36 protein-coding genes (2 of these 36 cut by a window edge) are annotated in these 57671 nt (G+C 72.2%); 4 read left to right on the forward strand and 32 right to left on the reverse strand.

The annotated features are described in order from the left end of the window. The 24 genes from ACWDAG_RS24320 to ACWDAG_RS24435 all read right to left on the reverse strand — a co-directional run. A protein-coding gene (locus tag ACWDAG_RS24320; RefSeq protein ID WP_450697659.1) for a TauD/TfdA family dioxygenase crosses the window boundary here: on the reverse strand, positions 1-528 show its 5' portion. It extends 456 nt beyond the left edge of the window; the window shows 528 of its 984 coding nt (coding positions 1-528); its start codon is at positions 526-528; the stop codon falls past the left edge of the window. Positions 529-533: 5 nt separating this feature from the next. Further along, entirely contained in the window at positions 534-1637 is a 1104-nt protein-coding gene (locus ACWDAG_RS24325) for an amino acid kinase family protein (protein ID WP_450697660.1), read from the reverse strand. Then, positions 1634-2677, reverse strand: a complete 1044-nt coding sequence (locus tag ACWDAG_RS24330; protein WP_450697661.1) for an aspartate-semialdehyde dehydrogenase — start codon at positions 2675-2677, stop codon at positions 1634-1636. The genes ACWDAG_RS24325 and ACWDAG_RS24330 overlap by 4 nt, the downstream gene beginning before the upstream one ends. After that, the gene (locus tag ACWDAG_RS24335) at positions 2674-3573 is read right to left on the reverse strand and encodes a DMT family transporter (protein WP_450697785.1); all 900 of its coding nucleotides are present in this window, start codon (positions 3571-3573) and stop codon (positions 2674-2676) included. The genes ACWDAG_RS24330 and ACWDAG_RS24335 overlap by 4 nt, the downstream gene beginning before the upstream one ends. Before the next feature lie 99 nt (positions 3574-3672). Next, on the reverse strand, positions 3673-4617 hold the full coding sequence (locus ACWDAG_RS24340; RefSeq protein WP_450697662.1) for a transporter substrate-binding domain-containing protein: 945 nt from the start codon (positions 4615-4617) through the stop codon (positions 3673-3675). Next, positions 4614-4943 carry a hypothetical protein gene (locus tag ACWDAG_RS24345; RefSeq protein ID WP_450697663.1) on the reverse strand — a complete coding sequence of 110 codons (330 nt, stop codon included), beginning with the start codon at positions 4941-4943 and terminating at the stop codon, positions 4614-4616. Before ACWDAG_RS24345 ends, ACWDAG_RS24340 begins: the two co-directional genes overlap by 4 nt. Beyond that, complete coding sequence (locus ACWDAG_RS24350; RefSeq protein WP_450697664.1) at positions 4940-6217, reverse strand: methylaspartate mutase; 1278 nt, start codon at positions 6215-6217, stop codon at positions 4940-4942. Before ACWDAG_RS24350 ends, ACWDAG_RS24345 begins: the two co-directional genes overlap by 4 nt. After that, positions 6217-6681, reverse strand: coding sequence for a cobalamin B12-binding domain-containing protein (locus tag ACWDAG_RS24355; RefSeq protein WP_450697665.1), 465 nt, complete (start codon positions 6679-6681; stop codon positions 6217-6219). The genes ACWDAG_RS24350 and ACWDAG_RS24355 overlap by 1 nt, the downstream gene beginning before the upstream one ends. Positions 6682-6766: 85 nt before the next feature. Continuing rightward, complete coding sequence (locus tag ACWDAG_RS24360; protein WP_450697666.1) at positions 6767-6997, reverse strand: helix-turn-helix transcriptional regulator; 231 nt, start codon at positions 6995-6997, stop codon at positions 6767-6769. Positions 6998-7013: 16 nt separating this feature from the next. Continuing rightward, the gene (gene accC, locus ACWDAG_RS24365) at positions 7014-8375 is read right to left on the reverse strand and encodes an acetyl-CoA carboxylase biotin carboxylase subunit (RefSeq protein WP_450697667.1); all 1362 of its coding nucleotides are present in this window, start codon (positions 8373-8375) and stop codon (positions 7014-7016) included. Between the two features lie 18 nt (positions 8376-8393). Beyond that, the gene (gene accB / locus ACWDAG_RS24370) at positions 8394-8891 is read right to left on the reverse strand and encodes an acetyl-CoA carboxylase biotin carboxyl carrier protein (protein WP_450697668.1); all 498 of its coding nucleotides are present in this window, start codon (positions 8889-8891) and stop codon (positions 8394-8396) included. Next, a complete protein-coding gene (locus ACWDAG_RS24375) occupies positions 8881-10587 on the reverse strand; it encodes an acetyl-CoA carboxylase carboxyltransferase subunit alpha (protein WP_450697669.1) in 1707 nt (568 codons plus the stop codon). The genes accB and ACWDAG_RS24375 overlap by 11 nt, the downstream gene beginning before the upstream one ends. After that, a complete protein-coding gene (locus ACWDAG_RS24380; RefSeq protein WP_450697670.1) occupies positions 10584-11078 on the reverse strand; it encodes a DUF4188 domain-containing protein in 495 nt (164 codons plus the stop codon). Before ACWDAG_RS24380 ends, ACWDAG_RS24375 begins: the two co-directional genes overlap by 4 nt. Positions 11079-11097: 19 nt before the next feature. Then, entirely contained in the window at positions 11098-12525 is a 1428-nt protein-coding gene (locus ACWDAG_RS24385; protein WP_450697671.1) for an aldehyde dehydrogenase family protein, read from the reverse strand. Further along, the gene (locus ACWDAG_RS24390) at positions 12522-13151 is read right to left on the reverse strand and encodes an RNA polymerase sigma factor (protein WP_450697672.1); all 630 of its coding nucleotides are present in this window, start codon (positions 13149-13151) and stop codon (positions 12522-12524) included. Before ACWDAG_RS24390 ends, ACWDAG_RS24385 begins: the two co-directional genes overlap by 4 nt. Positions 13152-13291: 140 nt before the next feature. Beyond that, entirely contained in the window at positions 13292-14101 is an 810-nt protein-coding gene (locus tag ACWDAG_RS24395) for a 4'-phosphopantetheinyl transferase family protein (RefSeq protein WP_450697673.1), read from the reverse strand. Positions 14102-14108: 7 nt separating this feature from the next. Next, positions 14109-15866: an acyl-CoA dehydrogenase family protein gene (locus tag ACWDAG_RS24400; protein WP_450697674.1), complete on the reverse strand. Its 1758-nt coding sequence runs from the start codon at positions 15864-15866 to the stop codon at positions 14109-14111. Then, positions 15863-17848 (reverse strand): acyl-CoA dehydrogenase family protein, encoded by a 1986-nt coding sequence (locus ACWDAG_RS24405; RefSeq protein WP_450697675.1) that lies wholly within the window; start codon positions 17846-17848, stop codon positions 15863-15865. The genes ACWDAG_RS24400 and ACWDAG_RS24405 overlap by 4 nt, the downstream gene beginning before the upstream one ends. Continuing rightward, positions 17845-19449 carry a PfaD family polyunsaturated fatty acid/polyketide biosynthesis protein gene (locus tag ACWDAG_RS24410; RefSeq protein ID WP_450697676.1) on the reverse strand — a complete coding sequence of 535 codons (1605 nt, stop codon included), beginning with the start codon at positions 19447-19449 and terminating at the stop codon, positions 17845-17847. Before ACWDAG_RS24410 ends, ACWDAG_RS24405 begins: the two co-directional genes overlap by 4 nt. Before the next feature lie 132 nt (positions 19450-19581). Further along, entirely contained in the window at positions 19582-27498 is a 7917-nt protein-coding gene (locus tag ACWDAG_RS24415; RefSeq protein ID WP_450697677.1) for a beta-ketoacyl synthase N-terminal-like domain-containing protein, read from the reverse strand. Between the two features lie 23 nt (positions 27499-27521). Beyond that, positions 27522-34457 carry an SDR family NAD(P)-dependent oxidoreductase gene (locus tag ACWDAG_RS24420; RefSeq protein WP_450697678.1) on the reverse strand — a complete coding sequence of 2312 codons (6936 nt, stop codon included), beginning with the start codon at positions 34455-34457 and terminating at the stop codon, positions 27522-27524. Between the two features lie 70 nt (positions 34458-34527). Continuing rightward, positions 34528-35439, reverse strand: coding sequence for a thioesterase domain-containing protein (locus ACWDAG_RS24425; RefSeq protein ID WP_450697679.1), 912 nt, complete (start codon positions 35437-35439; stop codon positions 34528-34530). Next, entirely contained in the window at positions 35423-35689 is a 267-nt protein-coding gene (locus ACWDAG_RS24430; RefSeq protein ID WP_123964082.1) for an acyl carrier protein, read from the reverse strand. The genes ACWDAG_RS24425 and ACWDAG_RS24430 overlap by 17 nt, the downstream gene beginning before the upstream one ends. A gap of 49 nt (positions 35690-35738) precedes the next feature. Then, positions 35739-37031, reverse strand: coding sequence for an NAD(P)/FAD-dependent oxidoreductase (locus ACWDAG_RS24435; protein ID WP_450697680.1), 1293 nt, complete (start codon positions 37029-37031; stop codon positions 35739-35741). A 387-nt stretch (positions 37032-37418) separates the two neighbouring features. On the opposite strand from ACWDAG_RS24435, the gene ACWDAG_RS24440 reads away from it, so the two are divergent. The 4 genes from ACWDAG_RS24440 (at position 37419) to ACWDAG_RS24455 (ending at position 44975) form a co-directional block, all read left to right on the forward strand. Continuing rightward, positions 37419-37820, forward strand: a complete 402-nt coding sequence (locus ACWDAG_RS24440; protein WP_450697681.1) for a DUF3291 domain-containing protein — start codon at positions 37419-37421, stop codon at positions 37818-37820. After that, positions 37817-39373, forward strand: coding sequence for an MFS transporter (locus ACWDAG_RS24445; RefSeq protein WP_450697682.1), 1557 nt, complete (start codon positions 37817-37819; stop codon positions 39371-39373). The genes ACWDAG_RS24440 and ACWDAG_RS24445 overlap by 4 nt, the downstream gene beginning before the upstream one ends. A gap of 287 nt (positions 39374-39660) precedes the next feature. Continuing rightward, positions 39661-43527, forward strand: coding sequence for a Pls/PosA family non-ribosomal peptide synthetase (locus ACWDAG_RS24450; RefSeq protein ID WP_450697683.1), 3867 nt, complete (start codon positions 39661-39663; stop codon positions 43525-43527). Positions 43528-43604: 77 nt separating this feature from the next. Further along, the gene (locus tag ACWDAG_RS24455) at positions 43605-44975 is read left to right on the forward strand and encodes a M1 family metallopeptidase (RefSeq protein WP_450697684.1); all 1371 of its coding nucleotides are present in this window, start codon (positions 43605-43607) and stop codon (positions 44973-44975) included. Between the two features lie 28 nt (positions 44976-45003). Here the strand turns inward: ACWDAG_RS24455 and ACWDAG_RS24460 are convergent, their stop codons facing one another. The 8 genes in view from ACWDAG_RS24460 to ACWDAG_RS24495 are tightly spaced (at most 54 nt apart) and all read right to left on the reverse strand, a layout consistent with a single transcriptional unit that may run on beyond the window. Beyond that, entirely contained in the window at positions 45004-45891 is an 888-nt protein-coding gene (locus tag ACWDAG_RS24460; protein WP_450697685.1) for a peptidoglycan-binding protein, read from the reverse strand. Next, entirely contained in the window at positions 45891-47444 is a 1554-nt protein-coding gene (locus ACWDAG_RS24465; protein WP_450697686.1) for a DUF6519 domain-containing protein, read from the reverse strand. The genes ACWDAG_RS24460 and ACWDAG_RS24465 overlap by 1 nt, the downstream gene beginning before the upstream one ends. Positions 47445-47498: 54 nt before the next feature. Next, positions 47499-49637 carry a hypothetical protein gene (locus ACWDAG_RS24470; RefSeq protein ID WP_450697687.1) on the reverse strand — a complete coding sequence of 713 codons (2139 nt, stop codon included), beginning with the start codon at positions 49635-49637 and terminating at the stop codon, positions 47499-47501. Next, on the reverse strand, positions 49637-53389 hold the full coding sequence (locus ACWDAG_RS24475; protein ID WP_450697688.1) for a putative baseplate assembly protein: 3753 nt from the start codon (positions 53387-53389) through the stop codon (positions 49637-49639). The genes ACWDAG_RS24470 and ACWDAG_RS24475 overlap by 1 nt, the downstream gene beginning before the upstream one ends. Continuing rightward, positions 53386-56502, reverse strand: a complete 3117-nt coding sequence (locus tag ACWDAG_RS24480; RefSeq protein WP_450697689.1) for a putative baseplate assembly protein — start codon at positions 56500-56502, stop codon at positions 53386-53388. The genes ACWDAG_RS24475 and ACWDAG_RS24480 overlap by 4 nt, the downstream gene beginning before the upstream one ends. Then, on the reverse strand, positions 56499-56888 hold the full coding sequence (locus ACWDAG_RS24485) for a GPW/gp25 family protein (RefSeq protein ID WP_450697690.1): 390 nt from the start codon (positions 56886-56888) through the stop codon (positions 56499-56501). Before ACWDAG_RS24485 ends, ACWDAG_RS24480 begins: the two co-directional genes overlap by 4 nt. Beyond that, on the reverse strand, positions 56885-57220 hold the full coding sequence (locus ACWDAG_RS24490; RefSeq protein WP_450697691.1) for a hypothetical protein: 336 nt from the start codon (positions 57218-57220) through the stop codon (positions 56885-56887). The genes ACWDAG_RS24485 and ACWDAG_RS24490 overlap by 4 nt, the downstream gene beginning before the upstream one ends. Positions 57221-57241: 21 nt before the next feature. Further along, a protein-coding gene (locus ACWDAG_RS24495) for a phage baseplate assembly protein V (RefSeq protein ID WP_450697692.1) crosses the window boundary here: on the reverse strand, positions 57242-57671 show its 3' portion. 107 nt of this gene lie beyond the right edge of the window; the window shows 430 of its 537 coding nt (coding positions 108-537); the start codon falls outside the window, past its right edge — the gene reads right to left on this strand; it ends in the stop codon at positions 57242-57244.

The following is a 57671-nucleotide window of genomic DNA, read 5'->3' on the forward strand; positions in this document are numbered from 1 at the left end:
GTCGTTGTCGGCGGCGGCGCGCAGGCAGTTGAGGACGAGGAAGTCCGGGTTGGCGACGTCGTAGCGGCCGGTGGTGTCGTAGGTGATGTCGCTGTGGAAGTTGAGGAAGACCGCGGAGCCCTGGTTGGTCTGGGCGCGGGCGCCCTCCGGGACCGGGACGACATCGTGGACGAGTCGGCCGGCCTTCTCGGTGAGCACGCCGATCGGCTCGCCCAGCAGTCCGGTCAGGCCGAGCAGCACGCCTTCGGCGACGAAGCTGTTCTTGGCGGTGGAAGGTTCGCCGTCGACGGGGGTGAGCGGCAGGTCCGTGTCCAGCGGCAGATTGCGTACGAGCATGACGCCCGGGGAGTCGTTGTGCCGGCCGAAGTCCATGATCTGCTGGAGGAGTTCGGTGGGCAGCGCGGCGAAGATGCGGTGGTAGCGGGTCAGGGCCCGGTCGACGTCCGCGGTCGGGTCGGGCAGCAGACACAGCTCCGCACCGATGGTGTCACGCACCCGGTCGGGCAGTTCGAGGTCGGCGAAGGTCAAGGCGGTCACACTCCGGCGAGGTGGGGCTGTGGTGCGGGTTCCATGTCGGGCAGGTCGATCCGGTCGTGCAGGCGCTGGGCGACGTGCAGGGCGTCCTCGCCGCTCTCCGCGATGTGCGTGGTGACCTTGGAGCCGCGGATCTCGGCGACCGGGACGCCGACGTAGGTGCCGGGTTTGAGGTTCTGGCGGCGCTGCACGGCCTCCAGGTCGACGAAGCCGCCGACGACGGCGACCCACGGTTTCTCGGTCAGCCGTACGGTGTCGATGCCGGCCGCGTGGAAGACGCCGTGCGCGAGGTCGGCGCAGTCGTCGGAGTCGTAACCGAGCACCACGGAGCGCTGGTTGAAGACGATCGCCGTCATCTGGTCGCCCTCGCGGCTGATGGTCGTGCCGCGGGAGAAGGGCGCCCGGTTGTAGCGGCAGACGATCTCGATGCCGTGCCGCAGGGCGAGCTGCACGGCCCGGCGGTGCAGCACCTTGGCGCCGTACAGGGACATCAGGGCGGCCATGTTGAAGGAGACCTTCGGCAGCAGTCGTGCGCCGCGCACCAGGTGCGGGTCGGAGGTGTAGATGCCGTCGACGTCGGAGTGGATCTCGCAGGCGGTGCCGCCGAGGGCGCGGGCGACCGCGATCGCCGACAGGTCGGAGCTGTTCTTGCCGAGCCAGGTGGGCCGCCCCTGTGCGTCGATGGCCTGTCCGCCGGGGACGACGACGACCTCGTACTCGGCCAGGGTCCTGTCGAGCGGTCCCGGGTCGGTCTCGATCACCCGTGCCCACAGGAAGGACGAGTTGGTGGTGAGGCCGATCTGGTGGCCGGCGAGGACGGTCGCGGTGCGGCCCCTGCGGTGCAGGGCGGTGGCGAGCAGATGGGCGCTGATGAGGTCGGCGGTGGCGAGCATGCCGGCCGGGGTGGCGTCCTCGGGGTGGGCGTTGACCTCGTGCAGCCGGCCCCGCAGTTGCTCGGTCTCCCCCTGCATGGCGCTGACCACGACGGCCAGCCTGCGCCCCTCACGCTCCAGCCTGGCTTCGAGGCCGGCGGCGAGCTTGTCGTAGGCGGCATGGGTACGGAAGGTGGAGCCGCCGAACTTCAGAATGGCAGCGTCGGTCACAGCAACCCCCGGTCGAGAACGGTCTCGGCGATCTGTACGGCGTTCAGGGCGGCCCCGATGCGCAGGTTGTCGGCGACCAGCCAGAGCCAGAAGCCGCGCGGGTTGTGCGGGGCGACCCGGACCCGGCCGACGTGGACGTGGTCCGGGTGGCCCGCGGTCAGCGGGGTCGGGAAGCGGCCCGGGGTGTCCTGGTCGTGGACGGTGACCTCGGGCAGGGCGGCGAGGCGGGCGATCAGCTCGGCGCGGTCGACGGGGGCCGCGGCCTCCACCCACACCGCCTCGGAGTGCGAGTTGACGACCGGCACACGGACGCAGGTGGTGGTGACGTCGAGGTGCGGCAGACCGAGGATCTTGCGGGACTCCTGGAGCATCTTCTGCTCCTCCATGGTGAACCCGGTGTCCAGGAGCCGGTCGATGAACGGCACGACGTTGAAGGCGAGCGGGGCGGTGAAGCGTTCCGCGGGCAGTTCGGCGTCGGGGTCGTGCAGGGCGAGCTCGGTGCCCTCCTGGAGTTCCTCGATGCCGTGCTGGCCCTGCCCGGAGGCCGCCTGGTAGGTGCTGACGACCACCTGCCGTATCCCCCACCGCTGCTCGACCGTCTGCAGGAGCCGCACCAGCGGGATGGTGGAGCAGTTGGGGTTGGCGATGATGCCGCTCGCCGGGCGGCCGGTGAGCACGTCCGCGTTGACCTGCGGGACGACGAGTGGGGTGTCCGGGTCCATGCGGAAGGCGTTGGTGTTGTCGATGACCAGTGCGCCCTGTGCGGCGGCCGGCCGGGCCCACTTCTGGCTGACGGACGTACCGGCGGAGAAGAACGCGATGTCGACGTCCGAGAAGTCGAAGCCGTCCAGGTCCTCCACGGTGCAGGAGAGACCGTCGACCTCCATCCGCCGCCCCGCCGAACGTGCGGACGCGGCGAGCCGTATGCCGTTGTGGCGCAGGCCTCGGGTCTCGATCAGCTCGATGAGGGTGTGGCCGACCGCTCCGGTCGCGCCGACGAGGGCGATGCTCGGCGCCTTGGTGTCGCTGACGAAGGTCATCGGGGTTCTCCGATCCGGGTGAGCGCGGGTGCCGCCGCCTTGTCCCCGTGCGTACGGCGGCCTCCGGCCGGCAGCAGCCGCCAGCCGAGGTTCACGCCGAGGCCCGCCAGGACGATCAGTGGGACGCCCAGGGCCTGCAGGAGCGTGATGTGGTGCCCGTACACGGTGAAGTCGGCGAGGATGGCCACCGCCGGGTAGACGAAGGACAGGACCGCGATCTTCGCGGTGGGCAGCTTCTGGTACGAGGCGTACAGCAGGATGTACATCAGGCAGGTGTGGATGACGCCGAGTCCGACCAGCCAGGCCCAGTCGGCGCCGAGACCCGCGGTCTTGCCGAGTGCCGTGAACGGCAGGAGCAGCGGGATGCCGACCAGTACCTGGGTGAGGGCGGTGAGTTCGGGGCGTACGGACTTCAGGTGCTTGGCGATGACGGTGGCGAAGGCGTACAGCAGCGCGGCGAGCAGTGCCTGGCCGACGCCGAGGAAGTAGGCGTCGCCCTTCTTGCCGTCGGCCGAGGTGAGGTCGGCGACCAGGAGCACGCCGAGGAAGGCGAGGACGATCCAGCCGGCCTGGTGGCGGTTGAGCTTCTCCTTGAAGAGGACGAGCCCGAGGATCACGACGTAGAACGGCTGGGTGTGGTAGACGACCGTGGCCACCGAGATGGACGTCTTGGTGTAACTGCTGAACAGCAGCACCCAGTTGAAGACGATGCACACGCCGCCGAGGACGGCGAGGGCGAAGGTGCGGCGGGTGAAGTTGTGGTTCTTGAACAGGCCGCGGGCCAGGCAGTACGCGGTAAGGGCGACGGCGCCGAAGACGCAGCGGAAGAAGACCACGTTGAAGCTGGGCTGGCCGGACTCGACGACGAAGACGCCGAGGGTGCCCGACAGGACCATGGCCGCGGTGAGTTCGACGGCTCCTCTGGTCTGCTGCTGACGGCTGGGGGTGCTCACAGTCGGTACCTCTTCTCCGGTTTCTCCGGGTGGATCCGCGGCTCAGTGCAGGGGCACGGCGTAGTGCAGACCGCCTCTGGTCCACAGCTCGTTGGGGCCGCGCGGCACATCGAGGCCCGAGGCGCGGCCCAGGTTGCGTTCGTACAGGTCGGCGTAGCTGCCCACGGCGTCGAGGACACGGGCCGCCCACCGCTCGTCGAGACCGGCGGCGGGTCCGTGCCGTCCGGCCTGGCGGACGACGGCGGCGCGGCCGGCGCCGCCGGTGCGGTGGCTCTCGTACTCGGCGGCGAACAGGAGTTGCAGCACCCAGCGGCAGATGCGGAACCACCCTGGGTCGTCGTCCCGCACCACGGCGGCCATGGGCTCGCGGGAGATCTCGGCGGGCAGGATCCGGTGCGCCTCGGGGTCGGGCAGCGTACGCCTGGCGCCCGCGAGGGCCACCTTGTCGAGGACGTAAGCGGCGCACTCGCCGGAGGCGTAGGCGTGCAGCGCGTCGGCGGGACGGTCGAAGGGGACGGGCTCGACGGCGAGGCCCCGCGGCCGGTACCAGGCGGTCAGGTTGGCCGGCGAGGTGGAACCGGCGTGCACGGCGAGGCGCCTGCCCGCCAGCTGGGCGGGGTCGTCGAAGCCGGAGTCCGCGAGTACGAGGAACCCCTCGCCGTCGTAGCAGGTGACCCCGGCGAACAGCAGCCCGTGCGCGGCCTCGCGCCCCATGGTCCAGCTGACGTTGCAGACCGTCAGGTCGGCTCGCCCGGCGGCCAGTTGGCTGAGCCGGGCGGCGGATCCGGCCGGGCACCACTCGACGGCCTCGGGGTCGCCCAGCACGGCGGCGGCGACCGCACGGGCGATGTCCGCGTCCAGCCCGGTCCAGCGACCGTCGGCGCCGCACAGCGAGAGCCCGGGCTGCCCCTGGGAGACGAGAACACGCACGGCGCCGCGCGCACGGACGACGGCCAGGGTGCCGGCGAGTGCCGTACGGGCGCTCATGCCGCACTCCGCAGCGAACCGAAGAGGCCCTCACGGTCGTAACGGCGCTCCACACGGGCCGCAGACAGACCACACCAGCGGCCACAGCCACGGGCACCGACGGCCAGGATCGCAGCGACGACCGCGCGGGACCTCGTCCCGAGCTCCGAAGCAGCGAACTGCAGGATCTCGCCGTCGGGGCTGCGCCCCATGCACGCCGACCCCACCGACGACCGGTCGGCCGTCAGCACAACCGCGAACACCGCACCCGCAGAGAGACCGCACCAGTCCCCACAGACACGGACGCCTAGAGCCGGGGACGCGGCGACGACCGCGCGGGGACTCATGCCGCGCTCCGAAGCAGTGAGCCGACCAAGTCCTCGCGGTCGTATCGGCGTTCGTTGTGGGCGAGCATGGTGGTCAGGCGGTCGGCCGTGAGGGGAGAGGTGCACAGGGCGTCGGTCTCGCGGACTGTGACCGGCATGCCGCCCGCCCTCGACCAGCTGAGCATGCCCTGCTCGTCGATGACTGCGCGCGCTGCGCCCGCGTTGTCGCGGTGCAGGCAGTACGGCACGTCGAGTACACCCCGGGCGAAGGCGGTGACCAGGGCGGAGCCGACGGTGCGGCCGAGTTCGAGGGTGGCGTGGATCAGGGTGCGGGCCTCGGTGAGGAGGCCTGTGTCCGTGGGCGGGGGGCACTTGGTGACCGCGCAGTCGCCTGCGGCCAGGCGGGCGACGGCGTCCGCGAACTCCAGGGCCTCTGCGTTCTCCTCGATCGCGGGGATACGGCGGGCCTCGGCGGGCGTCTTGACGATGAGCCGCTCGGTGCCGCTGTGCACGGCGAGGCGGACGCTGTCCTCGACGAGGCGGTAGGAGCCGATGGGGGTGCGCGGGAAGACGCCCATGTAGGTGTAGAGGGTGACGTGCCAGTCGACGCCGGGGAGATGCTCCCCGGCCAGGCGGCGCAGGGCAGCCAGGGCCTCCAGGTCCTGGCCCAGGTGCACCTGTTGGGCGTAGCTGAGGGAGATCGAGCGCAGCCCGTGCTCGCGGAAGAACATCGCCTCCAGGACGCTGAGCGCGACCAGCAGGGAGGGCGGGCAGAGCTGGCCGAGCATGCAGCCGCCGAACGTCTCCAGGTGCATGGGGTCGTCGGCGCCGGCGGCGAGTTCGCTGCAGCGGGCCCAGTTGTCGGTCGCCTCGGGTAGCGGGACCCGGCCGTAGGGCAGGCAGTACGACACCGGGCCGCCCTCGGTGGCGTCGACCCCCGCGGCGACCATCGTGCGGAACAGGTCGAGGGGCAGGGGTGAACCGTGCCGCACCTGGACGGGGAAGTCCGCGCCCGAGACCTCGCGCAGGAGGTCGCGCACGGTCCCCGCGCCGTGGGCCAGCAGCGGGAAGCCGTTGAGCTCGGCTCCCTCGCGCAGGGCGCGGCGGGCGGAGGCGTGGTCGCCGACCCGGGTGTAGCTGTCGAGCGTGATGGTGCCGACCGTGGTGGCCCGGCAGTTCCGCACCGCGCTCAACCCGGCCCGCATCCGGGCGAGTTCACCGAAACCCATGCGCGGCTGCACGACCAGCCGCCCGGCAGCGGCCGCCGTCCGGACGAAGTCGGCGAACCGGGGCATCAGCGCGGCGCCCCGGCGACGAGAGTCTCGCGTACGGCTGTCGTTCCGGCCAGCCCTGCGAGGAAGTCGCCGAATGCGGCGAGGGTACGGCCGGCCGACTGGTCCGACTCGTTGAACACGGCGTCGAAGCCCGCGTCGAGCAGCCGCCGGTCCTCCGCGTGGTCCGCGCCCCGGACGCCGAGCTTGCCTCCGATGACCACCGGCAGGGCAGCCAGTTCGGGGTCCCGGCGCAGGGCGCGGATCAGACGCAGGCCGTCGAGGTGGCCGTGGCCGTTGACGGTGCTCAGCACCAGGAGGTCGGGGCGGTCGGCGCCGCGGCAGGCGTCCATGACGGTCCCGTCCGGTGGGCACACGCCGAGATTGGTCACCTCGTGCCCGGCCTCCTCCAGCAGCAGCTGCAGATAGACCAGATTCCACATGTGCGCGTCGGAAGAAACGCTGGAAACGACAATACGGAGAGACATACCCATCACTCTTGGATTCGCCCGGGCGAAAGTACAGAAGCCGCCCAACGGAGTTCCCGGACCGGAGATCAGGAATTTCCATACGTCAGGTGTCCGGGGTGTCCACGGCGCCGAGCAGGCCGAGCCGGGCGGCGGCCGCGCCCAGCTGGAAGCGGGTCTCCACCCCGAGTTTCGCGTACATTCCGGCCAGATAGCGGCGCAGCGTACGGGTGGAGACACCGATGCTGCGGGAAATGAACTCGTCGGACCTGCCGCATTCCAGTTGACGCAGGATCGCCACTTCGATGTCGCAGATTTCGCAGATATCGCCGAACATGTCGGCCTCCGGGCGTCTACAGAGCGAAGTGCCGCTCCAGGAAATCCGTGGCGACTCCCCCGCGGCGGAACTCCGGGTGGCCGAGTATCTCCTGGTGCATGGGGATCGTGGTGTGGACTCCCGGGCCCGACACCTCGAACTCCGACAGGGCGCGCAGGGCCCGGTCCAGGCAGGTGGCGCGGTCGGGGCCCCAGACGATGAGCTTGCCGATCATCGAGTCGTAGTAGGGGCTGACCCGGGAGCCCGGCACGTAGTCGGTGTCGACGCGGACCCAGGGGCCGCCCGGCGTGCGGTAGTTCTCCAGCAGGCCGGGTGTGGGCGCGAAGCCGCGGTCGGGGTCCTCGGCGTTGATACGGCACTCGATGGCGTGGCCGCGGACCTCGATGTCCTCCTGCTTGACGGTGAGCGGGGAGCCGGAGGCGACGCGCAGCTGTTCGCTGACCAGGTCGACGCCGGTGACGAGTTCGGTGACCGGGTGCTCGACCTGGATACGGGCGTTCATCTCCATGAACCAGAAGGCGTTCTGCGCCGCCGGGTCCGCCTCCAGCAGGAACTCGACCGTTCCCGCGCCCCGGTAGCCGACCGCGCGTGCCCCGGCGACGGCCGCCGCGCCGAGCCTGGCCCGCAGTTCGGGCGGGATGCCGGGGCCGGGCGACTCCTCGACCAGTTTCTGGTGGCGGCGCTGTACGGAGCAGTCGCGTTCGCCGAGGTGGACGGCGCCGTCGAAGTCGTCGCACAGGACCTGGATCTCGATGTGCCGGGTGCGGGTGAGGTAGCGCTCGATGTAGACGGCGCTGTTCTTGAACACCGCCTGGGCGTTCGCCCGGGTGGTGGTGTAGGCGTCGCGCAGGTCCTGCGGCCGGCGTACGACCGTGATGCCGCGTCCGCCGCCGCCCGCCGCGGCTTTGATGATCACCGGGTAGCCGATGTCCCGCGCGATCTCCTCGGCGGCCTCCACCGAGTCGACGGGCTCGGTGGTGCCGGGCAGCAGCGGTAGGCCCGCGGCCGTCATGAGCTTGCGGGCCGTGGCCTTGTCGCCGACGTTCTCCATCACGTCCGGCGGCGGGCCGATGAAGGTGATGCCGTCGTCCGCGCAGATCTCGGCGAAGTACGGGTCCTCGGAGAGGAATCCGTAGCCGGGGTGGATGGCCTCGGCACCGGTCTTCACGGCGGCGCCGATGATGTTGGGGATGTTGAGGTAGCTGCGGGTGGGCGCGCCGGGGCCGATGTGCACGGCCTCGTCGGCGGCCTTCACGAACTGCGCGTCGGCGTCCGGGGTCGAGTACACGGCGACCGTGCGGACCCCGAGGTCGCGGCAGGTCCGGATGATCCTGAGCGCGATCTCGCCGCGGTTGGCGATGAGCACCTTGTCGAACATGTCGTCGTCCGCCTCGTCTCAGCCGGCCGGGACGAGGTCGATGAGCGGCTGTGCGTACTCGACGACGTCCCCGTCCTGTACGTGGATGGCGTGCACGGTGCCCTTGACCTCGGCGGTGATGGAGTTGAGCAGCTTCATCGCCTCGATGATGGCGAGCTGCTGCCCGGCCTCCACGGTGTCGCCGACCTTGACGAAGGGCTCCGCGCCCGGGGAGGAGGCCTGGTAGAACGTGCCGACGAGGGGCGCGGTGACCCGTACCAGGTCGGCGGGGGCGGTCTCCGGCTCCGGAGCAGCGGCCGCCGCCACGGGGGCCGTCTGCACGGGCGGGGCGGCCGCAGCCGCCTGCACCGGCGCGTTCTCCCACTCCACGTCCACGCTGAGGGCGCCTGCCCGCAGCGTGATCCGCCGCAGTGTGCCGGGGAGTTCACCGGCGAGGCGCAGGGTGTGGGCCCGTAGTTCCTCCACCGTCATGTCGGTGCCGTCCTGGGCTTTGGTGGTGGTCACCTCAGTGCTCATCGTGCGTCTCCCAGTCCACTACGGGCTGCAGTCGGGGGTCCCCGAAGCGGTCGTACCGCCTCCGTCGGGCGTCGACGAGCTGCTCGCCGGAGAGGTCGAGCAGCGGGGCGAGGGTCCGCGCGAGGGCGCTCTTGACCGTCAGCGCGGTGGTGTGCGGTGCGGTGTGGGCTCCGTCGGGCGGCTCGGGCACGATGCCGTCGACGACGCCGAGGCGGAGCAGCTCGGAGGCGGTCAGGCGCAGGGCGTCGGCCGCGCGGTCCGCGTGCTCGGCCGTGCCGAAGAGGATCGTGGAGCACCCTTCGGGGCTGATGACCGAGTAGTAGGCGTTCTCCAGGATGAGCACGGAGTTGGCGACGCCGAGGGCGAGCGCGCCGCCGCTGCCGCCCTCGCCGGTGACGACGGAGACGACCGGGACGCGCAGCCGGGACAGTTCGAGGATGCACTCGGCGATGGCCGCGCTCTGGCCGCGTTCCTCGGCACCGATGCCCGGGAAGGCGCCCGGGGTGTCGATGAACGCGATCACCGGCAGCCCGAACCGGTCCGCGAACCGCATCAGCCTCAGTGCCTTGCGGTAGCCCTCGGGGTTCGGCATGCCGAAGTTGCTGCGCACCAGCTCGGCCGTGTCGTGGCCCTTCTGGTGCCCGAGGACGACGACGCTCTGCCCGCCGAACCGGGCGATCCCGCCGACCAGCGCCTCGTCGTCGCCGAAGGCACGGTCGCCGTGCAGGCCCACGAAGTCGTCGAAGACGTACCCGATGTACTCCAGAGTCGTGGGCCGCTGGATGTCCCGGGCGAGAGCGACGGTCTCGCGGGTGGTGCGGGTGGTGGGCACCGGGTGCGCGAGCACCGAGTCGGCGGATCCTTCGGGGAGTTCGGGGACCGACGGGCCCAGCAGGGCCAGCAGTCGCGCCAGCTGCTCGCGCTGGCTCTCCCGCGGTACGACGGCGTCGATCATGCCGTGTTCGAGGAGGAACTCGGCGCTCTGGAAGCCGGCCGGCAGCTCCTGGCGGATGGTGTTGCGGATGACCTGGGGCCCGGCGAAGCCGAGGAGGCTGCCGGGCTCGGCGAGGACGACGTCGCCGAGCATCGCGAAGGAGGCGCTGACCCCGCCGAAGGTCGGGTCGGTGTTGAGGTTGATCACCGGGACCCGGGCCTCGCGCAGGGCGGCGATCCACTGGGAGGTCTTGGCCATCTGCATCAGCGACAGCGCGCCCTCCTGCATCCGCGCACCGCCGGAGGCGGCGACCAGGAGCAGCGGCAGCCGTTCGGCGAGGGCGGTGCGAGCCGCGGCGGCGACGGTCTCACCGACGACGGTGCCCATGCTGCCGCCCATGAAGGTGAAGTCGAGTACGGCGACGACCAGTTGGCGGCCGCGCACGCTCATCCGCCCGGCGAGCACCGCGTCCTGCCGCCCGGTACGGGCCTGGGCGTCCCGCAGCCGGTCGGGGTACGGCTTGCTGTCGCGGAAGCCGAGCAGGTCGCGCGGCGCGTAGCGGTCGGGGAACGCCTCGAAGCTGCCGGCGTCGGCGAGCTGGGCGATCCGTACGTCGGGCGGGATACGGAAGTGGAACTGGCACTCGGGGCACACCTTGCGGTTGCGGTCGAGTCGTTTGCCGTAGATGTACGCGCCGCAGGACGCGCACCGGCGCCACTGGACGTCCTGTCCGGCCCGGATGGGCCCTGGTGTGGTCGTCACGTTGTGCTCCGCTCTTGTCGACTGCCGCTGCCGCGCTCCCGCGGCACCGGCACGGCCCGCTGGGGCCGGCTCCCGGTGGCCGCGGCGATGCCGAACGGCGGCATGTTGCGGTAGACGGTGTGCATGCGCGCCGGGTCGACGACATACGCCTCGTGGTAGATGCCGACCGCGCCGTTGTCGGCGACGGTGCGGTTGAAGCGGCCCCAGGCGGGCCGGTGGGCGGCGTCCGTGTCGTGCGCGTACGCCATCAGCTCGTCCATGGAGCGCCAGTACTGGATCACCACGACCGTGCGGCCGATCCAGGTGCGGGCGCCCAGGAAGCCGTACTCCTTCTGCTTGTGGAGCTCGACCAGCATCGGGACCATCGCCGTGAAGGACGGCAGCCAGCGGTGCACCTTCCAGAAGCTGTTGATCCGCATGCCGATGAGGAACACCACGGTTCCCTCGGGCGGGTCCGCCACCTGGGGCACTAGCTCGACCTTGGCTGCCACGGAAGCTCCCATCGGAGTCTCAGAAGGGGTACGTGCGCGGGGGCGTGCTGGTGGTGAGGGTGCGCCAGCGGGTGAAGGCCTCCAGGCTCGCGCGCCCGCCGAAGCCGGATCCGTTGCCGGAGGCGCCGATGCCGCCGAAGGGCAGGGCGGCGTCCTGGACGACGGTCTGGTCACCGATGTGCGTGACTCCGCAACGGAGTTGACGGCCGATGATCGACCCGCGGTGCGTGTCGTCGGTGTAGACGGCGGCCGTCAGCCCGTGGTCGCTGGTGTTGGCGAGGCGGACGGCCGCTGCGTCGTCCGCGAAGGCGGTGACGGTGGCGACCGGTCCGAAGACCTCGGTGTGGAAGACGTCCATCTGCTCGGTGACGTCGGCGAGGACGGTCGGCGGGTAGTACGGCGGCTGCGGGCGCCCCCCGGTGACCAGTCGGGCGCCTTGGGCGACGGCCTGCTCGACGGCGTTCGCGACGGTCGTGAGTTGGCGCCGGTCGATGACGGGGCCGATCTGGGCGTCGGAGCGGTGGGGATCGCCGATGCGCAGGGCGGCCGCGTGCCGGGCCAGCGCCTGCGTGTACTCCTCGACGATCGACCGGTGGACCAGGTGACGGCGGGCGGACATGCAGATCTGCCCCTGGTGCAGGAAGGAGCCCCAGGCCCCGGCGGCCGCGGCCTGCTCCACGTCGATGTCGTCGAGGACCACGAAGGCGTTCTGGCCGCCGAGTTCGAGCACGACCCGTTTGAGCAGCCGCCCGCACTGCGCGCCGATCTCGCGGCCCACCTCGGTCGACCCGGTGAACGACACCATGGCCACGTCGGGCGCCTGCACCAGCGCCGAGCCGGCCTCCGCGTCGCCATGTACGACCTCCAGCACGCCCGGCGGCAGCCCCGCGTCGGCGAACGCCTCGACGAAGAGGCGGCCGCCGCTGAGCGGGGTGTGCGGGTCGGGCTTGAGGAGCACGGTGTTGCCGAGGGCGAGCGCGGGACCCAGGGAGCGGGCCGCGAGCAGCAGCGGGAAGTTCCAGGGCACGATCACACCGACGACGCCCAGTGGGACGCGGGTCACCTCGGCGGTGCGGTCGGGGTCGTCGGGGGGCGGGTGCGGGAGCCCGGGATGCCGGGCCAGCCGCGCGCCGTGCCGCAACTCCTGTGCGGCCTGGTGGACTTCGAAGAACGCCTTGCCGGGGATCGCGCCGCCCTCCCGCACCAGCAGCTCCTGTGCCTGCTCGGCGCGCTCCACCAGCAGGTCGGCGGCGCGTTCGACGATCGCGGCGCGCTCCTCGGCGGGCGTGGCCGCCCAGGCGGGGGCCGCGGCGCCCGCACGACGGGCGGCGGAGGTGACGCGGTCGGGGGTGGACAGCTCGACGGCGCCGAGCGGTTCACCGGTGGTGATCTCCCGGCTGACCAGCCGGGTGTCGGACTTGGTCTCGGACGCGGTGAGGGCGGTCACCTGGGCACCTCGGTTTCGGCTTCGTCGTGCGTGCGTACGGGGCAGCGGGCACAGTCCTCGTCGAGGGCGACCGGCGTGCCGTCCCGGTCGAGGGCGCGCCGCAGCCGGCGCAGACAGCGGGTGCGGATCGGGCCGACCGAGCTCACCGGCATGGACAGCGCGGCGGCGATCTCCTGGTACGAGGCCGGCGGGTCCTGAAGGGCCCGCAGCAGGAGTTCGCGGCACTGGTCGGAGAGGCTGTCGAGGGCGCGCAGCACCTCCTGGCCGCGGTCGGCGCGCAGGGTGATCTGTTCCGGGCTCTCGTGGTGGTCGAGCAGATGCTCCAGTGAGGCGCTGTCGCCGACCATGACGAGGCGCCGGTCGCGGGTGGCCGCCTTGATGGCCTCGCGGCGGGCGACGGTGGCGAGCCAGTCGCCGAGCCGGTCGGGGTCACGGATGCGGTCGGCGTTCTGCATCAGCCGGAACCAGGTCAGCTGGCGCACGTCCTCGGCGTCGACCCGGCTCACCCGGTGGCTGCGGGCCACCGACCAGACCAGTCGGCCGTACCGGTCCACGGTCTCGTCCCAGGCCTCCGCCTCGCCACGGGCACAGCCCGCGAGCAGCTCCGCGTTCCCCTTCGCCGGCATCGCTCGTCCTCCGTCTGCGACCGCCCGCACGGCAGCGGGCTCCGGCTTCCATGCAACACAGCGCGTGTTGCGGCCGGAAACGGATGAGGGCGTCAGGTAGCGGTCAGACCAGGAGTGGACAGCGTGGAGTGGGCAGTTGCTCATCGGTGGCCGCCCGCAAGGGCCTTGGGCAGCAGCTCGGCCATGGCCGAACGCAGCCGTACGGGTATCGGCCCGGGCTCGTCCTCGCTGGCCCGGATGGCGATGCCGAGCGCGAACCGGTCCCACACCTGCAGCACCTGTATCTGCCACAACGGGCGTTCTTCCTGCGGGATCTCGTCATCGACGACGGCCAGTCCGCCGCCCCTGAGCCGGTGTACGGAGAAGGCGTCGAAGCCGCGGGCCATGCCCATGCCGGTGGCCTTGGTGTACGCCTCCTTGGCCACCCAGGAGTCCGCGAAGGCGTGCCCCTGCTGGTCCTCCCGGTCCCGGCGCAGCACCTCCTGCTCCAGGGGTGTGAAGACCTTCGGCGCGAACTGTAGGGCCTCGGGGCGGGCCGGGGTGTTCTCGGCGTCGACGCCCGCGGTGCGGCCGCGCACCACGATCGCGGCGATCAGCCCGTTGGTGTGGGTGATGTTGAAGTCGAGCCCCCAGTCGGCCCCTTGGACGGACGGGCGCCCGAACCGGCCCTTGTCGAACCGCCACTCCCCCGGCGCCACGTCGGCGTACTGCGACAGCACCTGACGGGAGAGCAGCCTGGCGCCGAGGAAACGGGTGCGGGCGGCGGGGAAGAGCAGCCGGTCGTGCCGGGCCCGCTCCTCCTCGGTGAGCAGTTCGAGACCGCCGGTGGCCTCGGCGAACCGTTCCACGTCCTCCTCGGCGAGAAGCCATACATCGGCGCCTCCGGCCAGCGGGTCGTCGCTGGCCTCCCACTCCCCCGACAGGCCGGGGGCCTCCTCGGTCGCAGGCATCTCCCGGTCACCAACTCACCTGGAACGGACGGAAGGAGAACAGCAGCCCCTCGCGGTGGGCGGCCGCCATGACCTCGGCGACGGCGTCCACGTCCTCGGGCCCGGTCGCCCGGCGCGTGGGGTGGAAGCGCCGCAGCAGCCGCTCCAGGCAGAGCAGGAGGACGGCCGGTGAGCGCAGGGCGGGCGCGAAGCTGTTGCGTCCGCGCAGGTAGAGGTGGACGCAGGCGGCTGCCGCCGACACGGCCGCGTACTGCTTGGCGAGGTCGTACAGCTCGGCGGACTGCCCGGCCTTGCGCCCCTGTTCGGCGAGGAGCTTGGCGTGCTCGTCGGCGAGGCGGTGCACTTCGTCGGCGAGCAGCCCCGCGGTGTCGGCGCACCCGACCAGCCATGCCGCCTCACGGCCCTGCGCCTCGTCCGCCGCCCGGCGCAGTTCGGCGACGGCCGAGCGGAGGGCGAGTACGGAGTCGTCGCCGCCGCGGCTGAAGAGCTGCTGCGCGACGGGCTCGTAGGGGTCCATCGGGTGGGCGGGATCGAAGAGCCGGGTGGTGGCGGCGACCGCCTCGGCCACCGGGGCGGGCTCCTGCGCGACGGCGTTCGCGAGCAGGTTCTGCAGTTGCAGGGCGATGTTCTTGAGGTTCACCACGGTGTTGCCGTCCGCGAAGTTGGAGATCGCGAAGTCGCGCAGCACCTTCTGGAAGATGCCGTGGCGGGGATGGTCGCGCAGGTAGTAACGGGCGCCGAGGACGGTGGTCAGCCGGGAGAGGGTCTCCTCCAGCAGGGTCGGCACGAAGTACTTCACGACGGAGGACCAGATGCTGGCCTGGGCGGGGGCGAGCTGGAGCGAGCGTACGGCGCCGGTGGTCAGCGCGTCGGCGATCAGCAGCTCGGCGAAGCACTCGGCCAACTGCCTTTTCGAATACGGCACTTCGAGCACGGTCCCGCCGAAGATGACACGCCGGGAGGCGAAGTCGAGGGTGCTGCGCAGGGCGGTGTCCACGCAGCTCATGGCAATACTGGAGATCGCGATCCGCGCCAACTGACTGCTCTTCAGGGCGACTTCGAGCCCCTGACCGACCCGTCCGACGAGCGCCGAGTCGGGCACGAAGCAGTCGGTGAGCCGCACCCCGCTCATGTCGAGGCCGCGCAGGCCGTGGAGCGGCTCGTCCCGCAGGTGCTCCAGCTGCTGCGCCGGGATGCCCGCCTTCTCGACGGCGAAGACCGAGTACCCGCCCGGCCCTCCCTTCTCCGACGTACGCGCGAAGACCATGACCGTGGCGGCGACGGTGGCGTTGCCGATGGTCCACTTCTCGCCGCTCAGCAGCCAGCCACCGTCGGTGCGCCGGGCGATGGTCTCGTTCGCCAGTACGTCACTGCCGTGCCGGCGCTCGGACAGCCCCCAGGCCAGCTTCTGCCCGCCCCGGATGGCATCGGCGAAATGCTGACGTTGGGCAGGGCTGCCGGCGATCCAGACCGGCATATAGCTGAGGCTGGTCAGCACCATGGCGGTGGCGGAGGTGGGGTCCCGGCGGCCGACGAGGCGGTAGAGGTTGAAGCCGTCCTCGACATGGACGGCCCTGCCGCCGTTGGCGGCGGGGACGATCCAGTCGTACAGGCCCCATGCGGCCAGGGTGTCCACGAACTCGTGCGGGTACTCCTGGTGTTCGTCGAGGTCGAGGATGCGCGGGTACGGCATCGGGCCGCCGGCGTCCCACGGGTCGCCGAGGTACCGCTCCAGGTCCGCCATCAGCGCGGTGAGGTCGGTCATGTCGTCTCGTCCTCCTCGGGTGCCGGCCCGTCGGACAGCTGGACCGGGAACGCGGTGAACAGGAGCCGCGCGGCGTCGAGCGAGGTGAGCGCGCAGGCCGCGGGCGGCAGATCGGCAGCCGCCTGCCGGGGATCGCGCCCCTCGGCCAGGGCGAGCAGCACGGCCAGAACGGCGGTGAGCCACCCGGCCCCGGCAGGGTCCTCGCCGTACAGACCCCGGTCGGGGTGCGCACGCCATGCAAGGGCGGCCGCGGCGGCCGTGTACAGCAGGCAGCACCTGTCGGCGAGGTCGAGCAACTCGGGCGAGGCCCCGAGACCGCGGGACCGGTCGCGCTGGGCCTCTGCGGCGTCGGAGAAGGTGTCGGCGAGAGCGGTACGTATGTCACGTACGAGACCGGCGGCCCGGTCCTCGCCGCGTGCCGCGAGGTCCCGCGCGAGCTCTTCCGCCCGTGCCGCAAAACCGAGGAGTACAAGATCCTTGGGCCGCGCGGAGAGGTCGAGCGCCCCCGGATCGAGCCCGGGAACCGGCTCACCGAAGGCGAAAAGGACGTCGAGCCCGACGGGGGCCACAGACACACCCGCGCGACGCAGTGCACCACCTGCCGACGCCTCAAAGCGGTCCGCGGTACCGAACCCACCCACGGGAAGCCCGCCCACGCCGTCGGCCCCGACCGGAGGACCGGAACCGCCCGCGGGCGTGACGACCACATCGGGCTCCGGCCGCGCCGGGCCCGTGGGCACGACCGGAGAGTCGGAGCTCGCTGTGGGGAGCTCGGACGTGCCGTCTGCCTCAAGCGTGGGGGTTGCCCAGGGCGCGAACGTCGGGGCGTAGCCCGGGAGTTGTAGGGCCACCGCGCGCAGTACGCCGAACGGGCTGGTGTCGATCGACTCCACGATTGCGTTGTCGCGCTGGGCCTTGTCGACGACTGCGCCGGGGCCGTGGGCCAGGACGCCGCGGGCGCCGAGCAGGGAGCGGGAGCGGGAGACCGTGGATGCCGTCAGGCGGGTGGCCGCGCGCTTGACGATCGACGAGCACAGACCGAACGTCGCCGGTGACAGGTGGGCGTAGCGGGCGGCGGTCAGGGACACGAGGTCCGCCGCGAACAACTCCGCTGCGGCGAGGGCCAGTTCGCGGGAGCCGTGAGCGGTGTCCGCGACCCGTACCCCGCCGGTCCGCCTGCTCCGCGTGAACCTCAGGGCCACGCGCAGCGCCGTGTCCGCCGTGGCCAGGCAGGCCGCCGTACTGAGCAGCCGTACCACCTGCTGGGCCCGCATCGCGCCCGCGAGGCCACCGCCCAGTTCCCCGATCACCGCCGACTGCGGCACAGGAGTGCCGTCGAAGGTCAGGTCGGCGAAGTCGATGCCCCGCATTCCCGTGACGGGCTGCGCGGGCTGCCGCCGTGCACGGGGCATCTCGGTCGGCCCCAGCAGCACCGCCGTGAACGCGGCCGGGCCGCGCCCCGCCGTGCGGGCCACCACCACCGCGGCGTCGGCCGTGGCCCCCCGCCCGACGAGCCACTTGCTGCCGGTCAGCCGGAAACCGCCGTGCTGCACCGGATCGAGGCGGCACTCGCCCGCCAGGACATCGCTGCCCGAGCGCTCCTCGGAGAGCGCGAACGCGACCGTCCGGCCCTCCTGCACCCAGTCGGCGACGGTCTTCGCCTGCTCAGGCGTGCCCGCCGCGAGCACCGTCATCACTGCGGAGCAGGACAGCAGGGTGGCGGGCATGATCGCGGCATCGCGCCGGGCTGCCACCCGCACCAGCAGCAGCGTGTCGTCCAGGCCGCGCAGTGCGCCGCCCAGCGAAGGGGGCAGATAGGCGAGCGGGAAGTCGACGGAGTCCAGACGGGCGGCGAAGGCGTGCGGGAAGTCACCGCGGTCGTCCCGCGCGACCGCGGCTCCGAAGCCGTAGACGTTGTCCGCCCGCCAGGGGTCGCCGAGCAGTTCGTCGAGGAGTGCCGCGGCGGCGAAAAGGGCCGTCATGGCCGTACCTCCAGGGCCGGGTCGGGCTGCGGCACCGGGTAGTCGGCGATCGCCGGTGAGAGCGCGAGGCCGGCGGCCCGCAGCATGGACAGGCGCTGGTGGAAGGCGGCACCGGTCATGATGTGGCGGGCGACGTCGGCGACACGGCGGTTCTGCGGGGCGGCGAGGTACGTGCCCCGCACCCAGGAGTTGAAGCTGCCCATCGCGGGCCCGCACCAGATCTGGTAGTCGACCGCGCGGTCCGCCTCCCCCGTCTTGGCCCAGCGCGAGGCCATGCCCAGATACCAGCGGAAGATCAGCGCGGCCCGCCGTTTGGGGCTGGCGACGGCGCGGGCGAGCTGGTCGGGGTCGCGGCGCTCGAAGTAGGCGACGGTCTCGGCCCAGACGTCCTCCAGGGGCCGCCGGAACAGTTGCTTCTCGATACGGGCGCGGGCCGCGGCCGGGATGGCGTCGATGCCGTCGTGGTCGCGGTAGAGCTCGTAGAGGAGCCGGGCCCGCATCGGGAAGAGCGTGCCGCGCTTGAGGACCTGCAGTTCCACGCCCATCTCGAACATGTCCGCCGCGGGCGCCATCTCGAAGTCCGCGAGGTCGGCCTGCGCCAGCATCTCCTTGACCTGTACGGAGGTGCCGGCTTCGATGCAGGACTGGTTGACGGAACCGGTGACGACGTAGTCGGCGCCCATGGCGAAGGCCGCCCAGGCCGCCTCGGGCGTGCCGATGCCGCCTGCAGCCCCCACCCGGATCCGCACCGGATATCCCAACTCCCGTATCAATCCGTCCCGTTGACGGATGATCACCGGCAGCTGCGCGGGCAGCGGGCGCCGGTCGGTGTGTCCGCCGGAGTCGGCCTCCACGGTGATGTCGTCGGCGAGCGGCACCCGTTCGGCGAGCCGCGCCTGCTCCGCGCTGATCGCGCCCTCGTCGAGCAGTGCCCGCACCATCGGCTCGGGCGCGGGCCGCATGAACAGCTCCGCCAGTTCCGTACGGGAGATCTTGGCGATCACCTTGTTCTCGGCGACGACCCCGTGCGGTCCGCCGGCCCGCAGCCCGGCCAGCCGGTAGCGCACGATGTGCGGGGTGAGCGCCAGGAACGCGGACGCCTCCACGCACGGCACCCGGTGCTTCAGATACAGGTCGACGGCGGTGCGCTCCAGCCGCTCCTCGCTGGGGCTGTGGATGAGATTGCAGGCGTACGGAAGCCCGGGGATCTCGTCCGCGAAGCGCACCAGCGCCTTCTCGACCGCCTCGGGCAGCAGGCCGGCCGCGCCGTAGGAGCCGAGGTAGCCGGCCCGGGCCATGGCGATCACCAGGTCGGCGGAGGCGATGCCGTTCGCCATGGCGCCGCTCATGTACGCCTCTCGCACGCCGTACGCCTCCAGGAAGGCGGCGCCGCCCAGGCGTTCGGGGCCGAGGGGCGGCACGGCGGCGACGATCTCGTGCTCTCCGTCGGGCCGGATGCCGCCTCCTGCGGCGGCACCGAGGCCGTACGGGCCCCGCAAGATGTAGACGGGCTCGTCGAGGCGCATCAGCGCTTCCTGGATGCCGGTTTCGCCGACCGCGGGTGCGACGGGTCCGCTCCAGCGCGGCTGCATCGTGCTCATCAGTGCTTCTCCTCGTGGCGTGGTGCGCGATGTGCCGTCGATCGACTGCGGCACCGTCGTGGCTGGTCGCGCCCCGCGGCGGAGCCGCAAATCGATGCAGCCCCGCGCCCCTTCAGGGCGCTGCCGAACCGCCTAGTCGTGGTGGATCTCGATGGCGAGGTCGCCCAGTCGGTAGATACGCAGGGTCGACTTCCAGACGTGGGCGTCGCCGATGAGGACGATCCGGCCCGGTTCTCGCCGGATCGCCTTGATATGCACGTCGAACTCCATGTCGGGGTCGGTGCGCAGGATCTGGCCCCGGTACGACCAGGTCGTGTCGATGCCCGTGGCGAGTGCGAAGCGCGGGTTGCGCAGTCCCTCGGTGAGGCCGGTCTCGACGGCGTACGCCTGCATGCCCTGCAGCAGTGCCTCGACGCCCAGGGAGCCGGGCATCACCGGGTCGCGGTGGAAGTGGCAGGAGAAGTACCACTCGTCGGGCCGGATGGAGCGGTGCCCGCGCACGTATCCCTGGCCGTGTTCGCCGCCGCCGGGCAGGAGGTCGACCCATTCGACGAGGTCGAGGTGGCCGTCGGCCAGTCGCGGTCCGCGGCGCGCGGACTCGGCGGCCCGGAAGTCGCGCAGGTCGATACGGCGGGTGCCGGGCGGCCTGGCCGGCTGCGTGTCCAGCCACGGCAGCACATGCTGCCCCTTGTCGAGGCCGATCTGGTGGGCGAGTGCCTTCTCGTTGAAGTAGCCGAAGAGGGACTCGCCGGTGTAGAAGACCTCGCCCTCGCAGGAGAGTTCGTAGGAGAAGTTCTGCAGGATCGAGCCGGGCATACGGTCGCTGGACATCAGGGTCGAGCGGTGCCGGACGGTCTTGCCGCGCAGGTCGATGTCCTTGACGAGGGTGGCGTGGCCGTCGAGGTTGCGGATGCTGAACTGCTCCTCGGGGAAGGGCAGAGTGGCGCCCAGGTAGTAGCCGAGGAGGATGGCCGCCTGGAGGCTGGACTCCATGTAGACGCAGTTGGGCATGTACGGATGGCCGTTGTCGGCGTAGTACCAGGCGTCCTCGGGCGCGTCGTACTCGGTCACCATCACCGCACCGCGCTTGAGCGTGCCGCGCGTCCCTTCGAGTTTCATCACCCGGTCGACGAACAGGAAGTCGCCGTTGGGGATGTACGGTGCCCTGCTGTCGGCGTAGATCTCGAACTCGGGGCCCATCGCGACGGCCAGGTCGCCCTTGGCGGCGTGCGCCATGTGGAACTCGTTGAGCAGCGCGGGTTCACCGGTGGCCGGGGAGAGCCGGCCGAGGAAGTGCGGGACGGTGCCGGCGGTCTCCGGGCGGTAGGGCGTGCCGGGTTTCTCGCGCAGGCGGATGCCGAGTCCGGTGACGCTGATCGACGGGGTTCCGTCGCGCAGGACGACCACGTCGGCGACGAGCGACGGCCGCGGCAGCAGGGTCAGCTCGGTGATGTCGATCCGGTATTCGATCCGGGCGTTGCGCGGGGTGATCTGCCCGCGCACCTTCACCTCGGTCCGCAGGTCCGGCACGGGCTGGAAGCGGGCGTCGGGGAGGGTGAGGTGCAGGCCGAGGGAGAGGGCGTAGGTCTCGAGGAGCTGTACGGCTCCTTCGGCGACGAGTGAACCGGCGAGCACGGGGTCGTCGGGGAAGTGGCTGGTGAAGTACCAGGCTTCGGGAGCGAGTTCCTTGACGGCCTCGATCCGGCCGAGGCCGTGGCTGCCGCCCTTGCGGTCGAGGACCGTGACCTCGTCCGCCATCAGCAGCGGCCGGGTGGGCAGCCGAAGCGAGGTGTTGCAGCCGGGGGGCTGCCGGTGGCCGGGCCCGAAGACCTCGGCGATACGGCCTTCGGCGAGGGCGTCGAGGTCGGCGGAGGTGAGCGAGGTGCGGTGGGTGGTGGCGAGGGGTTTGAAGGCTGTACGCCCAGGGTCCGCAGTCACCTTGAGACCCGGGGCCACCCGGCCCTGCACCAGGCCCGGCGAACTCTCCAGCTCCTCGTCCGTGAAGAAGCCCGCGCAGGCGTTGTTCAGCTTGAGGATGAGCTCGCCGTCGGCGTAGCAGTCGTAGTGGAAGAAGAAGAGCAGGGTGTCGCCCTGGCGGACGAACTGGTCGATCCAGATGTCGTAGCGCAGGGTCTGCCCGGTGCGCGGCAGGTCCCCCAGGAAGCTGAGGCTGCTGTCGAGGAGGCGGTAGACGCGCTGGCCGCGGTTGGTGAAGTCCGCGCCGAGGTAGCTGATGAGCAGGAGGTCGCACTGGCCGGCCTCGATGGTGACGGCGGGCGGGACCTGGCCGTCGACGGCGTACCAGGCGTCCTCGGGTACGTCGTACTCGGTGCGGATGAAGGACGGCTTGAACTCCCCTGGTTCCGCGTCGAGTCGGGTGACGCGGGTGGCGAAGAGGTAGGGCGGGGCGGGGAGCCGTACGCGACGGTCGTAGCCGTCGATCCGGGTGAAGCGGGGGCCGAAGACGTTGCCGACCTTGCCCACGGCGAACTCTAGGAGGTCGTGTTCGTCCCAGACGACACCCTCGGGTTTCGGCGGGCGCGGAGTGGCTGTCGGCTCCGCCTGGACGGACGCCGAGGCGGACAGCACCGCGGTGAGTTCCTCCCGCAACTCCCGCTGGGCTTCCAGTACTTCCTGGTGCGCCTCCAGGATCTCGGCACGCAGACTGCGTACGAGGGTCAGGGTGACCGCGTGATCGTCCGGCTTTCGGGGCTTCTCCGGTACGGGCAGGGGGGCGCCGAAGATGGCCGGACGGGGCGGCACATCGGCACGCTCGGCCTGCGGCGGAACGACCGGCGCCGAAACCGCGTCGGCGGGGAGCATCGTGATCGGTTCCCGCTCCAGCGAGAGCGCGGGTACGGGCGGACCGTCGGGGCGGGTCGGCATCGCGGTGTCCCATTCCGTGGCGTGGAATGCCGTGACAGGCAGTTCCGGGGCTTGGTCGGGGGCCCCGGCGGTCACCGGGACGGGGGGTGACGCACCGAGCGGCGCGACGGCGGTCACTGCGGGCACGGGGTCCGGCAGGGGCGAGACGGCCGGCGAGTCCGGGGCGGCGGCTGCGGGCCCCGGCACCGGGGCACCACCGACCGGCACCGACGGCACGGTACGGCCTTGCGGCACCGCTTCCCTGCCCGACGCGGGCGCCACCGGCAGGGGGGCGCCGGCGGGTGGGGCGGTCGCCGCGGCCGGGGCAGCGGCTGTGGACCCCGGCACGGGTGCGCCGACCGGCATCGACGAGACGGCAGGGTCCTGCGGCACGGCGCCCCTGCCAGTCACGGCCGCCACCGACGCGGGGGCGCCGGCGGGCGCCGGGGAAACGGCTGCTGCGGCCGCGGGCGACCCTGCGGCCACCGGCACGGCACCGCCCTGCGGTGGGGCTTCCCTGCCCGACGCGGGCGCCACCGGCACGGAGGCGCGGGCGGGCGCAGGGGCGGGGGAAACGGTCGCCGAGTCCGGGGCCGCCCCTGCGGGCCGCGGCACGAAGGCACCACCGACCGGCGCCGACGGCACGGCACCGCCCTGTGGCACGGCTTTCCTGCCTGTCACGGCCGCCACCGGCACGGGTGCTCCGGGGGGCGCCGGGGAAACGGCCGCCGCGGCCGCGGGCGACCCTGCTGCCGCCAGCACCGACGGCACGGCACGGTCCTGCAGTGGGGCGGGGTGGTTCTGCCGTTCGGCTCCCGGAAGAGGTGCGGTCCGCGGATCGGCTTCACCTGCCGGCACGTTCATCGGCGCCGCAGCATGTTCTTCCCGCTCGGCTCCGCCCATGACGGCGGCGGGCGCCGGCCGGTGGGGCGCCCGCCGTACCGCTTCCAGCACCGGCGCAGCCGCCTCCTTCACCAGCGGTGCCACCGGGGTGCCGCCCACCGTGAAGGTGCGCAGGCCCGGCGCGCGCCGGTGTGCTGACGTGCGGGGGCGGAAGGGGGTCAGGTCGACCGGGACGCCGTGGGTGGCGAGGCGGGCGACGAGGCGGGCCGTGTCCGTTGCGCCGCGGGCTCCCCGGCGGTCGACGGGGACCGAGAGGTGCGGGTCGTCGCCGAGGGTCTCGTGGATCCAGCGGGTGCAGGTGCTGGACGGGCCGACCTCGATGAAGCAACGGAAGCCGTCCTCGTAGGCCCGCCGTATCAGGCGGGGGAAGTCGACGGTCTCGCGGAGTGTGACGGCGATGTTGTGGGCGACGACGTCCTGGTCGAGGGCGCCGACGGGGGCGTAGTGGCGGCTGCTGTAGAGGACCAGGTCGCCCACGTCGCCGGTCGGGTAGCGGTTCAGGTCGGCGAGTTCCGACAGGACGCCGTCCACCACCGGGCAGTGCATGACGTGGTTGGCGGGAGAGCGTGCGCTCTGGCAGCCCAAGTCGTCGATCAGGTCGCGGCATTGGGCGGGGTCGCCCGCGACGACCACCTCCGTCGGCGTGTTGACGTGGGTGATGAAGACGCGGTCGTGGCGCTGTACGGCGGCGCGGACGGATTCCGCGGGCGCCAGCAGTACATGCGTCGCCCACACCTGCTGGTCCGGCACCTCGTCCGCGATGCCCCACAGCTCCCGCACCGTCTTCTTCGGGCCGCGCAGCCGGTCGACGAAGAGCGGCGAGGCGTCGATCTTCGTCGTGGCGCGGGCCTCCTTGATCCAGCCGCCGGTCGCGAACAGCATGCTGCTCTCGCCGAGGCTGTAGCCGAACGCCCCGTGCACCGGCACCCCCAGCACCTCGCGCACCAGGTCGGTGGAGAGGAGCGCGTAGCTGGTGCCTACGGCCAGCATCAGCGGGATGTCCTCGATCAACTCCGCCTCACGGGCCATCAGTTCACGCCGGTCGAGGGGCGCGAGCGCACGCGGGTACAGCGCCGCCGAGCGCAGCATCTCCGCGGGCAGTTCGGCCTGTGTCTCGAAGCGGGGCAGGAGGCCGGGGAAGGCGCGGAAGAGCGAACGCCCGAGGCCGAGGTACGAGTTGAAGGCGCCAGGGTAGACGAGCGCCGTCTTGGTGCCCGGCCCGCCCGCCGGGCGGGCGGCGAAGCAGCTGCCGGACGGCGAGGTCCACTCGCCGCCCGCCCGGTACACCCCGGGCAGGTCCTTGACCGCCTGGTCCAACTGCCGTACGAGCCCTGCCGGATCGTCGGCGACGAGTACGGCCTTGAGCGCGGCGGGCCGGTCCTCGCCGAGCCCTGCCGCCCAGTCGCCGCCGCCCTCGACGGCCTCGCGCAGTTCGCCCAGCCTCCGCATGAGGGTGTCGATGTCGTCGGCGCCGACCGGTACGACGAGGCTGCCGCCGGAGCGCACCCAGTCGGTCGCCGCCACCTCGCCGCGCGTCTGCGCACCGCCGAGCACCACATGGGCGTGGCTGCCCGCGCTGCCGACGACGCTGACACCGGCCGTACGACGGCCCTCGCGCCGTTCGCGCAGCCAGGGCCGCGAGTCACCGGCGAGGAAGAACGCGGAGCCGGCCAGGCGGGTGCCGTCGAGGCCTTCGGGTGCGACGGGCTGGTAGGCGTAGTGCAGGCACAGCGCCGCCCGGATGACGGAGGCGAGCGCGGAGGCACAACCGGTGTCCCCCACCGCGGAGTCGACCGCGCTGACCGCGGTCCGCAGCGTCCCGCCGGCCCGCTCGGCCGACCACACGCGGGTGAGCCCTTCCAGCGTGCCGTCCTGCGCGGCCCCTGCCTCGACGAGTTCGACGTCGGCCGGTGTCACTCCGGCGGTGGCGAGGGCCTCCTCGGCCGCGGCGGCGACGAGGTCCGGCGCGGGCCGCGGGTCGAGGGTCGGCGAGTGGTGGACGGCCACGGCGTCGACGGTCGCGTACACCGTGCGCTCCGGCGGGACGGAACCGGGCCGGGTCACGACGACCGCACCGGCTCCGTCACCGAGCACGCTCCCGGGTGCCAGCAGTTCCCGGGCCCGTGTGGACTCCGGACCGGCCGCCAGGTCGACCGCTCCGACCAGCACCGCCTCGATGCTCGGGTCGAGCAGCAGCAGCCGGGCCGTGTCGAGGGCGTCGACAGCGACCGCGCTGTCGGAGGAGACGGTGAACGAAGGGCCGGTGAGGTTCCACAGGGAGGAGATCCGCGCGGCCATGATGTTGCCGATGTAGCTGAGGACCTCGTTGGCCTCGATGGAGTCGTGGATGCCGTCCCGGGCGGCCCGGGTGAGCGCGGCCAGCTGCTCGTCCGTGGGGTCGAGTCCGGCCGCCGCGCACCAGGCGGCGAGCTTGCGCCCGAGGGCGTAACGGGCACCGTGCCCCTCGGCGCTCGGCTCCATCTCCATGCCGAGGACGACGGCCACCCGCCGCGCCCCGGCCCCGTCCTTGCCCCCGGGGGCGGGACGCTCGTACCCCGCGTCCTTCAGGGCCTCCTCCGCGACCCGCATCATCAGCAGGTGCTGCTGGTTGAAGTGGCCGAGGTCCTTGGGCGGGATGCGGTACGAGGTGGCGTCCACCTCGAACTCGTCGAGGTACGCGGCCCGCGGCGCCCCGCCGTCGCCGAGCGTCTCGAAGCCGCGCCACCGGTGGGGCGGCAACTCCCGTACGGCACCCGTGCCTTCGTATCCCGCCCGCTCGAACTCGTCGAGCGTGGTGAAGGAACCGAAGTGCGCGCCCATGCCGATGACGGCGAGTGACTGCGGTGTCCGCCGCTCGGTGCCGTCGTCCGCTGCGTCCGTCTCGGGTCCGGACAGGACGACGTGCGCGTTGGTGCCGCCGAAGCCGAAGGCCGAGACGGCGGCCCGGCGTACGCCCTCGGCGGCGGGCCAGGGCGTGGGTTCCCGTACGACACGGTCCGCGACCGTGCCCGGCAGCGGCTGCTGCACGCCGACGGTGGGCGGGATGACGCCGTGTCCGAGCGCGAGAACGACCTTGACCAGGCTGCTCATGCCGGCCGCGGTCAGCAGGTGCCCGATGTTGCCCTTGACCGATCCGAGCAGCGGGGTGCGCCCGAAGTACCGTTCCACACCGTCGAGTTCGGTGCGGTCGCCCAGCGGGGTGCCGGTGGCGTGGCACTCGACGTACTGGATGTCCTGCGGTCCGATACCGGCGTCCCGGTGCGCGAGTTCGTACGCGGTGAGCTGGCCGCCGACGTTCGGGGCGAGCAGGTGCTTGCCGGGGCCGTCGTTGCCGAGGGCGACGGCGTCGACCACCGCGTACACGCGGTCCCCGTCGCGCCGGGCGTCGGCGAGCCGCTTGAGGGCGACCATGGCCGCGCCCTGCCCCGTGATGATGCCCTTCGAACGGGCGTCGAAGGGCTGGCTGAAGCCGTCCGGCGGATAGGCGTGCAGGTCGGAGAAGGACAGATGGATGACGGTCGGGTCGGGCGCGCAGACCCCGCCGGCCAGCATCACGTCGGCTTGCCCGGTGGCGAGTCGGTCGCAGGCGAGCCTGAGGGCGTACAGCGCGGAGGAACAGGCCGCGTCGAGGGTGTGGCGGGGGCCGTCGAGGCCGAGGGCGGCGGCGACCACATGGGCGGGGAACCCGCCGGGCCAGAGGTTGTGGGCCTCGGCCCTGGCAGCCGGCGACCCCGGTGCCGGACCGGTGCCCCGGTCACGGGCCGGGCTGCCGTCCGCCGCACCGGACGGCAGCCCGGCCGCGGGGAAGCCGGCCGCCGCGAGGCCCTCGGAGACCGCGGCGTCCCACAGCTTCCCCGCTGTTCGGCCGGAGGCCGGGGTGGGGAACGGGTAGTTCCCGAACACCACCCCGGTCCTCCGGCCGGCCGCCCGGCCGTCCGCGGCAGCGGGGGATACACCCGCGTCGGCCAGGGCGTCCCCGGCCACCCGGAGCGCCCAGTGGAACGAGCGGTCCAGGCCGGCCAGGTAGTCGGCGGGCAACAGGTACCGGGAGAGGTCGAGCTCCCCCGCGGCCTCTAGGAATCCACCGCGCGTGCAGTAGATGCGGTGCCGGTCCCGCGCGTCCTCGGGACCCGTCTCCTCGGCGAGCGGGTCATGCCCGAAGATCCGCTCACCGCCCTCGGTCCGCGAGTCGACCGCGCCCATCAGGTTTTTCCAGTAGGCGTCGGGCGTGGCCGCCCCCGGGAAGAGGCAGGACAGTCCGACGATCGCGTACTTGCCCATGACGGATCAGCCTCCGAGCCTCGTCAGACCGTGACCGCGGCGGCCGCCCGGCCCGGCTGCCTGAACCGTGCGTCCAGCTCCGCGTCCTCGACCGCGGCCACGTCCTCCAGGACGGCCAGCACCCGGCCCTGCGGGTCGAGCGCGGTCACCGTGCAGGTCACGCCGGTCCGGCCGGGCCGCACGTCCTCGACGGCGATGAGGAAGTCCCCGTCGGACGGCAGCGGCGCGTACAGACTCAGCCGCCCGATCTCCATCGGCAGGCAGGCCCGGCCGCGCTGCTCGCGCACCCACACCAGCACGGTCTGCAGCAGCAGGTCGGCCAGGACGGGGCTGTGCAGCCGGCTGTGGTAGCCGCCGAGCGCGGGCCGGTCGTCGGTGAGCCGGGCCCGTACGAGAAGGCGCTGCTCGTCGCTGACCAGCACTGTGCGCAGTCCGCGCAGGGAGGGACCGTGGAAGAGCGTGCCGTCGCGGTACAGCCGCGCCGCGTCCTGCCCGGCCGCGCCGCGGGCGAGGCCCACCAGGTCGCCGCGGTCGGCAGGCGGCTGCCCGGGGTTCCCCGTGCTCAGCCGGATGCTGTACGCGGGCCGGCTGCGACCGCTGCCGTCCACAGAGGAGGCGAGCACGTCGATGCCGTCGTCCGCGGGCTCGACGGACAGCCGCAGCCGTTGCGGCTGCTCCCCCTCGGGCTCGTCCCAGGCCACGCCCTTGAACACCTTGAACCCGCTTGCCCCGACGACGGTTTCACCGGTCGCCGTCTCGACGGCGTTCGCCAGCACGCCGAGTGCCGCGGTGGCGGGCAGCACCCGGCGGTCGCCGATGGTGTGGTCGCTCAGCAGCGGCTGCTCGGCGAGGTCGGTCAGGGTCCGGTCGACGACGAGGGGTGCGAGCGTGGAGCCCTCCGTCGCGGGCGGCGCGGACAGCGGGGTCAGCGGACCGGTGACGATCACCGTGTCGTGCCCGTGCCCGCCCGTGAACTGCTCGGCGAACATGCCCGCCCCGGTCGCGAGCGGCACCAGGGCGATCCCGCGCGAGGCGAACATGGCCCGCAGGTCGTCGGAGACCATGCCGCCGTCCCAGGCGCCCCAGTTCATCGCGGTGACGCGTGCGGAGGGCAGTTCCCGCTTCAGCCGTACGGCGATGCGGTTCAGCGCCTCGTTGGCCATGGCGTAGTCGGACTGGCCGCGGTTGCCGAAGAACCCGGCGACGGAGGAGAAGAACACGAGGTGCCGCAGCTCGGCGATCCCGCGCAGGGCGTCCAGCACATTGCCCAGCCCGATCAGCTTCGTGCCCAGCACCCGGCGTATCTCGTCCGCCGACTTCTGCGCGATGAGCCGGTCGGCGAGAACACCGGCTCCGTGCACGACACCCGTGACCCGCCCGGCGTACGGCGTCAGTGCGCGGCGCACCTCGCCGGGGTCGGTGATGTCGACGGTGAGGTACTCGACGCGGGCGCCGGTGGCGGTGAGCCGGGCGAGGTTGGCGGCGATCTCGCGGGAGGCGGTGATCTCCCGGAACTCCCCCTCGATCGCCCGGGGGTTGGGCTTCTGCCCGCTCTGCGCGGCCCGCCGTGCGATGAGCCCGCGCAGCGCCGGGCCTTCGTGCCCCACGGCCCACTCGGGCTCCGGGGCGGGCCGGCTGCGGCCGAGCAGCAGCAGTCCGGCGGGCCGGGCGGAGACCAGGGCGTGCAGGCAGTCGGCGGTGATGCCGCGGGCGCCGCCGGTGACGACGAACAGGTCGTCGGAGGAGATCTCCGGGACGACGGCCGCGTGTGCCTCGTACGGCTCGGCCGCGAGTGCGATCGTGCGCCGCCCGGCCGGGTCGTGCGCCACGTCGGCGTGCTCGGCCGACAGGTCGTGGATCTCACCGAGGAAGCGCGCACCGACGGTGGTGGGGGCCAGCTCCGGCGCGAAGTCGATCGTACGGGCGAAGAGTTCGGGCACCTCGATGCCGAGGGTCTTCACCAGTCCGCCGACGCCGCCGAGCAGCGGAGAGGCGTCGCCGCCACCGCGGTAGCCGTTCGCCCCGTCGAGCCGGGTGACGGCCACGAAGGCGGCGCGGGTGCCGTGCGCGGCGACCGGCTTCAGCGCGGCCAGGCTGTGCTTGGCGACCAGCAGGCAGTGCTCCAGGCGCTGCACACCCTCGCCCCACTCCTGGCCCGCCGCGGCGGCCATCTGCACGACGAGATCGACCCGCCCGCTCACCAGCGTCCCGGCCAGCTCGCCCTCCTCCCAACTCGCCAGCCGCCGCACGGCATCCGCCTCCGGCACGACACCGTCGACACCGGGCAGCGCGACGATCTCCACCCGCCAGCCGTCCCCGCGCAGCGCCCCGGCAAGCGGCCGCGTCAACGTCGACCCGTCGTCGACGAGAACCGCGGTGCGCGGCTCGGCGTAGGCGCCGACGAGCGTGTGGGGCGGGGCGATCTCGGTGACGTCGGCGTAGGTGCGACCGATGCCCGGAGCGGGTGGGTAGCTGACGGCGAGGGGGGCGGCGGCTGCGGGGGCCGCTGCACGGGGAGCGGGCTCGCTGGAGACGCCGGACACGGTGGAGGCGAGGAACCCGGCGATGTCGTCGAGCGTCCGCAGCTCCGCCAGCACCTCCGGATCGACATCCTCCGAGACGGGATACGACTCCTGCAACGCACCCAGAATCTGCACCCGCTTGATCGAATCGATCCCCAGATCCGCCTCGACATCCATCCCCGGCTCCAGCATCTCCACCGGGTAGCCCGTCTTCTCCGCCACCGCACCCATCAGCGCCTTCATCACACCTTCGGCGACCGCCGAGTTGGGGGCCGAGACCGACTCCGGGGTGGGTGCTGCGGCGACGGATTGGGGCTGGACGGTGGGCTCGACGGACACGGTGGAAGCCAGGAACCCGGCGATGTCGTCGAGCGTCCGCAGCTCCGCCAGCACCTCCGGATCGACGTCCTCCGAGACCGGGTACGACTCCTGCAACGCCCCGAGAATCTGGACTCGCTTGATCGAATCGATGCCGAGATCGGCCTCCACATCCATCCCCGGCTCCAGCATCTCCACCGGATAACCCGTCTTCTCCGCCACCGCCCCCATCAGCGCCTCCATCACGGCTTCGGAGTTGGGGGCCGAGACCGACTCGATCTCAGGCTCGGGCTGTACGGGGGCAGGCTGCGTGGCGGACTCGACGGAGACCGTGGAGGCGAGGAAGCCGGCGATGTCGTCGAGAGTGCGCAGCTCGGCGAGGACCTCCGGATCGACATCCTCCGAGACCGGGTACGACTCCTGCAACGCACCCAGAATCTGCACTCGCTTGATCGAATCGATGCCGAGATCGGCCTCCACATCCATCCCCGGCTCCAACATCTCCACCGGATAACCCGTCTTCTCCGCAACCGCACCCATCAGTGCCTCCATCACCCCGGCGGCGACAGCCGAGTTGGTGAGAGGGGCCGACTCGATCTCAGGCTCGGGCTCGGGGAGACGGACGGTCTCGACCGCGGAAGTGATCGGCTCCGGCGCCGACTCGGCAGGCACCGTGGAGGCGAGGAACCCGGCGATGTCGTCGAGCGTCCGCAGCTCCGCCAGGACCTCCGGATCGACATCCTCAGAGACGGGATACGACTCCTGCAACGCACCCAGAATCTGCACCCGCTTGATCGAATCGATCCCCAGATCCGCCTCGACATCCATCCCCGGCTCCAGCATCTCCACCGGATAACCCGTCTTCTCCGCCACCGCACCCATCAGCGCATCCATCACCCCGGCCACAACGGCCGAGTCGGTGACAGAGGCGGACTCGGGCGCAGGCTCGGCTTCCGGCACCGTCTCGGGCTCGGGCTCCGGCTCGGCTTCCGTGGCCGTGACCGGCGTCGGCTCCGGCTCCGGCTCCTCGGACGGTGGAGCCGCGCGCAGCGCATCCAGCAGCAGCCGGGTGGACCGCTCGTGCGCGGCGCCGATCGTCGCGCTCTGCTCCCGTATGAGCCGCAGGGCGGCATCCGTGTCGGGGTGTCCTCCGGCCCGTACGGACTCCTCCAGGGAGCGGACCGACGCGTGCACCGTGTCCGCGTGGGCGGTGAGGATCTCCGCCTGAAGGGCGAGCCCGTCGCGTACGACGCCCCCGACGCCCTCGGAGGCACCCGCACCCGCCGCCACAGCCAACGGCTCCGCAATCGCGTCCCGATACGCCGAACGCCGTTCCTCGGTCACGTAGTTGATGCCGCGCAGCGGGACGTTCATGCCCTTGCGGGCCGGCAGCTCGGCCCGCGGCTCCACATGGTCGTCGAAGCCGGTGAGGGGCAGCCCGAGGACCGCGAGTTCGATCGCCGCGCGCTTCAGCGAGACCTCGCTGTCCTTGCTGGGCCCGCCGTCCACGGCGAGGGTCACGACGTCGGTGCGGCCTTCGAGGATGCGGTCGATCAGATCCGTCAGCACCCGCTTGGGGCCGAACTCGACGAAGACGCGGAACCCGTCCGCGTACATCTTCTCGATGCCGGAGACGAAGTCGACCGGCTGGAGGAGCTGGTCCACGAGGGTGCGGCGGTTGGCCGCCGCGTCGCTGCCGTACGCGGACCCCGGGGTGTTGGCATAGACCGGGACCGTCGGAACGCCCAGCCCGGTCGACTCCACTGCCTGCCGGAACGCGTCCGCGGCATGGGCGACGAAGCCGGTGTGGAACGCGGCGGAGACCGGCAGCCGCTTGGCCGGGATACGGCGGTCCGAGACGTCGGCGACCAGGCGGTCGATCTCGTCCGTGGGACCGCCGACCACGATCTGGCCGGGGGCGTTGATGTTGCAGATGGCCACATTGCGGTACGTGGCGACCAGGCCCTGGACGTCGGAGAGGGAGGCGCGGATCGCCGCCATGGCACCGGGGTCGAAGTCCGCGGCGGCCTGCTCCGGCGGGGCCATGGCGCGGCCGCGGGCGCGGGCCAGGTGCGCGAACCCGTCGTCGTCGAGTGCCCCGGCCGCCCAGAGCGCGGTGAGTTCGCCGAAGCTGTGGCCGATGACGCCGTCGGCGCGGAAGCCGAGCCGGTGCAGCCAGGCGTACTGGCCGGAGGCGAGCGCGCCGATGGCGGGCTGGGCGAAGTCGGTGCGGCGCAGGGCCGTTTCCTGCCCGGCGCGGGCGCCGTCGGTGAAGGCGGGCGGCGGGAAGACCGTGCGGGCGAGGGTGTCGGGGCCCTCGGTCAGCCGGTTGGCGCGGTCGAAGGCGGCCCGTACGGGCGGCAGCGCGACGGCGGCCCTTCGCCCCATGCCGACGTACTGGCTGCCTTGTCCGGCGAACACGGCCGCCGTCCTGACGGACGTGGGCAGGGCCTGGCGCCGGTAGGTGATGCCCTTGGGGTGCTGCCAGGAGTCGGCGTCGGGGCGGGCCCGCAGCAACTCCACTGCCGTACCGCAGAGTTCGGTGAATTCCTCGTCGCTGCGGGCGACGATCCCGATGCGGGCGTCGGAGGCGGGGATCGCACCGGACTCGTCCGGAGCGGCGCCGTTCTCGATGCGCAGGGCGAGCGCCTCGGGGCCCGCCGCGTGCCACAGGCCCCAGCGGACCGTCGGGCCGAGGGACTTGGCCTCCGCGGGCCCCTCGTGCTCCTCCAGCACCATGTGGAAGTTGGTGCCGCCGAAGCCGAAGGAGGAGACGGCGGCGCGGCGTTTGCCGCGTTCCGGGTCCAGCACCCAGGGGCGCGCCTCGGTGTTGACGTAGAAGGGTGTGCTCGTGGGGTCGACCGCCTCGCTCGGTGTCTCGACGTTGATGGTCGGCGGGAGCACCTTCTGGTGCAGGGCGAGGGAGAGTTTGATGAGGCTCGCGGCGCCCGCGGCGGCCTTGGTGTGCCCGATCTGGGACTTGACGCTGCCGATGGCGGCGTAGCCGTGGTCGTCGTTGCCGGCCGCGACGACGGAGGAGAGGGCGGACAGCTCGGTGTGGTCGCCGACGGCCGTGCCCGTGCCGTGCGCCTCGAACAGTTCGATGGAGTCGACGGGTACGCCGGCGTCGTCGTAGGCGCGGCGCAGGGCGAGCTGCTGGCCCTCGGCGCGCGGGGCGTAGATGCTCTTGAAGCGGCCGTCGCTGGAGGTGCCGATGCCGCGCAGGACGGCGTAGATGCGGTCGCCGTCGCGTTCGGCGTCGGCGAGGCGCTTGAGGGCGAGCATGCCGATGCCCTCGCCGATCAGCGTGCCGTCGGCGGACTCGTCGAAGGGGCGGATCTGCTGGGTCTTCGAGAACGCCGGGGTCTTGCTGAAGCACATGTACATGAGGATCGTGTTCTCGGCGTCGCAGCCGCCGGTGATCATCATGTCGGCGCGGCCCTCGATGAGTTCGCTCACCGCGAGTTTGACGGCCGCGAGGGAGCTGGCGCAGGCGGCGTCGACGGTGCAGTTGGTGCCGCCGAGGTCGAAGCGGTTGGCGATCCGGCCGGCGACGACATTGCCGAGCATGCCGGGGAAGGAGTTCTCCTCCCACGGGATGTACGCCTTCTTGAAGCGCTGCGCGATCTCCTCGACGTCCGCCTCGCTCAGGCCGACGCTGCGTACGACCTCCTTGAGCACCGGGGTCTGCAGGCGCGCGGAGAGCGGTTGGGTGAGGGAGTTGGCGCCGGTGATGCCGAGGACGACTCCGGTGCGGGAGGCGTCGTACCAGCTGCCGTTGTCCGCGCCGGCGTCGCGCAGCACGTCGCGTGCCACCGTGAGGGACAGCAGCTGGAGGATGTCGGTGACCTCCAGGGTGTTGGGCGGGAGCCCGAACTCCATGGGGTTGAAGGCGATTTCGGGAAGGAATCCGCCGCGGCGGACGTAGGTCTTGTCCTCGGCCGCGGGGTCCGGGTCGTAGTAGTCCGCGGTGTTCCAGTGGCTCTCGGGGACGTCCTCGATGCAGTCCTGGGCGTCCACGATGTTGTGCCAGAACTCGCGCAGGTCGCGCGACTTGGGGAAGAGGCCCGCCAACCCGACGATCGCGATCGGCGTCTCGGCCAGACGTGAGTAGTGCACGATGGTGGTCCTCTCGGGCTTGCGCGTCGCGCGGGTCGTGTGCGGCGGGTACGTCAAGTGATCTGGTGGCTCAGCCGGTTCGCGAACCGGTGGCGAGGAGGGCGGCGAGGGCGGCCGCGGTCTCCGGTTCGTGGAGCATCGTGTAGTGGTCGCCTGGGACGGCCAGTCGCCGCAGCGGGCGGCCGCTGAGGCCGCTCCAGCCGAGGTCGGGGCTGTCGGGCAGGAGCGAGCGGTCCGGTTTGACGACGGTGACGGTGCGGTCGAGCGGGGCGGGCAGATAGCCGGCGGTGCATCGGTTGTTGCGGACGAGTCCGGTGTGGAACGCGGTGTACAGCTTGCGCAGTCCTGCCGGTTCGGTGCCGTCCTGCAGCACTCCCTGTTCGACCGCCGCGGTGAGCAGGACGCCGAGGCCGTCCTCCTCGCCGAGACCGTCCAGGGCCGCCGGAGCCAGGGTGAGGCGGCGGCCGCGTTTGGCACCCAGGTACATCGCGAACCAGGTGAGGAGCATGTCCGGTCGGAGCAGTTCGTCCGGCCGCTGGAAGGCGGGTACGGGTGCGATCGAGTCGAGGACGACGAGGTCCTCGACGCGGTCGCCCAGCCCCTGGGCGTCGAGACGGGCGGCGATCTCGTAGGCCACCACTCCCCCGAACGACCAGCCGGCGAGGGTGAACGGCCGGTCGGTGAGTCCGGCGGCGGTCAGTTCCCCCAGGCAGCGCTGGGCGAGTTCGCGGACGCCGATGACGGACAGGGTCGGGACGAGGGCCGCCGCGAAGTACTCCGGGACGTTCCCCAGGTCGCACAGGTGCAGTGCGTGGTCCTCGGGCAGCCGTGCCGCGACCGGCTGCCAGGCGGTGGCGGGCAGCGCGCCCGGATGGACGGCGACGACCGGCCGCGCGGCCGGATCCACCGGCCCGAGCGTCGTCAGCAGCGGGCGGAGCGCGCCCGGTCGACGCGGGGTGGCCGGGTCAGGCCGCGGCGACATGACGGTCGCTCTCCTCGGCGATGTGCTCGGACAGGGCGGCGATCGTCGGGTGGTACCAGAGGGCCGTGGCCTCCAGTTCGAAGCCGAGCCATTTCTCCAGCTCGCCCGCGAGGATCAGCGCCTCCGTCGAGTCGAGGTCGAACTCGTCGAAGTAGCGCTCGACGTCGATCTGCTCCTGGCCGACCCCGAGCCGGATCGCCAGCTTCTCGACCAGCCAGGCCTGTGCTTCTTCGGCGGTGACACGCTGCATTGGGATTCCCCTTGTCCGTTCGTGCTGTGTGCGGTTCGCGGTTCGCGGTTCAGTGACGGGTCGTGATCTCGCGGGCGACGGCTTCGGCCGCCTTGCGCCCGGAGACGAATCCGGCCTCGTGGGAGCCGATGAGGTCGACGCCGATGCGGGGCGCGTGGAAGTAGGAGCCGGCCAGCTTGATCCGGCCGCCGGGGGCGTTGACGTCGTAGATCGTGCGCTGCATGGCGCGCACCTCCAGGTCGATGACCGGGTGGGTGAACGGCAGTTCACGGACGACGAGTTCGTCGCGCGGGACGATCGGCGAGTCGAGGGTGACGAAGTAGTCGTGCTCGGCGGTGAAGCCCTGCAAGGAGTTCATGTAGTAGGCGACCCAGGTGCGGGGGCGGCCGTCCACGGTCTTCAGTCCGTAGTTCCAGCTCTGCCAGCGTTCCCGCCTCGGCGGCATGCTCGACGGGTCGGTGTGCAGGATCGCCCGGGTGGCGCTGTAGCGGACCTTGCCGAGGATCTGTGCCTGGAGCGGGGTGGGCTGCTCCAGCACGGCGAGGGTCTGGTCGGCGTGCGCGGCGAGGACGACGTAGTCGTAGCGCTCCTCGCCGGCTGCGGTGCCGATGACGACTTCGTCCCCGTCCTCCCGTACCCGGGTCACTTCCGCGCCGGTGCGGACCTTGCCGTTGACGCCGGCGATGACCCGGCGGACGTACTCGATGCTGCCGCCCGACACGGTCTTCCAGGCCACCGACCGGCCGCCGAGGCCGCCGGGGTCGTGGGACATGAAGAAGGCGATCACCGTGGTCGCGGGCATCTCCCAGATGAGCTCGGCGGGCACCGACCAGACGGCGGTGGCGAGCAGGACGACATAGCCGTACTTGAAGGCGTCGCTGTAGCCGCCGCGGTCCAGGTAGTCGCCGAGGGAGAGGTCGGTGCGTTTGCGCAGGAAGTCCTTCGGGGCCTCGCGGTGGAAGCGCTCCGCGTCGCGCCACAGGGGCAGGAAGTCGGCCGGGTAGCGGGCGGCGATCTCGGCCTCGGAGAGCTCGAACTCGGCGGTGCCGTAGTCGAGTCCGCGGTCGAGGTCGAAGAAGTCGAAGCCGCCGGTGTGGTCGAGGGCGCTCGCGCCGAGCTTCTCGAAGAAGGCGGTGAGTTCGGGGTACGTCCGCGCGTTGAAGACGACGAACGCCGTGTCGACGCCGATGGTACGGCCGTCCTCGTCGACCTCCACGGTGTGGGCGTGGCCGCCGGGGCGGTCCTGGCTCTCGTACACGGTGACTTCGACGTCGTCCGGCAGGTGGTGGGCGGCGGAGAGTCCGGAGATCCCGGCTCCGACGACAGCGACACGGGTGGTCATGGCAGGGCTGCACCTCGGCTCGAACAGTTCTCGGGAACGGTCACGGTGAGGCGCAGAGGGCTGATACCTCTGAAAGGGGTCGCGATCCGCGAGTCGCTCGGCGGATGGCGCACAAGCACCGTAGGCCGGGCTGGAAAACGGGGTCAATCGGCCCATCGACGCCCGGATTTCCGCTATCGAAGGCATCGATGCGGCATGGAAGCGGGCGCCTGCGGAAGGTCCGGATCCGGTCATACGGGCGCTCCGTGAGCGCGATCGAACTGCGACTGCACGCAGTGCCACCGGATTCACCCCTGCGGGGGTGCACGGAATCGGGGGCCCGTGGACTCTTTTGAATGACCGCCTGATCCCGCCGAGGGGAGAACCTCCATGCCGACGATTCCTTGGATGCCTGGCACCGCCAAGGACGGCACCGAGCCCGCCGGGCCGCCGCTGGTGATGGCCTCCCGGCTGGAGCTGCGCTCGCTGCTGGGCGTGCCCAGGTTCTTCCTGCTGTCCCTGGTGATATTCCAGCAGGTCCGCAGCTCGCCGGGGCTGTTGGGCGCCTCGCTGAAGGCGGAGCCGCTGAAGAGGACGTTCTGGACGCTGTCGGCCTGGCGCGACCAGGAGGCGCTGACCACCTTCTCCGGGACCGATCCGCACGCACGGAGCGTGCGCGGGCTGCGCCCTGGGATGAAGGGCTCGGTGTTCGTGTTCTGGAACACCGAGCGCGACCAGCTGCCGATCACCTGGGACGAGGCGCAGCGCCGACTGGCCGAGCAGGCCGAGCGGGAGGCTCAGGCGACATGAGCACGGGCGCACCCCTCAACACGGGCCCGTCACCGACAACAGACGCCCCGTCTGCGCCGGTTGTGCCGCAGGGCCGCCTCGTCCTGCTGGCCGCCTGCCTCGGCCTGTTCATGTCGTTCATCGAGGTGACCGCGGCCATCTCCACGCTGCGGGCGCTCCAGGTCGACATGCAGGTGGCGCCAGCCGACCTGAGCTGGGTGTCCAGCACCTACACGCTGGTGGTCGCGGCCTGCGTCCTGTCGGGCGGGGCGCTGGGCGAACGGTTCGGGCGGCGCCGGATGTTCATCACCGGCACCGTCCTGATCGCGGCCGGCTCCCTGGTCGTGGCGTCGGCGCAGAGCTATCCGCAGGTCCTGATAGGGCGTGGCGTCAGCGGACTGGGCGGCGCCCTGGTCCTTCCGACCTCCCTCGCCCTGATCACGACCACGTTCTTCGTCGACCTGCCGCGCATGCTGCGCTACATAGCCGTGTGGGTGTCGGTCTCGGGCGTGGGTCTGGCCGTGGGTCCGTTGCTGGGCGGCACCCTGCTGCAGACGTGGAACTGGCGGGCGGTCTACCTGGTGAACACACCGCTCGCGGTGATCACCGTGGCGGTGACGCTGCGGGCGGTCGCCGAGTCCCGGGTCCCGGACCGACCCCTGGACCTCGCCGGCCAGTTCTGGGCCGTGCTCGGACTGTCCACCCTGGTCTACGGAATAGCGGTGGGCGGCCGGGCGGGGTACGGCGACCCGGTGGTGGTCACCGTGCTCGCGGTGGCCGCCCTCTCCCTCACCGCGCTGGTCCTCACCGAGCGCCGCAGGGCGGTGCCGATGCTGGACGTCCGCATGATGGCCAACGCCCGCTACACAGCGGCCTTGTGCGTCGCGGCGGCCGCCCTGTTCGTGTTCGTCGGCGTGGTGTTCCTGGAGGTGCTCTTCCTCCAACGGGTCCGTGCCTTCGGCCCCTTGGACACCGGCATACGGCTGCTGCCCGCGATGCTCGCGTTCGTCGCGGCGACGGCCATGGCGCAACGCCTGGCGGGACGGGTCCGCGCGGGACGGCTGCTGGCGGCGGGTTCGCTCGTCACCACCGCCGCCGCTCTGGTGCTGCTGCGCCAGCAGCCGGACGGTTCCTATGCGGTCACCGCGCTGGGACTGGTGCTTGCCGGGCTGGGCAGCGGTCTGGTGGTCGCCCCGTCCACGGCCGCCGCCTTCGAAGTGGTCGAGGGCCCGCAGATGGGCGCGGCCTCCTCGGCCGTGACGGCGTTCCGCCAGGTCGGCTCGGTCCTGGCGACGGCGATACTCGGCGCCGTCCTCGCCGTCCGCTTCCTCGGCACGCTTCCCGACCGCCTCGCCGCACACCGTCTGCCGGCGCCGGTGATCGACCAGGTCGTCTCGGTCGCCCGCAGCGGCGGCAGGTCCAGCGGCCGCTCGTCACCGCAGGTCACGGGCGCGGTCGGGGACGCGTTCACGGCGGGCGTGCACAGCGCGCTGTGGGTGGTGGCGGGGGCCTCGTTCGGCGCGGCGGTGCTGGCCTGGACACTGCTGGCGCGCAGGTCCCCGCCCAGGGAGTAGGCGCCGTTGCCCGCGGCAGGAGCAAGTGCCTTTTCGCGCACCGCACATGGCCTCCTCACCCACTGTGTGGGACATCTCTCCCTGGAGTGAAGAACACCAGGTCAGAGTGGGTCGGCCACTCTCCCGACAGCCCCCAACGGCCCACCCGGGTGGCCGATCAGCCGTCCCGAACCTAGCGTCGTACTAAAATTTCCGGCTTGTTACGGAGCTGGACCCGGACAACCCCAGGCAGACCTGCGGGCCCGCCAGCGCCCCGGAGGCTTCCGGGATCGAGACGCGAGGACCGGATGGCAGCCATAGACGAGAGCAGCGCTCTCGGCCTGCTCGACGATGAGCTCAGCGCAGAGATCCACCAGCAGTTCGGCGACACCGCACGTTTCTCCGGGGGTCAGGCGGCCTCCCCGCGCACACTCGTCGACATCTTCGACGCATCGGTGCGGTCGTACCCGGACGAGCTCGCCCTGGACGACGGCACCACCCGGCTCACCTACCGGGCGCTGGCCGCCGAGGTGGAGCGGCTGCGCCGCCGCCTCGGCGCGGCCGGGGTCGGGCTCGGGGACCGCGTGGGGGTGCGGGTTCCCTCCGGCACCAATGACCTGTACGTCGCGATCCTGGCCGTCCTCGCCGCAGGTGCCGCCTATGTCCCCGTGGACGCCGAGGACCCGGACGAGCGGGCCGAGTTGGTGTTCGGGGAGGCCGACGTCCGAGCGGTCGTCGGCGCCGGGCACGAGCTGACCGTCACCGGGCGCAGCGACGTCCCCGCGGCCCGCCCCGGCGTCGAGCAGGACGCGTGGATCATCTTCACGTCCGGTTCCACCGGGAAGCCCAAGGGTGTCGCGGTCAGTCACCGCAGTGCCGCCGCGTTCGTGGACGCCGAGGCCGCGCTGTTCCTGACCGACGACCCGATCGGCCCGGGTGACAGGGTCATGGCGGGACTGTCGGTCGCCTTCGACGCGTCCTGCGAGGAGATGTGGCTGGCCTGGCGCTACGGCGCCTGTCTGGTGCCCGTGCCGCGCTCGCAGGTCCGCAGCGGCGCCGACCTGGGGCCCTGGCTGGTCGAGCAGGAGATCACCGTCGTCTCGACGGTGCCCACGCTCGCCGCGCTCTGGGAGCCCGAGACCCTCAACGACGTACGTCTGCTGATCTTCGGTGGGGAGGCCTGCCCGCCCGAGCTGGTGCAGCGGCTGGTGACGGAGGGCCGCGAGGTCTGGAACACCTACGGGCCGACCGAGGCCACCGTCGTCGCCTGTGCCTCGCTCATGTCCGGCGAGGAGCCGATCCGTATCGGGCTGCCCCTCGACGGCTGGGAGCTGGCCGTCGTCGACGAGGCCGGTGAGCCCGTGCCGATGGGCGGCAGCGGTCAGCTGGTGATCGGCGGGGTCGGGCTCGCACGCTATCTCGATGCCGAGAAGGACGCGGAGAAGTACGCGCCGCTGGAGTCCCTGGGCTGGGAGCGGGCCTACCGCAGCGGTGACCTGGTCAAGGCCGAGCCCGAGGGGCTCGTCTTCCTCGGGCGGGCCGACGAGCAGATCAAGCTCGGCGGGCGCCGCATCGAGCTGGGCGAGGTGGACGCCGCGCTGCAGGCACTGCCCGGTGTCGCGGGTGCGGCGGCCGCGGTGCGTACCGCGCGCAGCGGCAACCAGCTCCTCGTCGGCTATGTCGTCACCCAGGACGGCTGGGACCAGGCGACCGCGGTGGAGAAGCTGCGGGCCGAGCTGCCCGCCGCCCTCGTGCCGCTGCTCGCACCGGTCGAGGACCTGCCGACCCGGACGTCCGGCAAGGTCGACCGCAACGCGCTGCCCTGGCCCCTGGAGGGCCTGGAGACCGGCGGTCCGGCCGAGCAGCTCTACGGCACCGAGGCCTGGCTCGCCGAGCAGTGGACGGAAGTCCTCGGCATCCCGGTCACCAGTGCCCGCGACGACTTCTTCGCGATCGGCGGCAACAGTCTGGCCGCCGCCCAGCTGACGACGAGGCTGCGCACCCGCTACCCCAGCGCGGCCGTCCTCGACATCTACCAGCAGCCGACCCTGCGCAAGCTGGCCCGCCACCTGGAGAAGTCGGCGCAGGACGACGGCGGCCGCCGCACGATCACCCCGGTGCCGACCAGCGCCAAGGTGATCCAGCTGCTGCTGCTCGTGCCGCTGTTCACGCTGCTCGGCCTGCGCTGGACGGTGGCCCTGGCCGCGGCCGGGAACCTGCTGCCCGGCTACTCCTGGCTGCCGACCGCGCCCTGGTGGCTGATCGCGGCCGAGGCGGTGCTGCTGTTCAGCCCGCCCGGGCGGCTCGCGATCGCCGCGGGCGGCGCGCGACTGCTGCTGCGGGGAGTCGAGCCCGGCCGGTACGCGCGTGGTGGCAGCGTCCACCTGCGCCTGTGGACGGCCGAGCGGCTGGCCGAGTTCAGCGGAGCGACCTCGCTGACCGGCTCCTGGCTGGAGCGGTACGCCCGCGCGCTGGGCGCCAAGGTCGGCCAGGACGTCGACCTGCACTCGCTGCCGCCCGTCACCGGCCTGCTCAAGCTGGGCCGGGGTGCGGCCGTCGAGTCCGAGGTCGACCTGTCCGGCTGGTGGCTGGACGGCGACCGTCTGGAGATCGGCCAGGTCAAGGTGGGTGCGCACGCCACCATCGGTACCCGCAGCATGCTCTTCCCGGGCGCCCGCGTCGGCAAGCGCGCCGAGGTGGCCCCCGGCTCGGCCGTCACCGGCCAGATCCCCACCGGCCAGCGCTGGGCGGGCGCGCCCGCGATCAAGCTCGGCAAGGCCAAGCGGAACTGGCCCAAGGAGCGCCCGCAGCGCGGCACGTACTGGCGCGTGATGTACGGCCTGACCGGTCTCGCGCTCTCCGCGCTGCCGCTGGTGGCCGGTGGCGTCGCGTTCCTCGTGGCGCACGCCCTCATCGACCCCGCCGCGCCCCTGCGCGGTGCCGCGCTCGCCCTCGTCCCCGCCACGCTGGCGTTCGGGCTGGCGTACGCGCTGCTGATCCTGGTCGGCGTACGGCTGCTGAGCCTGGGCCTGCGTGAGGGCACGCACCCCACGCACAGCCGGATCGGCTGGCAGGCCTGGACGGTCACGCAGCTGATGGACCGCTCCCGGGAGACGCTGTTCCCGCTGTATGCGGGGCTGGTCACGCCGGTCTGGCTGCGGCTGCTCGGAATGAAGATCGGGCGCGGCGCCGAGGTGTCCACCGTGCTGGCCCTGCCCAGCCTCACGACCGTCGGTGAGGGCGCGTTCCTGGCCGACGACACGCTGACCGCGCCGTACGAGCTCGGTGGCGGCTGGATGCGGATCGGGCGCGCGGAGATCGGGCGGCGGGCGTTCCTCGGGAACTCCGGGATGACCGCGCCGGGCCGGAGCGTGCCGGACGGCGGGCTGGTCGGCGTGCTGTCGGCCACCCCGAAGAAGGCGAAGAAGGGCAGCTCCTACCTGGGGCTGCCGCCGGTCAAGCTGCCGCGCAGCGCCGAGACGGGCGACCAGAGCCTGACCTACGACCCGCCGGCGCGGCTGCTGTGGGCGCGCGGGCTGGTGGAGCTGTTCCGGATCGTGCCGGTGTTCTGCTCAGCCGCCCTCGCCGTGCTGACGGTGGCGGCGCTGTGCCTGCTCGGGCCCTGGGCCCCCCTGCTGTCCGGTCTGGTGCTGCTCACCACGGGTGCCGCGGCCGCTGTCGTGTCGTTCGTCGCCAAGTGGCTGCTCGTCGGGCGGCACCGCACCGGGGAGCACCCGCTGTGGAGCGGCTTCGTGTGGCGCAACGAGCTCGCGGACACGTTCGTCGAGGTCGTGGCCGTGCCCTGGCTGGCCGGTTCGGTGCCCGGGACTCCCCTGATGACCGCGTGGCTGCGCGGCCTGGGCGCCAAGATCGGCAAGGGCGTGTGGGTGGAGAGCTACTGGCTGCCCGAGACCGACCTGGTGACCCTGGAGGACGCGGCCACCGTGAACCGCGGCTGCGTCCTGCAGACCCACCTCTTCCACGACCGGATCTTGCGGACGGATACTGTTGTACTCCGTGAGGGCGCCACGCTGGGCCCTGGCGGGATCGTGCTGCCCGGCAGCACGATCGGGGCCCGCACCACCCTGGGTCCCGCGTCGCTCGTCATGGCCGCGGAGTCCGTCCCGGACGACACCCGCTGGCTCGGCAACCCGATCGAGGCATGGCGTCCCTGAGCGCGGGCCACTCGGAGTCGGTGAGCGGTGAACCGGCAGAATGGAGTGGCACGACGGCGCAGGGAGCAGAAGCGGCAGTGGCAGTTCAGCAGACGGCGGGTTCGGACCCGTACTTCCCGGACCACGGTGACCCCCGTTACCGGGTGCACCGGTACGAGCTCACGCTGGACTACCGCCCGGGCCCGAACCGCCTGGCGGGCGCGGCCCGGATCAACGCCATCGCGGGCCGCTCGCCACTGACCGAGTTCATCCTCAACCTGTCCGACTTCAAGATCGGCCGGGTCCGGGTCGACGGCCGCCAGCCGCACTACACCCACCGTGGCGGCCGCCTGCGCATCCGCCCGGCCAAGCCGGTCCGGCCCGGTGCCGCGTTCACCGTCGAGGTGCACTGGTCGGGCAACCCCAAGCCGGTCCCCAGCCCCTGGGGCGGGCTCGGCTGGGAGGAGCTGGAGGACGGGGCGCTGGTGGCGAGCCAGCCGATCGGGGCGCCGTCCTGGTACCCGTGCAACGACCGGCCCGCCGACAAGGCCGCGTACCAGATCTCGATCACGACGCCGTCCGCGTACGCGGTGGCGGCGGGCGGCCGGCTGCTGACCCGTACGACGAAGGCGTCCACGACGACCTGGGTGTACGAGCAGTCGGCGCCCACGTCGAGCTATCTGGTGGGGCTGGCGATCGGCAAGTACCAGACGGTGCTGCTGGGCGACCCGGGGCCGGGCGGAGTGCCGCAGCACGGGCACATCCCGGCGCATCTCCTGCCGGAGTTCTCCCGGGACTTCGCGCGGCAGCCCCAGATGATGGACCTGTTCCAGGAGATCTTCGGGCCGTACCCGTTCGACGAGTACGCCGTCGTCGTGACCGACGAGGAGCTCGATGTCCCCGTCGAGGCACAGGGGTTGTCGCTGTTCGGCGCCAACCACGTGGACGGGGCGCGGGGTTCGGAGCGGCTCGTGGCGCACGAGCTGGCGCACCAGTGGTTCGGCAACAGCGTGTCCATAGCCGACTGGCGGCACATATGGCTGAACGAGGGCCTCGCCAAGTACGCCGAGTGGCTGTGGTCGGAGCGCTCGGGCGGGCGCAGCGCCCAGCAACTCGCCTCCGTCGCACACCGGTTGCTGTCCTCGCAGCCGCAGGATCTCCGACTGGCCGACCCGGGCCGCAAGGCGATGTTCGACGACCGGCTCTACGAGCGCGGCGGCCTGACCGTGCACGCGCTGCGCTGTGCGCTGGGCGACGACGTCTTCTTCCGGATGCTGCGCGGCTGGGCGGGGCTGCACCGGGGCGGGGCGGTGACGACCGCGACGTTCACGGCGCATGTCGGCCGGTACGCGGACGAGCCGCTGGACGACCTGTTCGACGCCTGGGTGTACGGCACTGCGCTGCCGCCCCTGCCCGCGCAGATACCGGCACGTCCGGCACACCCGCCCACCAACGCCGAGTCGGCGTAGGCGGGCGGGCCGCCAAAGGCGCAGGTTCTCAGGTCGCGGGCACCTTCAGCTTGTCCCAGCTGACCTTGCCCGGAATGCCGTCCGCGTCCCTGCCCTTGAAGCCGAGCTTGCGCTGCCAGGCCCGGTAGGACTCGCGGTCGGCGTCGGTCCACTCGGGGCTGGGCCCCTCCTCGTAGTGGCCGCAGCCCTCCGCGACCAGCCGCCTGCCCATGGCCGTGATGACCGCGGACTTCTGCCCGTCGTGGAAGAAGCCGGCGCCCGGGAACGGCGCGTACGACGGCTTGGAGGGAGCGGGCCTGGGGTCCGGGTCGGGTGCCGGGGACCGGCCGGCCAGCCGGTCGGCGATCCGCTTGCGCATGCCGTCCATGGTGAAGCCGCGCGGATCCACCTTGCCCGGCTGCCACTCCTTGTGCCCGATGACCGACGCGGCGCTCCAGCCGTAGTGACGGCAGATCGCGGCGGACACCTTCTCGATGGCCTCCTTCTGGGCCTCGGGCCAGGGGTCCCTGCCGTCGCCGAGGTTGATGCACTCGAAGCCGTAGAAGTGCCGGTTGCCGTCGGTGTCGGCCTCGTTGTCGTGCGGCAGCTTCGACTCGTTGACGACGGCGCGCAGCACGTCGTGGTCGCCGAGGCCCGCGTGGTTGGCGCGGCCGTTGCCGACGAGGTGGACACGGCCCTGCTTGTCGATGACGCCGTGGCAGAGCGGACCGGGCAGGGCGGGGTAGCCGTCGTAGCAGATGTTCACGGAGTGGTCGGTGCCCGAGGTGACGGTGTGGTGGATCATCACGCCGTTGACCGGGCCCCAGGGGCCCTTCGTGTTGCGGTTGTGGGTGCGCCAGTTGCGCACCTCGATCACCGTGACGCCTTCGGCGCGCAGGATCTCCACCAGCTTGGACGCGTTCATGGGTGTGGCCATCACTCGTCTCCGTCCACTGCTGCCTCCGCTTCCGCGGTGGTCTGCGACCTTCCGTGCGAGGGGTCCTCGGCCTCCAGTTCCTCACGGCGTGCCTGGGCCTCCGCGGCGAGGGTCGCCTCGTCCGCGGCGGGCATGCCGCTGGCCAGCGGGCGGAAGCCGAGGCGCAGGTCGACGGCGCCCTCCTCGCCCTTGACCAGGGCGAGCGGGGCGAGGTGGCGGGTGATGCCGGCGGGTCCTTGGAGCAGCGGGCGGCGCGCCGGGTCGGTCGGCCATTCGACGTTGCCGGTGGCGGTGCGCGCGGGGATCAGCCAGTGGTCGCCGGTGCGGTAGCCGCCGCCCTTGGCGAAGTACACCTCGACGCCGTCCTCCAGCGGCAGCCACTCCCCCTCCGTGACGGGGACGGCTCCGCCCTTGAGTGCCGCCGTACGGCCCTTGTGCCTGGGGCCCTCGCGGTGGTCCCAGCGGCGCAGGTACGGGTTCAGCTCGGGCAGCCGCCCGACACGCGACTCGGGCTCGGCGGAGAGTCGGACACGCCGGCCCGGCAGGTCCAGTTCCTCGACCCGCAGCAGGGGCAGGGCCTCCAGACGGGAGGAGTACGCCGTGTCGGTGACCTCGACGTGGTCGCCGACGTCCAGGTCCAGCTTGTCGTCCTGGCCGAGGGACGCCAACTGCACCCAGGTGCCGTCGAGTCCGTCGACCGGGAAGACCACCGAGCCGTTCTCGCGGGACCACTTGAAGGTGGCGTCCTTCGCCTCGCCGCCCGTGTGCACCTCGACTCGGTAGAGCTGGTTCTCCGTTCCGCGGTAGCGGGCATCGGGCCTGACCAGGCACGGGTCCTCGTCGGCGTGGTCGGGCCGCTCGCTGCGGGCGGCCAGGCGGCCCGAGGACAGGGACTGCTTCTGCGCCCACTTGTCGAAGGCCGCGCGGACGACGTCCTTCGACGGGTCGGTGTTCTCGATCGCCAGCTCGGCGAGGGACAGCGGCAGTACCTGCCAGACCACCTTCACCCGGGCCGCGGTGTCCGGCATCGCGGCACCCAGGGCGACCTCGCGCAGCGCGGGGTCCTCGGCCGCGTTCACCGACCGCTCCCACACGTTCAGGTAGACCACGAACGGTACCTGCGCGGGCGAGGGCAGCCGGTCGCGTTCCGGGTCGCGGAAGGCGTCGGGCTGGTCCCAGTACGTCCAGTACGGCGGCGGGGCCGGGGTGTCCTCGTCCCCCTCCTCGTGGGGTACGGGCTCACCGGGCGCCGGGCGGGTCGCGTCGACCAGGATGCCGTCGACGTAGTAGTGGCCGCCCTGGATGTGGAGGGTGTCGATGTCGAGCTTGCCGCCGACGTAGTCGATGCGGAAGCCCGCGATGTCACGTCCCGCCGCGTCGCGCGGCCCGCCGTAGCGGCCGATCAGGTCGGCGGCGAGCGTGCGCGTCTGGTGCAACTGGATCGCGGCCTGCTCGTTGGCGTCGGCGTCGAGCTGGACTCGGCCCTGCTGGGCGACGACCGCGGAGTAGTGCCGCTCCGGCCGGAAGGTCAGACGGGAGAGATCAGCGTGCATGAAGGGGGTCCCCCTGGTTCAGGATTCTGCGGGTGGGTCGTACGGCGGCACTGCTCAGGTCACGAAGAAGATCCCGGCGTCCGAGCCCGCGGGCGTGTACTCCGCGAGCCGCGCCCGCAGACCGTCCTCGCGCTGCGGCCGGTACAGGTCGTGGAAGGCACCCATCTCGGCACCGTCGTCCGCACCGCGCCGGATCTCCTCGGGGCATCGGTCGGCCAACTGCCCGTACCAGGGCGTCCCGTAGCGCACGGCGGCGAACAACGGCCGTACGTCGGTGCAGCGATGGCGGCGCGGGGTGCGCGAGCCGGCGGGGACGGCCGAGTACCGCAGACACCCGATGCCGCGACGGGCCACGTGCAGTTTCCCGGTGAAGACCGAGTTCTCGGCGATCTCCACCGCATGGGTGTGGACCTCGCCGATGACGGTCGTGCGGTGCACATGGAGCACGGCGTGGGCGTGCCGGCAGTCCGGGGCGGACAGGGCCTCGCGGTCGTGGCCGGTGGCGTCCAGGATGCTGTCGCGGAGGTGGATGTCGAGGGGGTCCTCGCCGACCTCGTCGCCGATGACCTCGATGGTGCCGAGGATGCTGTGCTCGATCTGCAGGCAGGCGGTGGTGCGGTCCAGGACGATGCTGGGCTCCTCGGGCGAGTGCGGCTCGCACTCGGGCTCCAGCGACCAGCCGGGTACGAGGGTGCTGTGCCGTACGACGACCGCACCCATCGGGCCGGTGACGTTGATGCCGCGCCCGGCGACCAGCAGCCCGTCGAGGACGATCCGCGGCCGCTCGTGCGGCGCGCAGTCCTCGTGTACGGCACGGATGTTGAGGGCGTCGGGCCGGTTGCTGTACCAGTCGAGCAGCCGGATCACCGGCCGCGCGCCCTCCGCCGCCCGCAGCTCCAACCGGTCGCCGGGGTCGAGGTCGAAGTCCAGCTGCTCCTGGTAGGCGCCGCTGTGCGTGATCTCGATGATGCCGTCGGGACCGGTGTCGCCTGCCCGGCGGTCGTGCTGCCAGGCCCGGTAGGCGTCCATGATCAGGCGGTACGGCTGCCCCGGGCCGACCCGGTAGAAGGTCGCGTCCGGCCGCTCCACCCGGTCGGGCCGCTCGTACTCGCCGCCGCCCATGTCGGCGCCGTACCCGTAGTGGTAGTCCACCCACACGCCCTGCCGGGGCGCCGACCGCGACCCGAACGCGATCCGCCCGAGCTCCGGGTCGACGGCGATCTGCCCGCGCCTGGGCCGGTAACGCCAGTCGGACAGGTCGGCGACCACGATGTCGGAAGGCGGTACGGGCTTGTCCTCGCCGTCGCGCCGGATGACGAAGCTCTTGCCGGGACCGTAGTAGTCCAGCAGCCGGTCGTGCAGCAGACGGCGGGTGATGAACGCCGGGACGTTGTCGACGGTGGCGATGTGGGTGGGCGACGGCTCCGGTACCGGCTTGGTGACCAGAGGGCTGTCGTTGCCGAGGATCGAGAAGGTGTACAGGTTGCGGGCGCGGTCGATGCAGTAGGCCGGGGAGGAGGTCAGCGAGTACGCCTTGAGCCGCCAGACGAAGAGGGCGACTCCGGCTGGGCTCCAACCTCCCTGTCTGCGCGTCGAGTTGGCGCGACGGACGTCGACGGTACGGGCCGTGGTGTCGAACGGAGCGCCCTGGAGCGCGAGCGCCGAGCCGTCCCTGAGGTCGACGAGACGGCCCCTGCCCGTGTCCCGGTACAGCTTCACGGACTGGTTGTGCGCGACCAGCCGCGACAGCTCGACGGCGCGGGCGGGATAGCCGGCGACCTGCTCGGAGAGCTCCTCCAGCAGGTGCAGCGTGCCCTTTCGGCGCCGGCCCGCGACCGTGGCGGCCACGTCGGCGCGCGGGGCGATCGCCTCCGCGAGAGCCTCCCTGCCGCCCTCGTGCAAGCCGGTGGTGAGGACGCGTTCATAGCCCGGCAGGGTGCGGTAACCGACCAGGTCACCCAGGTACGGCAGCACCCAGGGGGCCGCCGTCTCCACGAAGAGGTCCTCGTAGCCCTGCGCCACGCCGTCGCGGACCCGGTCGAGCTGCTCGGCGATCACGGCGAGGAGCGCGCGCAGCGGCTCGCCCTCCTCGGCGTCGCGCAGGAGGTGCCAGCGGGGCAGCAGGGCGGCGAGGCCGTCCGGCTCACGAGAGGTCGCCGGGGCTTCCGTGTCGAACTGCACGTCCGGGGACATCACTTGACCTCCGTGAGGATGAGGGTGTCCGCGGCCCGCGGGGCCAGCAGGGTCAGCTGGGCGGGGCGGATGCCGCGGAAGACGTACACCGACCGGCCCTTCTTCAGGCGCCGGGTGTCGGTGATGTCGGGGTTGAGGCGCAGGAGTTCGGCGAGCGGGATGCCGTAGTGGGCGCAGACGGACGACAGGGTCTCGCCGTTCGTGTCGCGGACGGTGTGAATCCTCTCGTCGTACGCCGCCGGGTGCGCGGGCACACTCGAACGGGGTGGGCCGGGGTGGGTGAGCAGCTTGGCGAGTTCTTTGGGGGTGATGGAGGCAGGGACGCCGGTGAAGACGTCGACGTCCACATAGTCGACGCCGGGCACGGTGTGGGCGGTGGCGAGGAGGTCGGAGAGCCGGGCGGGCTGCCCCAACTCCCGGCCCTCGTAACCGAGTCGGCGCAGCAGCGCCGCCCGAAGCCGGGGCTCGACGTACTCCCACGCATAGTCCGGGGCCACCTTCACCCTGGCCGCGACGAGCAGCAGCACCAGTTCGCGCACGTCCACGCGGACGGCCAGGTTGCCGTCGCCGTACTCGGTGAGTGCCCCGCGCAGGGCACGCAGCGTGTCCGAGTCGCCGTCGAGCGGTACATCGTCCGTACCCGCGACGGTCACGTGCAGCACGCGCCGCCGCCCGTCGAAGAGTTCACGCGCGGCGGCCCGGCCGATGCCGGCGCGGGAGCGGGCGAAGTCCTCGTAGTCGGCGGCGGAGACGAGCCGGTCGAGTGCGGAGACGGCGAGGGGGATCGTACGGCGGGTCAGGCCGGGTCCGTCGGCGTCCGCCCCGCCCGTCGCCGGGCGGGGGTTGGTGACCGCGGTGACGCCGAGCGGGCGGGTGAGGGGCTGGGTGATGCGGTCGGCCGGGACGTTGGCCGCCCTGCCGGTGCCGAAGCGGTAGCGGGCGTGGACGTTCTCGTGGCCGCTGGGCAGCCGGGCGCCGTGGATGCCGTCGCCGAAGGTGACCGTCGTACGGCCGTCGGAGGCGGTTCCGGTGATGTAGACGCGCTCGCGCGGGCCGCGTCCGGCGAGGCTGTCGACCTCGTGCCAGAGCACCCCGTCCACCCGGATCTCCAGCACCGGAGTGGCGCCGAGGGGGTTGTCGTCGGCGAGCCAGGTCAGCGGGGACTGCCAGAGCGCGAACGTCTGGCCCACGCGGTCCGAGTCACCGCTGCCGATGGCCTCCTCCCGGCTCTCGCCATGGGTGGCCTCGACCACGTTGCCCAGGATGCGGACCGTCTCGCGGTGGTAGCGGTAGGTGAGATCCGTGGTCAGGGTCAGCCGGGTGTGGACGCGGTCGCCGGGCAGCCGCGGGTCGACGGCGGCATCGGCGGCGGCGATCGAGACGACCTCGGTGGCGCTCACCCCGGTCGTCCCGGGGATGTCACTGCGCTCACCGGCGACGACGAGCAGACGCCCGGGTCGCAGTCCGTCGTACAGCTCGGCGAGTTCGATCTCGTTGCCGTGCACCTCCTCGCCGAGCGGCTCGTCCGCGAGCCGCAGCAGCTCGCCACCGGCGTACACGGTGGTGTCCCGGATGTGCGACAGCAGCACGTCGAACTCGTCCAGCCAAGGGTCGGCGAGGGTGAGTTCGGTGCCGCGGCCGGTGATGCCGTAGTTGGAGTACGCAGCGGTGCGCGCCGCCACGACCTGGGTGGTGACGAACGCGAGCTTGGCGTCGCCGGGTATGCCGTCCTGGGCCCCCTTCGCGGGACGCCGGATCGCGACCCAGCTCCCGACGGTGATGCTCGTGTGCACGCTGTCGAGCTGCAGCACACGCCGGTTGACCGGCGCAGGCTTGCTGGCGATGACGATCTCGACGTTCGGCTCGGCGCTCCCTGTCGTGTAGCGCAGGCTCACCTCGTACTCGCCGTGCGTGAACTGGACGGGGATGCCGGGCCGCAGGGGGACGTCCTGCGCGGTCCCGTTCCTGACACCGACGTGCACCAGCCCGTCGTCGCCCGGCCGGGACACCGTCAGGGTGCGCTCGGGGAGTCCGTCGCGGAGGTGGATGCTGACGGCGGGCTCCTGGCCGGAGCCGCTGGAGAGGTCGACATGCCCCGGACCGAGCCCGAAGTTGACCTGCTGAGCGAGCGGCAGCGTCACGGCCCGCTGATCGGAACTGTTCCCCTCGACATACTGCAACTCCGCCCGCACCGGCGCTCTGCCTCCGGTGTCGTAGACGACCCGCATCCCGGTCAGCACGGCCCCCGTCAACGGCCAGTCCGCACTCCGGATCACCCGCCCCTTGTCGTCCTGAACGGGCTTGAGCGGCGCGGTGGAACCGAAGGGGGCGGCGGTGACACGCATGGCGAGCAGGGCGCGCAGAAGCGGAGCAGACCCAGGGGCAACAGCTTTACGCCAGGCCGGATAGAGACTGCCGAGGCGAGGGTTGAGGGCGCGGAGGAGGCGGGCGGTGTCGGTACCGGGCCGTTGGGCGCGTACACCGCCGGGTGCGGCTGGAGCCTGGGCGCGCAGAGCCGGGAGGACAGCCGCCAGCGCCTGAAAGGCGGCGGCGCGAGAACCGCCTGTTAGGGGCGCGGGGAACTGCGCGACCAGCCCAGACGAAGCCGCAGACACCAACCCACGTGCCGAGGCACTCTCAGACGTGCCCTGCGCAGGAGCCAGCTCCAGTGCCCGCCCAGCCAGTTCGGCCAGAACGGCCTGCAGCTGCTCGAACCAAGCAGCCACGTCCTCCCACGGCTCGGCCAACACCTGCGCCTCACCAAGCCGCGCGACAGGCTCCGCCAGAACGCCCGCCAGACTCTCCGGCGTCTTCACGCCGTCCAAAGCCGTCCGCAACGGGCTCAGCACCTGATCCTCGAAGTCCTCGATCAACCGGCTGACAGGCCGAGGATTGGGCACCTCCGGCGTAGGCGGCTCATCCCCCGGCTCCCCCGGCCCCGCAGGCAGGGCAACCCACCGCCGCACCTCGTCGACAAGCTCCTTCAACGTAGGCGGCGCGGACCTCGGCAACGAGACAGCCGTGACGTCCTCGTCACGGTCGATCCGCACACCGGCGACAGGGAGCAACTTCCGCTCCCCACCGGCCTGCTCACCGAAGACGAACAGCAACTGGTCCCCGACCTGCAGGGAGTTCGCCGTGCCCTCGACGAACAATTCGGGACGCCGCTCAAGATCGTCGGGCGTCACCAAGGACGGCCGACGCCTCCGCACCTTCAGCTCGTTGAAGTCCCAGCGCGCGCTGAGATCCCGGCTGGTCTCGAAGGTCAGCGACTCCTCGTCCGCGGAGGCGGGCACACTGTGGGCGCGCGCCCCACGCGGGATCACGACGGGCAGTGTCTCCGCACGCGGATCACGTTCGAGCGTGTACGCGAGATGGGTCGCGGCGGCGACACCGGGCCGCGGCCGGTGTCCGACCAGCCGCCCCAGCAGCACCAGCGACCGGTGCTCGTTCGCCGTACGGACATACGCCTCGTCGGCGATCCGCTCCGAGTGGAAGGTGAGCAGGTCGCCGAGGACGGCGGTGGCGTCGAGAAGCCCGATCGCCGGGTCGTCCGGGGTGCGGACCGTGAGCCCCTCCAGGGCCGGGTACGCCGGTGAGGCGAGCCGGTCGAGCAGTGCGGCCAGGAAGGAGCCGTACTCGCCGACGCGGTAGTCGAGGGCGGTGCGGCCGGGCGGGTTGTGCGGCGGGGTGGGCGCGAGGCGCTCGTCGTGGCCGCCGCAGCCGCAGGTGCACTCATCGGTGGCGGTCATCGGGCCGCACCTCCCAGGGATATCGCCAGCAGGCCGTTCTCCGGCCGGTCCGGGTCGTTGTCGCAGGTGGCGATCTCCAGCGGGCCGAGCCGCAGCACGCCTTCCTCCCTCTCTCCTCGGTCCTGTTCGAACAGCCGCCGCAGCCGGGTGACTTGGACACTCTCGACTCCCGGTACGGCCGCGGCGGCGGCGACCAGCCGGCTGAGCCGTACGGGTTCGCCGAAGGTCAGTGCGTCCGGGTGGAAGAACCCGAGCCGGCCGTCGGCGAGTCGGCCGTTGCCGAGCACGCGGTACAGCTCGGCGAGGATCTGCCCGTGCTGGTGGCCGGGCCTGGCGCACACGGTCAGCGCGATGTCGAGCGGTACCAGGCGGGCGGGGCCGACCACGAGGTCGTGGCCGATGCGCCGGTACGCCTCCAGGGACTGCTCGACGTGCGCGAGCAGCTCGGCGGACGGGTCGGCGCTGCCGTATGCGTCGATGGCGATGTGGGCCTCCTGGACGCTGCCGGTCCAGCGGATCTCGGCGGCGGCGCGCTGCACGCCGGGAAACTGTGCGGCGAGGGCCGCGTAGTCCTCGGCGGTGACCGCGCGCAGTCGGGTGCGGCGCAGGTCGAGCGGGGCCAACTGGCGTGCCTGCTCGACCGGTTCGGGCTCGACGCCGCCGGTGGCGGGCAGCGGGTTGCGGACCACGGCGGCCGGCGGCTGCTCGCAGTCGCTCTGGATGACCAGGTGGTTGATGGCCTCGGCGCCGACGTTGCCCGCGATGCCGCCGCCGAGCCGGTAGTGCAGGGCGAGACGTGCGCCCGGCGTCGGCTTCGCGCCGTGCCGCCCGTCGCCGAAGCGCAGGGCGAGGCGGCCGTCGTCCTCCAGTTCGCCGACGAAGTGCCGGTCGCGAGGGCCGCTGTGCAGCAGGTCGCGGCGGGGCAGCCAGGTCAGGTCGCCGTCCTCGACACGTACGGCGGGCAGGGCGCGGCGCGGTTCCTGGGCGAGCGCGGCGGTCGCGGAGCCGCGCAGCACCGGCTCGTCGGGGTGCAGTCCGGCCGCGTACGCCGGGCCCCAGGTGTGTGCGATCTCCCAGGCGATGTGCCCGTCCAGGACCGTGCCCGCACGGGCCCGGGAGGCGAGGACGGCCACGCGCCGCAGCTTCGCGTCGAGCAACTCGTCGTTCCGGTGCAGGAGTTCACGCAGGGCGCGGACGGGATGCGTACGGAGCTCGAACCGCTCGATGACCTTCAGGCCGTAGATGACGGTGAGTTCGTCGATCTCCTCGTCCCCGAGCCCGTCGCGGTCGCGGGCGCTGCGCCACAGCTCGACCAGCCGCTGACGGACCGCTCCCGGGATCGCGGCGATCCGCGCGGCCTGCCCCGCGGCCACGGACTGCGCGTCGGGGAAGGCCACCGCCTGCACCACGGGTGTACGCGAGAGGACGGGCCGGAAGCGCGGCGCGATGCCGGGATAGACAGACTGTGCGAGCAGGGTGCGCAGGGCCGCCGCCTGGGCGTACGCGGTGCCGGGCACCACACGCTCATGCCGTTGCCCGGCGCGCTCCAGTCCGATTCCGGCGCGTACGGTCGCCGCCTCGCCGACCACCTCGAAGAGTTCCCGGACGTCGTCGGGTACGAGGGCCTGAGCGCTCTCCGTCTTGTCCGTGAGGGAGTTGATCAGCCGCGCCAGGGCGTTGCCCTCCTCGCGGTCGTGGCAGCCGAAGGCGGGAGGGGCGCAGGCGGCGACGACGGCCGGCTCCGGCGGCACGGTGGCCGTCTGCGGGAGTCCGGTGAGCGTGCGGCCGTGGTCGACGAGGACGACGTTGCCGCGGGCCAGGGTCACGTCCTCGACGGGCAGGCAGTCGCGGCCGCCGCGGGTGGTGAGGCAGAACGGGAGGCGAAGTGCGTCCTCCGTGGCCCAGGTGACCTCCAGGACCGGCTGGTCCTCGATGCGGTCGATGCCCGGGGTGACGGAGGTGAGGCGTACGGCCTGCCGGTGGCTCGGGTCCTGGTCCCCGGGGGTGCCGGTGCGCGGGCCCTTGACCTCCTCCAGCACCAGCAGGTCGCCGGGGCGGAGGGCGAGTCGACGGTCCCGGCAGGTCTCCGGGTCGTCCCACTCGTCGCGCAGGGTGGCGGAGGTGGCGCCCTTCGGCAGGGTGCACACCTCGCCGCCCCAGGTCCACAGACGGATCGCGTTGTGGGCGACTCTGAGCTCCAACGGGTCGGCGGCGACGACCGGTTCGAAGACCTCGACCGATCCGCGCTCGTCCAGGTCGCCGAGGTCGTTCTCGTCGATCACCGTGCCCGGTTCGGGCCGGTCGTGCGGGTCGAGGGCGCGGACGTCGACAGAGGCGAAGCGGAAGGTGCCCGGCGCGAGCGTGGTGTCGCCGGTGGTCTGCACGGTGACGTACGCCCGTGCGGTGCAGCCGTCGTGCATGGCGTAGTCGATGAGCCGGACGTGCCGCCGTACGGAGACCCTGCGCCGCGCGGTGTCGAGGTAGGCCTCGGTGGCCACCGCGTCCTGCTGGTAGCTGATCTGGTCACCGGTGTACGCGAGCAGTTCGACGAGCGTGACGCCCAGGTCGGCGGGGTTGCGCTCGACCCAGTCGGGCGTGGTCAGCGCGAGCCGGTCCAGGAGCAGCTTGCGGATGGTCTCGTAGTCGCGGGCGGTGTAGTCGACGACGGGTGCGGCGGGGAAGGCCTCCGGCTCCGGCTCGTCGTCCTTGCAGTCGAAGGGCGTCGGGCAGTCGGGCCGGAAGGAGAAGGAGGCGCGGTGGTAACGCTGGTCGAAGCCCCGGAAGAGTTCCGTTCCCGGGCGGCCGTACGGATCGGTCTCGACGAGCGCGAACACGTACCGCGAGGTGTCGCCGGCCCGGTCGAGGGTGACGTAGAGCCGGTCGTCGAGCTCCGGGTCCTCCTCGCGCTCGACGCTGACGTCGACGGCGGTGATGCCGGTGATGCGGCGGCCGCCGTCGATACGGACGTTCTCGGGGCCGAGGCCGTGCGGGGCCTTGCCGAGGAAGGTGACGGTGAGCAGCAGCCCGTCGTCACTGACCTCCACCGCGTCGACTCCGTTGAGCTGCGCGGCTCTCACCTTGGCGCGGCGGGAGGTGGTCGTGCCCGTGCTCATGCCGCCCTCCCTTCGAAGACGTCGTCGGTCCGGGCTCCGGTGGCCCGCAGGACGTACGACAGGTGGACGCGAACGGCGTTGTCGTCGCTGACGATGTCCAGGGCGACGACGTCGATGAGGTCGCCGAGCCAGCGCTGGAGCGAGGCCTGCACGGAGAGTTCGAGCGTGCTGACCAGCTCGGGGCTGTTGGGCGCGAACACGAGGTCGAGGAGGCCGCAGCCGAAGTCGGGGCGCATGACACGCTCCCCCGGGCTGGTGAACAGCAGCTGCTCGATCAGGTCGTGGACGTGCGCGGCGTGTCCGGCGTGGGCGGTGCGGCCACGGCGGTCGGCGTGGAAGGGGAACGCGATGTCGGTGCGCGGATGCTGGCGTGTGGCGCGGCTCATCGGACGGTGACCTTTCGCTGTGCGGCCTGGACCAGGGGCGGTCCCTGCGGCACGAAGGCCGCCGTGAAGCACTCGGCTGCGGAGGTGTCGAGCAGCACGGGCGCGCCGTCGACCGTGACCCCGCTGCCGTCGGCGGTCCAGCGGACCGAGACGCACGGCGAGGGGACTCCTGCGACGGAGTGCGGGCAGCCGGTGACGACGTACGCGTGCGCGCCCGTGGCGACGGCGGCGCCCCCGATGCGTACGCCGCCGGAAGGTGTGGTGGCGGCGGTGACCCGGCCGCCGTGCGGGCAGCCGATCACGGCGCTCGCGTCGAGCAGACTCCCGGACAACTTCTCTTCTCCCCCGTGTTGCTAGCGCTTCGGTTCCACGGTCAACTGACCCTGGTTGACGATGACTTGACCACCACGCAGGAGAATCTCGGCGCCCGCTCCGTTGGCGATGACCACGGTCTCCTTGGTGATGCGGATGAAGGCACCGCCCTGGGCCTGCAGCAGAATCCCCTGCTCGGCACCGGCGGTGTCGTCCATGACGATCTTGTGCGCACCCGGTGTCTGTACGACGACCGGTTTGCTGGGCGAGTTCGCCTGCAGCGCGCGGCGTGCGTCGGGCGGCAGCTCCTCGGCGGCGCCGTACCAGCACCCGGTCCAGACAGGGAAGCTGGGATCCCCCTGCTCGAACTCCACCCACACACCGGCCCCCGGCGCCGGCACCACGAACTGCCCGGCCTCCGGCCCGGTGAACGGCAGGCAGGGCAGCGCCCAGGTGGACGGCTCGTCACCG

Source organism: Streptomyces sp. NPDC001157 (assembly GCF_053598255.1).

Bases quoted from the DNA above. Each gene is read 5' to 3' on its own strand.
- ACWDAG_RS24330 (WP_450697661.1), bottom strand. From the start codon at position 2,677: ATGACCTTCGTCAGCGACACCAAGGCGCCGAGCATCGCCCTCGTCGGC.
- ACWDAG_RS24335 (WP_450697785.1), bottom strand. From the start codon at position 3,573: ATGGTCCTGTCGGGCACCCTCGGCGTCTTCGTCGTCGAGTCCGGCCAG.
- ACWDAG_RS24340 (WP_450697662.1), bottom strand. From the start codon at position 4,617: ATGAGCGCCCGTACGGCACTCGCCGGCACCCTGGCCGTCGTCCGTGCG.
- ACWDAG_RS24345 (WP_450697663.1), bottom strand. From the start codon at position 4,943: ATGAGTCCCCGCGCGGTCGTCGCCGCGTCCCCGGCTCTAGGCGTCCGT.
- ACWDAG_RS24350 (WP_450697664.1), bottom strand. From the start codon at position 6,217: ATGCCCCGGTTCGCCGACTTCGTCCGGACGGCGGCCGCTGCCGGGCGG.
- ACWDAG_RS24355 (WP_450697665.1), bottom strand. From the start codon at position 6,681: ATGTCTCTCCGTATTGTCGTTTCCAGCGTTTCTTCCGACGCGCACATG.
- ACWDAG_RS24360 (WP_450697666.1), bottom strand. From the start codon at position 6,997: ATGTTCGGCGATATCTGCGAAATCTGCGACATCGAAGTGGCGATCCTG.
- accC (WP_450697667.1), bottom strand. From the start codon at position 8,375: ATGTTCGACAAGGTGCTCATCGCCAACCGCGGCGAGATCGCGCTCAGG.
- accB (WP_450697668.1), bottom strand. From the start codon at position 8,891: ATGAGCACTGAGGTGACCACCACCAAAGCCCAGGACGGCACCGACATG.
- ACWDAG_RS24390 (WP_450697672.1), bottom strand. From the start codon at position 13,151: ATGCCGGCGAAGGGGAACGCGGAGCTGCTCGCGGGCTGTGCCCGTGGC.
- ACWDAG_RS24395 (WP_450697673.1), bottom strand. From the start codon at position 14,101: ATGCCTGCGACCGAGGAGGCCCCCGGCCTGTCGGGGGAGTGGGAGGCC.
- ACWDAG_RS24400 (WP_450697674.1), bottom strand. From the start codon at position 15,866: ATGACCGACCTCACCGCGCTGATGGCGGACCTGGAGCGGTACCTCGGC.
- ACWDAG_RS24405 (WP_450697675.1), bottom strand. From the start codon at position 17,848: ATGACGGCCCTTTTCGCCGCCGCGGCACTCCTCGACGAACTGCTCGGC.
- ACWDAG_RS24410 (WP_450697676.1), bottom strand. From the start codon at position 19,449: ATGAGCACGATGCAGCCGCGCTGGAGCGGACCCGTCGCACCCGCGGTC.
- ACWDAG_RS24415 (WP_450697677.1), bottom strand. From the start codon at position 27,498: ATGGGCAAGTACGCGATCGTCGGACTGTCCTGCCTCTTCCCGGGGGCG.
- ACWDAG_RS24425 (WP_450697679.1), bottom strand. From the start codon at position 35,439: ATGTCGCCGCGGCCTGACCCGGCCACCCCGCGTCGACCGGGCGCGCTC.
- ACWDAG_RS24430 (WP_123964082.1), bottom strand. From the start codon at position 35,689: ATGCAGCGTGTCACCGCCGAAGAAGCACAGGCCTGGCTGGTCGAGAAG.
- ACWDAG_RS24435 (WP_450697680.1), bottom strand. From the start codon at position 37,031: ATGACCACCCGTGTCGCTGTCGTCGGAGCCGGGATCTCCGGACTCTCC.
- ACWDAG_RS24440 (WP_450697681.1), top strand. From the start codon at position 37,419: ATGCCTGGCACCGCCAAGGACGGCACCGAGCCCGCCGGGCCGCCGCTG.
- ACWDAG_RS24445 (WP_450697682.1), top strand. From the start codon at position 37,817: ATGAGCACGGGCGCACCCCTCAACACGGGCCCGTCACCGACAACAGAC.
- ACWDAG_RS24450 (WP_450697683.1), top strand. From the start codon at position 39,661: ATGGCAGCCATAGACGAGAGCAGCGCTCTCGGCCTGCTCGACGATGAG.
- ACWDAG_RS24460 (WP_450697685.1), bottom strand. From the start codon at position 45,891: ATGGCCACACCCATGAACGCGTCCAAGCTGGTGGAGATCCTGCGCGCC.
- ACWDAG_RS24465 (WP_450697686.1), bottom strand. From the start codon at position 47,444: ATGCACGCTGATCTCTCCCGTCTGACCTTCCGGCCGGAGCGGCACTAC.
- ACWDAG_RS24470 (WP_450697687.1), bottom strand. From the start codon at position 49,637: ATGTCCCCGGACGTGCAGTTCGACACGGAAGCCCCGGCGACCTCTCGT.
- ACWDAG_RS24475 (WP_450697688.1), bottom strand. From the start codon at position 53,389: ATGACCGCCACCGATGAGTGCACCTGCGGCTGCGGCGGCCACGACGAG.
- ACWDAG_RS24480 (WP_450697689.1), bottom strand. From the start codon at position 56,502: ATGAGCACGGGCACGACCACCTCCCGCCGCGCCAAGGTGAGAGCCGCG.
- ACWDAG_RS24485 (WP_450697690.1), bottom strand. From the start codon at position 56,888: ATGAGCCGCGCCACACGCCAGCATCCGCGCACCGACATCGCGTTCCCC.